Source organism: Inquilinus ginsengisoli (assembly GCF_031453975.1).
In the GTDB taxonomy this organism is placed as follows: domain Bacteria; phylum Pseudomonadota; class Alphaproteobacteria; order DSM-16000; family Inquilinaceae; genus Inquilinus; species Inquilinus ginsengisoli_A.
Genome location: NZ_JAVDPW010000010.1, coordinates 278,866 through 334,640, shown reverse-complemented (window position 1 = coordinate 334,640; position 55,775 = coordinate 278,866). Strand labels below are relative to the sequence as shown.

The 55,775-nt window shown below is 68.9% G+C and carries 55 protein-coding genes, 1 tRNA gene and 1 riboswitch (2 of these 57 only partly in view); of the genes, 35 read left to right on the top strand and 21 right to left on the bottom strand.

Annotated elements, in window-relative coordinates; genetic code table 11:
• Both E9232_RS27845 and E9232_RS27840 read left to right on the top strand, forming a co-directional pair.
• Positions 1–287, top strand: the final stretch of a protein-coding gene (locus tag E9232_RS27845; RefSeq protein WP_309799690.1) for a GrpB family protein. The gene continues 289 nt to the left of window position 1, outside the view; the window shows 287 of its 576 coding nt (coding positions 290–576); its start codon lies off the left edge, out of view; it ends in the stop codon at positions 285–287.
• Entirely contained in the window at positions 274–942 is a 669-nt protein-coding gene (locus E9232_RS27840) for a class I SAM-dependent methyltransferase (RefSeq protein WP_309799688.1), read from the top strand. The genes E9232_RS27845 and E9232_RS27840 overlap by 14 nt, the downstream gene beginning before the upstream one ends.
• Here E9232_RS27840 and thiQ read toward each other — a convergent pair.
• From thiQ to thiB, 3 genes are read right to left on the bottom strand one after another with little or no spacing between them, the layout of a single operon-like run.
• On the bottom strand, positions 939–1,667 hold the full coding sequence (thiQ, locus tag E9232_RS27835) for a thiamine ABC transporter ATP-binding protein (RefSeq protein ID WP_309799686.1): 729 nt from the start codon (positions 1,665–1,667) through the stop codon (positions 939–941). The genes E9232_RS27840 and thiQ overlap by 4 nt on opposite strands.
• Positions 1,654–3,300 (bottom strand): thiamine/thiamine pyrophosphate ABC transporter permease, encoded by a 1,647-nt coding sequence (gene thiP / locus E9232_RS27830; RefSeq protein ID WP_309799685.1) that lies wholly within the window; start codon positions 3,298–3,300, stop codon positions 1,654–1,656. Before thiP ends, thiQ begins: the two co-directional genes overlap by 14 nt.
• 22 nt (positions 3,301–3,322) lie before the next feature.
• Complete coding sequence (thiB, locus tag E9232_RS27825; protein WP_309799683.1) at positions 3,323–4,327, bottom strand: thiamine ABC transporter substrate binding subunit; 1,005 nt, start codon at positions 4,325–4,327, stop codon at positions 3,323–3,325.
• A gap of 56 nt (positions 4,328–4,383) precedes the next feature.
• Positions 4,384–4,488: riboswitch (TPP riboswitch) on the bottom strand.
• A gap of 123 nt (positions 4,489–4,611) precedes the next feature.
• Between thiB and E9232_RS35920 the strand changes: the two genes are divergently transcribed.
• Genes E9232_RS35920 through E9232_RS27805 form a run of 3 tightly spaced genes read left to right on the top strand, consistent with a single transcriptional unit; the run spans position 4,612 to position 6,265 of the window.
• Positions 4,612–5,106, top strand: coding sequence for a polyhydroxyalkanoate synthesis regulator DNA-binding domain-containing protein (locus E9232_RS35920; protein WP_445351993.1), 495 nt, complete (start codon positions 4,612–4,614; stop codon positions 5,104–5,106).
• A gap of 8 nt (positions 5,107–5,114) precedes the next feature.
• Positions 5,115–5,564 (top strand): type II toxin-antitoxin system VapC family toxin, encoded by a 450-nt coding sequence (locus E9232_RS27810; RefSeq protein ID WP_309799681.1) that lies wholly within the window; start codon positions 5,115–5,117, stop codon positions 5,562–5,564.
• 32 nt (positions 5,565–5,596) lie between these two features.
• Complete coding sequence (locus E9232_RS27805; RefSeq protein WP_309799679.1) at positions 5,597–6,265, top strand: peroxiredoxin; 669 nt, start codon at positions 5,597–5,599, stop codon at positions 6,263–6,265.
• A 21-nt stretch (positions 6,266–6,286) separates the two neighbouring features.
• Here E9232_RS27805 and lepB read toward each other — a convergent pair whose 3' ends face one another.
• The 7 genes from lepB to E9232_RS27770 all read right to left on the bottom strand — a co-directional run bounded on the left by lepB (position 6,287) and on the right by E9232_RS27770 (position 13,123).
• Positions 6,287–6,973, bottom strand: a complete 687-nt coding sequence (gene lepB, locus E9232_RS27800; protein ID WP_309799677.1) for a signal peptidase I — start codon at positions 6,971–6,973, stop codon at positions 6,287–6,289.
• A complete protein-coding gene (locus E9232_RS27795; RefSeq protein ID WP_309799675.1) occupies positions 6,973–7,911 on the bottom strand; it encodes an acetamidase/formamidase family protein in 939 nt (312 codons plus the stop codon). The genes lepB and E9232_RS27795 overlap by 1 nt, the downstream gene beginning before the upstream one ends.
• Positions 7,912–7,985: 74 nt before the next feature.
• Positions 7,986–8,837, bottom strand: a complete 852-nt coding sequence (locus E9232_RS27790; protein WP_309799673.1) for a carbohydrate ABC transporter permease — start codon at positions 8,835–8,837, stop codon at positions 7,986–7,988.
• Positions 8,838–8,841: 4 nt separating this feature from the next.
• The gene (locus E9232_RS27785; RefSeq protein ID WP_309799671.1) at positions 8,842–9,765 is read right to left on the bottom strand and encodes a carbohydrate ABC transporter permease; all 924 of its coding nucleotides are present in this window, start codon (positions 9,763–9,765) and stop codon (positions 8,842–8,844) included.
• Between the two features lie 146 nt (positions 9,766–9,911).
• Positions 9,912–11,180 (bottom strand): ABC transporter substrate-binding protein, encoded by a 1,269-nt coding sequence (locus E9232_RS27780; protein ID WP_309799668.1) that lies wholly within the window; start codon positions 11,178–11,180, stop codon positions 9,912–9,914.
• A gap of 34 nt (positions 11,181–11,214) precedes the next feature.
• A complete protein-coding gene (locus E9232_RS27775; protein ID WP_309799666.1) occupies positions 11,215–12,390 on the bottom strand; it encodes an aminotransferase class I/II-fold pyridoxal phosphate-dependent enzyme in 1,176 nt (391 codons plus the stop codon).
• A complete protein-coding gene (locus E9232_RS27770; protein WP_309799664.1) occupies positions 12,383–13,123 on the bottom strand; it encodes a FadR/GntR family transcriptional regulator in 741 nt (246 codons plus the stop codon). Before E9232_RS27770 ends, E9232_RS27775 begins: the two co-directional genes overlap by 8 nt.
• A gap of 299 nt (positions 13,124–13,422) precedes the next feature.
• Between E9232_RS27770 and E9232_RS27765 the strand changes: the two genes are divergently transcribed.
• The 9 genes from E9232_RS27765 (at position 13,423) to E9232_RS27725 (ending at position 21,476) form a co-directional block, all read left to right on the top strand.
• Positions 13,423–13,737: a co-chaperone GroES gene (locus E9232_RS27765; protein ID WP_309799662.1), complete on the top strand. Its 315-nt coding sequence runs from the start codon at positions 13,423–13,425 to the stop codon at positions 13,735–13,737.
• 36 nt (positions 13,738–13,773) lie between these two features.
• Positions 13,774–15,402: a chaperonin GroEL gene (gene groL, locus E9232_RS27760; protein WP_309799660.1), complete on the top strand. Its 1,629-nt coding sequence runs from the start codon at positions 13,774–13,776 to the stop codon at positions 15,400–15,402.
• Positions 15,403–15,559: 157 nt separating this feature from the next.
• Positions 15,560–15,916, top strand: a complete 357-nt coding sequence (locus E9232_RS27755) for a hypothetical protein (RefSeq protein ID WP_309799658.1) — start codon at positions 15,560–15,562, stop codon at positions 15,914–15,916.
• A gap of 108 nt (positions 15,917–16,024) precedes the next feature.
• Positions 16,025–16,861, top strand: a complete 837-nt coding sequence (locus E9232_RS27750) for a lytic transglycosylase domain-containing protein (protein WP_309799656.1) — start codon at positions 16,025–16,027, stop codon at positions 16,859–16,861.
• 96 nt (positions 16,862–16,957) lie between these two features.
• Positions 16,958–17,422: a hypothetical protein gene (locus E9232_RS27745; RefSeq protein ID WP_309799654.1), complete on the top strand. Its 465-nt coding sequence runs from the start codon at positions 16,958–16,960 to the stop codon at positions 17,420–17,422.
• A gap of 144 nt (positions 17,423–17,566) precedes the next feature.
• Entirely contained in the window at positions 17,567–18,205 is a 639-nt protein-coding gene (locus tag E9232_RS27740; protein ID WP_309799653.1) for a YiaD family glycine zipper/OmpA-like lipoprotein, read from the top strand.
• A gap of 143 nt (positions 18,206–18,348) precedes the next feature.
• Positions 18,349–19,317 carry a thiamine pyrophosphate-dependent dehydrogenase E1 component subunit alpha gene (locus E9232_RS27735; RefSeq protein WP_309799652.1) on the top strand — a complete coding sequence of 323 codons (969 nt, stop codon included), beginning with the start codon at positions 18,349–18,351 and terminating at the stop codon, positions 19,315–19,317.
• A gap of 12 nt (positions 19,318–19,329) precedes the next feature.
• A complete protein-coding gene (locus tag E9232_RS27730) occupies positions 19,330–20,361 on the top strand; it encodes an alpha-ketoacid dehydrogenase subunit beta (protein ID WP_309799650.1) in 1,032 nt (343 codons plus the stop codon).
• Positions 20,358–21,476, top strand: coding sequence for an acetoin dehydrogenase dihydrolipoyllysine-residue acetyltransferase subunit (locus tag E9232_RS27725; RefSeq protein WP_309799648.1), 1,119 nt, complete (start codon positions 20,358–20,360; stop codon positions 21,474–21,476). Before E9232_RS27730 ends, E9232_RS27725 begins: the two co-directional genes overlap by 4 nt.
• A gap of 10 nt (positions 21,477–21,486) precedes the next feature.
• Here E9232_RS27725 and E9232_RS27720 read toward each other — a convergent pair whose 3' ends face one another.
• A complete protein-coding gene (locus E9232_RS27720) occupies positions 21,487–22,011 on the bottom strand; it encodes a GNAT family N-acetyltransferase (RefSeq protein WP_309799646.1) in 525 nt (174 codons plus the stop codon).
• A 227-nt stretch (positions 22,012–22,238) separates the two neighbouring features.
• Between E9232_RS27720 and E9232_RS27715 the strand changes: the two genes are divergently transcribed.
• The 4 genes from E9232_RS27715 (at position 22,239) to E9232_RS27700 (ending at position 26,895) form a co-directional block, all read left to right on the top strand.
• Positions 22,239–23,735 (top strand): ankyrin repeat domain-containing protein, encoded by a 1,497-nt coding sequence (locus E9232_RS27715; RefSeq protein ID WP_309799644.1) that lies wholly within the window; start codon positions 22,239–22,241, stop codon positions 23,733–23,735.
• Positions 23,736–23,933: 198 nt separating this feature from the next.
• Positions 23,934–24,965: an ABC transporter substrate-binding protein gene (locus E9232_RS27710; RefSeq protein ID WP_309799642.1), complete on the top strand. Its 1,032-nt coding sequence runs from the start codon at positions 23,934–23,936 to the stop codon at positions 24,963–24,965.
• 184 nt (positions 24,966–25,149) lie between these two features.
• A complete protein-coding gene (locus E9232_RS27705; protein ID WP_309799640.1) occupies positions 25,150–26,004 on the top strand; it encodes an ABC transporter ATP-binding protein in 855 nt (284 codons plus the stop codon).
• Positions 26,005–26,028: 24 nt separating this feature from the next.
• The gene (locus E9232_RS27700) at positions 26,029–26,895 is read left to right on the top strand and encodes an ABC transporter permease (protein ID WP_309799638.1); all 867 of its coding nucleotides are present in this window, start codon (positions 26,029–26,031) and stop codon (positions 26,893–26,895) included.
• 31 nt (positions 26,896–26,926) lie between these two features.
• Here E9232_RS27700 and E9232_RS27695 read toward each other — a convergent pair whose 3' ends face one another.
• From E9232_RS27695 to E9232_RS27680, 4 genes are all read right to left on the bottom strand, one after another.
• On the bottom strand, positions 26,927–27,556 hold the full coding sequence (locus E9232_RS27695; RefSeq protein ID WP_309799636.1) for a cysteine peptidase family C39 domain-containing protein: 630 nt from the start codon (positions 27,554–27,556) through the stop codon (positions 26,927–26,929).
• 7 nt (positions 27,557–27,563) lie between these two features.
• Positions 27,564–28,952: a sensor histidine kinase gene (locus E9232_RS27690; RefSeq protein WP_309799634.1), complete on the bottom strand. Its 1,389-nt coding sequence runs from the start codon at positions 28,950–28,952 to the stop codon at positions 27,564–27,566.
• Entirely contained in the window at positions 28,949–29,620 is a 672-nt protein-coding gene (locus E9232_RS27685; RefSeq protein WP_309799632.1) for a response regulator, read from the bottom strand. The genes E9232_RS27690 and E9232_RS27685 overlap by 4 nt, the downstream gene beginning before the upstream one ends.
• 108 nt (positions 29,621–29,728) lie before the next feature.
• A tRNA-Gln gene (locus tag E9232_RS27680) sits at positions 29,729–29,802 on the bottom strand.
• 193 nt (positions 29,803–29,995) lie between these two features.
• Between E9232_RS27680 and E9232_RS27675 the strand changes: the two genes are divergently transcribed.
• The 6 genes from E9232_RS27675 to E9232_RS27650 all read left to right on the top strand — a co-directional run bounded on the left by E9232_RS27675 (position 29,996) and on the right by E9232_RS27650 (position 37,332).
• Entirely contained in the window at positions 29,996–31,042 is a 1,047-nt protein-coding gene (locus E9232_RS27675) for a Ppx/GppA phosphatase family protein (RefSeq protein WP_309799630.1), read from the top strand.
• Position 31,043: 1 nt separating this feature from the next.
• Entirely contained in the window at positions 31,044–31,790 is a 747-nt protein-coding gene (locus E9232_RS27670; protein ID WP_309799628.1) for an RlmE family RNA methyltransferase, read from the top strand.
• Positions 31,791–31,855: 65 nt separating this feature from the next.
• Positions 31,856–33,316, top strand: a complete 1,461-nt coding sequence (gene guaB, locus E9232_RS27665) for an IMP dehydrogenase (protein ID WP_309799625.1) — start codon at positions 31,856–31,858, stop codon at positions 33,314–33,316.
• Between the two features lie 214 nt (positions 33,317–33,530).
• Positions 33,531–35,558, top strand: a complete 2,028-nt coding sequence (locus E9232_RS27660) for a prolyl oligopeptidase family serine peptidase (protein ID WP_309799624.1) — start codon at positions 33,531–33,533, stop codon at positions 35,556–35,558.
• 284 nt (positions 35,559–35,842) lie between these two features.
• Positions 35,843–36,421 carry an NUDIX domain-containing protein gene (locus E9232_RS27655; RefSeq protein ID WP_309799622.1) on the top strand — a complete coding sequence of 193 codons (579 nt, stop codon included), beginning with the start codon at positions 35,843–35,845 and terminating at the stop codon, positions 36,419–36,421.
• 2 nt (positions 36,422–36,423) lie between these two features.
• Positions 36,424–37,332 (top strand): LysR family transcriptional regulator, encoded by a 909-nt coding sequence (locus E9232_RS27650; RefSeq protein ID WP_309799621.1) that lies wholly within the window; start codon positions 36,424–36,426, stop codon positions 37,330–37,332.
• Positions 37,333–37,334: 2 nt separating this feature from the next.
• On the opposite strand, the gene E9232_RS27645 is transcribed toward E9232_RS27650, so the two are convergent.
• Positions 37,335–39,665 (bottom strand): xanthine dehydrogenase family protein molybdopterin-binding subunit, encoded by a 2,331-nt coding sequence (locus tag E9232_RS27645; protein ID WP_309799620.1) that lies wholly within the window; start codon positions 39,663–39,665, stop codon positions 37,335–37,337.
• Positions 39,666–39,876: 211 nt separating this feature from the next.
• Here E9232_RS27645 and secG point away from each other — a divergent pair, with 211 nt between their 5' ends.
• From secG to kdsA, 3 genes are all read left to right on the top strand, one after another.
• Entirely contained in the window at positions 39,877–40,197 is a 321-nt protein-coding gene (secG, locus tag E9232_RS27640; RefSeq protein ID WP_309799619.1) for a preprotein translocase subunit SecG, read from the top strand.
• A gap of 102 nt (positions 40,198–40,299) precedes the next feature.
• Positions 40,300–41,928, top strand: coding sequence for a CTP synthase (gene pyrG, locus E9232_RS27635; protein ID WP_309799618.1), 1,629 nt, complete (start codon positions 40,300–40,302; stop codon positions 41,926–41,928).
• A gap of 20 nt (positions 41,929–41,948) precedes the next feature.
• A complete protein-coding gene (kdsA, locus tag E9232_RS27630; RefSeq protein ID WP_309799617.1) occupies positions 41,949–42,791 on the top strand; it encodes a 3-deoxy-8-phosphooctulonate synthase in 843 nt (280 codons plus the stop codon).
• A gap of 108 nt (positions 42,792–42,899) precedes the next feature.
• Here kdsA and E9232_RS27625 read toward each other — a convergent pair whose 3' ends face one another.
• On the bottom strand, positions 42,900–44,135 hold the full coding sequence (locus E9232_RS27625) for a class I SAM-dependent methyltransferase (protein ID WP_309799616.1): 1,236 nt from the start codon (positions 44,133–44,135) through the stop codon (positions 42,900–42,902).
• Between the two features lie 206 nt (positions 44,136–44,341).
• Here E9232_RS27625 and eno point away from each other — a divergent pair, with 206 nt between their 5' ends.
• From eno to E9232_RS27585, 8 genes are all read left to right on the top strand, one after another.
• Positions 44,342–45,622 carry a phosphopyruvate hydratase gene (gene eno, locus E9232_RS27620; protein ID WP_309799615.1) on the top strand — a complete coding sequence of 427 codons (1,281 nt, stop codon included), beginning with the start codon at positions 44,342–44,344 and terminating at the stop codon, positions 45,620–45,622.
• A gap of 44 nt (positions 45,623–45,666) precedes the next feature.
• Entirely contained in the window at positions 45,667–46,002 is a 336-nt protein-coding gene (locus E9232_RS27615) for an FtsB family cell division protein (RefSeq protein ID WP_309799614.1), read from the top strand.
• A 146-nt stretch (positions 46,003–46,148) separates the two neighbouring features.
• Positions 46,149–47,174 (top strand): pyruvate dehydrogenase (acetyl-transferring) E1 component subunit alpha, encoded by a 1,026-nt coding sequence (pdhA, locus tag E9232_RS27610; RefSeq protein ID WP_374710656.1) that lies wholly within the window; start codon positions 46,149–46,151, stop codon positions 47,172–47,174.
• Between the two features lie 62 nt (positions 47,175–47,236).
• Positions 47,237–48,622, top strand: coding sequence for a pyruvate dehydrogenase complex E1 component subunit beta (locus tag E9232_RS27605; protein ID WP_309799612.1), 1,386 nt, complete (start codon positions 47,237–47,239; stop codon positions 48,620–48,622).
• A gap of 28 nt (positions 48,623–48,650) precedes the next feature.
• Positions 48,651–49,991, top strand: a complete 1,341-nt coding sequence (locus tag E9232_RS27600; RefSeq protein WP_309799611.1) for a pyruvate dehydrogenase complex dihydrolipoamide acetyltransferase — start codon at positions 48,651–48,653, stop codon at positions 49,989–49,991.
• A 98-nt stretch (positions 49,992–50,089) separates the two neighbouring features.
• On the top strand, positions 50,090–51,487 hold the full coding sequence (gene lpdA, locus E9232_RS27595) for a dihydrolipoyl dehydrogenase (RefSeq protein WP_309799610.1): 1,398 nt from the start codon (positions 50,090–50,092) through the stop codon (positions 51,485–51,487).
• 97 nt (positions 51,488–51,584) lie between these two features.
• The gene (gene lipA, locus E9232_RS27590; RefSeq protein ID WP_309799609.1) at positions 51,585–52,568 is read left to right on the top strand and encodes a lipoyl synthase; all 984 of its coding nucleotides are present in this window, start codon (positions 51,585–51,587) and stop codon (positions 52,566–52,568) included.
• 112 nt (positions 52,569–52,680) lie between these two features.
• Positions 52,681–53,148 (top strand): type II toxin-antitoxin system RatA family toxin, encoded by a 468-nt coding sequence (locus E9232_RS27585; RefSeq protein ID WP_309799608.1) that lies wholly within the window; start codon positions 52,681–52,683, stop codon positions 53,146–53,148.
• Here the strand turns inward: E9232_RS27585 and E9232_RS27580 are convergent.
• From E9232_RS27580 to E9232_RS27565, 4 genes are all read right to left on the bottom strand, one after another.
• Positions 53,100–54,629 (bottom strand): alpha/beta fold hydrolase, encoded by a 1,530-nt coding sequence (locus tag E9232_RS27580; protein WP_309799607.1) that lies wholly within the window; start codon positions 54,627–54,629, stop codon positions 53,100–53,102. The two genes, E9232_RS27585 and E9232_RS27580, sit on opposite strands and share 49 nt — an antisense overlap.
• Positions 54,630–54,697: 68 nt before the next feature.
• The gene (locus E9232_RS27575) at positions 54,698–55,216 is read right to left on the bottom strand and encodes a CinA family protein (RefSeq protein ID WP_309799605.1); all 519 of its coding nucleotides are present in this window, start codon (positions 55,214–55,216) and stop codon (positions 54,698–54,700) included.
• Entirely contained in the window at positions 55,213–55,701 is a 489-nt protein-coding gene (locus E9232_RS27570; protein ID WP_309799603.1) for a phosphatidylglycerophosphatase A family protein, read from the bottom strand. The genes E9232_RS27575 and E9232_RS27570 overlap by 4 nt, the downstream gene beginning before the upstream one ends.
• Positions 55,701–55,775, bottom strand: the 3' end of a protein-coding gene (locus E9232_RS27565) for a bifunctional 2-C-methyl-D-erythritol 4-phosphate cytidylyltransferase/2-C-methyl-D-erythritol 2,4-cyclodiphosphate synthase (protein ID WP_309799602.1). It continues 1,071 nt past the right edge of the window; 75 of the gene's 1,146 nt are visible here — the last part of the coding sequence; the start codon falls outside the window, past its right edge; the stop codon is at positions 55,701–55,703. The genes E9232_RS27570 and E9232_RS27565 overlap by 1 nt, the downstream gene beginning before the upstream one ends.

Sequence of the window (55,775 nt, the reverse complement as noted above, 5' to 3'; positions counted from 1 at the left end):
GGGCCTTCACCACCGGCCGAGGCTCGCGCGGGCAGCGGCTCTATCTGTGCGCCCCGGACACGCAGACGCATCTGCACCGGCTGCTGTTCCGCGACCATCTCCGCCGCCATCCCGAGGCGGCCGCGGCCTATGCCGCGCTGAAGCGGAAGCTGGCGACCGAGACCTGGGATGACTGGGATCACTACACCGGCGGCAAAGGCCCCTTCGTCGCCGAGATCGTGCGGCGGGCGACGCTGGAAAGGGGCGATCTGGGCCCGATGACCAGGGGTTCCGATGTACGACTATGACGCACAGTACCGCCGCCTGCGCGACGCGGGATCCCCGGGATGGGCGGGCGATCAGTATCAGCGGGGGCAGGCCCGGCTGACGGAAGCGCTCGACCGGCTGGAGCGCGAGGGCGCATTCCCGCTGCTGCCGGCCCGCATGCTCGAGCTCGGCTGCGGCAACGGCAGCTCGTCCTTCCTGATGGCGCGGAAGGGATACGAGGCCCATGGCGTCGACATTTCGGAAACCGCGATCGCGTGGGCCCGGGAGCGGTTTGCCGCCGCCGGCCTTTCCGCTGTGCTGCGCCAGGGCAGCGTCTGCGCGATGCCGTTCTTCGGCGACGGCCGTTTCGACATCGTGATCGACGGAAGCTGCCTGCACTGCCTGATCGGCGACGACCGGGCCTGGTGCCTGGCGGAGGTCCGGCGTATCCTGCGGCGCGATGGCGTGTTCGTCGTCAGCAGCATGTGCGGGCTGCCCAAATCCGACGACGCCCAGGCCCGGTTCGACCCGCGGACCGGCTGCCTGATCGACAATGGTGAGCCCTATCGGACCCTGAAGCCGCTGGCGGAGATCGAACTCGAGCTGTCGGCTGCGGGCTTCGCGGTGAAAGACCGCTCGGTTGCCGTCAACCCGTGGTGGGACCACGCCACGCTGGTCTGCGGCCGACGCGGTTAGGCCGCAGGCCCGGCATAGCCGAGGTAGTCCGCGATCTCCGGCAGCGGCGGATGGATCAGCAGCTCCGTCGCCGTGCCGGTGGCGGCGATGCGGCCATCCGCGACGAAGGCGGCCTGGGCCGCGATGCCGGGCAGGGCGTCGAGCTGGTGGCTGACCATCAGCACCGTCAGCCCGCGCTCCTGCCTCAGGCGGTCGACCAGCCCGACCATCTCGCGCCGCTGCGCCGGGCCGAGTGCCGCGAAGGGTTCGTCCAGCAGCAGGATCGGGCGGTCGCGCACCAGGCTGCGGGCCAGGGCGACGCGCTGGCGCTCGCCGCCGGACAGCTGCGCCGGCCGGCGCGCCTCCAGCCCGGCCAGGCCGACATGGGCCAGCGCCTCCGCCACCTGTGCTCTCTCGGCCGGGTTCAGGCGACCCGGATGCAGGCCGAGGGCGACGTTCTGCGCCGCGGTCAGATGCGGGAACAGGTTGTGGTCCTGGAACAGCGTCGTCACCGGCCGGGCGGCTGGGGCGGTGCCGAGCACGTCACGGCCGAGCAGGCTCAAACGTCCGGACACCGGCGCCTCGAAGCCGGCGATCAGGTTCAAGAGCGTGCTTTTGCCGGCGCCGCTGGGCCCGAACAGGATGATGAAGGCGCCCGCCGCCACCGCCAGGCTGAACCGCATCTCCATCGTCTCGTAGCGATAGACCAGGTCGTCGATGTCGATCGCCCGCTCAACCCCGTTCACGGCCACCGAGACTCCTTTCGATCAGGGCGAACAGCAGCAGCCCGAACAGCACCAGCAGCAGCACCACGGTCGACGCCTCCTGCAGCCGGTAGGCGCCGAGCAGCTGTGCCACCAGCACCGGCAGGGTCTCGTTGCCGTCGCTGCCGAACAGCGCGGCGACACCGAGGTCGCCGAAGGCCAGGCCGGTGGCCAGCGCCAGGGCGAAGCCCGCCGGCCGGCGCAGCAGCGGCCATTCCACCAGCCGCAGCCGGGCCCAGCCGGACAGGCCCAGGCTGTCGGCCAGCCGGCCATGGCGGTGCTGCGCCAGCTCGGCGGCGCCGACCAGCAGCCGCAGCACGAAGGGCAGGGCCATCAGCGCGTTGACCAGGGCGACGATGACCAGCGCCCAGCGCCGCAGGTCGGTGGTGCCGAGCAGGGTGACGAACAGCCCGGCGCCGATCGCCAGCGGCGGCACCACCAGCACCACGGTGCCGCTGAGTTCGAACAGTCGCGCCAGCCTTCGGCGCCGCCCTTGTCCAACCCCCGGGCCGATGCGCAGCGCCGCGATGCTGTGGGCCAGGGCCCAGCCGAGCGCCAGGGCGATGAGGCCGGCGCCGAGCGCCACGGCCAGGCTGCGGCCGGCGGCGCGCCACAGCATGGCGCTGGCCAGGATCGGCTTGCCGAGGCCGCCCAGCCCCTCGACCAGGATGGCCAGCAGCGGCATCACCACGAAGCCGGCGGCCAGCGCCAGCGCGGTGGTGTCGATCGCCCTGGCCGTCCGGGTGCCGCCATCGGTGCGCAGCACCGGCCGGCCGATGCCGCCCTCGTCGGCGACCCGCCCGGTCAACCGCATCGCCGCCAGCACCATCAGGGCGCACAGCGCGACCTGCAGCAGCGACAGGGCGACGGCGCGGCCGGGGTCGAAGTCGAAGCGCAGCGCCTGGTAGATGGCGATCTCGATGGTCGCCGAGGCCGGGCCGCTGCCCAGCGTCAGCACCACGGCGAAGCTGGTGAAGCACAGCAGGAAGATCAGGGCGGCGAGGCCGGGCAGCTGGCGCCGCAGCACCGGCCATTCGACCAGCCGGAACAGGTCGCTGCCGCGCAGGCCCAGCATGGCGGCCAGGCGCCAGCTTTCGGCCGGGATGGTGGCCCAGGCGGCCAGCAGCACGCGCACGGCGAAGGGCATGTTGAAGAACACATGGGCCATCAGGATGCCGGTCAGCCCGTAGATGTTCGGCCGCAGCGGCCAGCCCAGTGCCGCCGTCAGCTCGGCCAGCAGGCCGGAGCGGCCGAACAGGGTCAGGATGCCGAAGGCGCCGGCCACCGCCGGCACCACCATCGGCAGGCCGAACAGGCGCAGCAGCAGCGTCCGGCCCGGGAAGCGGCGGCGCGACAGGGCGCGGGCGACCGGGATCGCCACCGCGATGCTGATCAGGGTGGACAGCCCGGCCTGCAGCACGGTGAAGCGCAGCACCGACCATAGATAGGGGTCGGTCCAGGCCGCCAGCAGGTCGAGATCGGTCGCGGCCCGGACCAGCCCGGTGGTCGCCGCGCCGATCACCGCCAGGATGGCAAGGAGGGCGATCAGGCCGGGGAGGGAGGGGATGGGGCGGCGAGGGCGGCCGGATGTTGGGTTCGCGATCCGCGAACCCAACCCATGCGCACTCGAATTCAACTTACTTGCTCATCGCCTGCAGCCATTCGGTGATCCAGCCGGCGCGCTTGGCCGCGACCTCCTCGGACGGGTACAGCAGGGCCTTGGGCGGGGTCGGCAGCGCCTTGTAGGCGTCGGGCAGGCCGGCCGCGGTCTTCACCGCCGGGTACATCCACTGCGTCGTCGGCAGCGTGTCCTGGAAGGCGGCGGTCAGCATGAAGGCCAGGAACCGGTCGGCCAGCTCGGGGTGCTTGGCCGAGGCCAGCTTGCCCGCGACCTCGACCTGCAGGTAGTTGCCCTCCTCGAACACCGCGGCGCCGACATTGTCGTCGTGCTCCTCCATCACATGGTAGGGCGGCGAGGTCAGATAGCTCAGCGTCATCGGCACCTCGCCCTTGCGGAACAGGCCGTAGCTCTCGCTCCAGCCCGGGGTGACGGTGAGGATGCGCGGCTTCAGCTTGGCCCAGGCTTCCGGCGCCTTGTCACCGTAGACCTGCTTCACCCACAGCAGCAGGCCGAGGCCCGGCGTGCTGGTGCGCGGGTCCTGGATGGTCAGCTCCAGGTCGCTGTTCTCCACCAGGTCGCGCAGGCTCTTCGGCGGGTTCGGCACCTTGGTCTTGTCGTAGACGAAGGCGAAGTAGCTCCAGTCATAGGGCACGAAGATCGGGTCGGCCCAGGCGATCGGCAGCGAGAGGTTGTCCAGCTTGCCGGCATGCGGCGCGAACAGCCCGGTCGCCGCGGCCTCGGCGGTCAGGTTGGTGTCGAGGCCCAGCACCACATCCGCCTGGCTGGCCTTGCCCTCCAGCTTCAGCCGCGATAGCAGGGCGACGCCGTCCTCGACCGAGGTGAACTCGACGGTGCAGCCGCATTCGGCCTCGAACGCCTTCTTGATCTGCGGGCCCGGCCCCCATTCGGCGGTGAAGGATTCATAGGTGTAGACCTTCAGCACCGGGGTCTCGGCCGAGGCGGGCAGGGCCGGGGCGAGGGCGATCGCCGTCAGCAGGGTGGCGGCAAGCAGGCGCAACATGGTTCCTCCACGCGGGGGCCGCTGCCGGGGTGGAGAAATGAACCGTGTCGATGCCTGAGGCAGCGTCTCGTTCTCCCTCCGCCGGCATGACCCGGATCAGGTTCGTCGGGTTGGCGCTGGCGCGCCTCTCAGCCCCCGATCGGGCGCCCCGGCAAGACGCGCGCATCATCGGGGTGCGCCTCGCGTGTGTCAACGAGGTGACAGGCGCGGAAAGTGCGATCGACGAGCTTGTCGCGAATGAGATTGAAGCATATGTCTTTGACATATGCTTGGTAAGGAACACCATGCCGACCACTCAGGCCGCCTCCGGGACTCCACCGTCGGCTGAAAAGCCGAAGATCGCTCCTATTACCATCAAGAGGTACGCCCAACGCCGCCTCTACAACACGGCGACGTCGAGCTATGTGACGCTTGAGAACTTGGCCCAGATGGTCAAGGACGGCGGCGAATTCGCGGTCTACGACGCGGCGACGGGCGAGGATCTCACCCGCTCGGTGCTGACCAAAATCATCGTCGAGGAGGAGAGCAGGGGCCGCGACCGAATGCGGGAACAGAGGCACGTCAGACTGTTTCGCAATGGCCGCAACCAGGCGGTTCGCATTCCGGTGGAGTTCGAACTCCCGGGCGATGAAGCGATCATGCATCGCGACGGCGATCGTCTCGTGATCGAGCCCGTCCGCAAACGCGGACTCTTGGCCCTCCTCAAGACGATGAAGCCTCTCGGTGAGGACTTCCCGGAGATCAGCGATCCGGTGCCGACGCCCGAGGACGTGCTTTGACCCACTACATGTTGGACACGAACATCATCTCGGATCTGGTCCGGAACCCGCAGGGCAAGGCCGCGAAGCGGATAGCCATCGTCGGTGAAGACAACGTTTGCACCAGCATCATCGTGGCTGCGGAGTTGCGCTACGGCTGCGCCAAGAGCGGTTCGCAACGGCTGCTCAAGGCTGTTGAGGATGTGCTTGGCGAGATCAAGGTGCTGCCGTTCGACGTTCCCGCCGATACGGACTACGGTGGAATTCGCTCCGAGTTGGAAGCCGCCGGAAAACCTATCGGTGGCAACGACCTGCTGATCGCCGCCCATGCCTGTGCGACCGGTGCGACCATCGTGACCGCCAACATCGGCGAGTTCAGGCGGATCCGCGGTCTGAAGGTGGAGAATTGGCTCGTCGGAGAGGGATCGGCTGTGGCCGAGGGTGACGCCCCTGATGACACCGGCCTTACGACGCGGTAAAATTACAAAATTAACGTTAATTGGAGGTAAAAATGGCCGGACCGCTCGCGATTGGTGAGGACGCGCCCGATTTCGAAGTCGAGACCACGGAGGGGCGGATCCGCTTCCACGAGTGGCTCGGTTCGTCCTGGGGCGTGCTGTTCTCGCACCCGAAGGACTTCACCCCGGTGTGCACCACCGAGCTCGGCGCCGTCGCCCGGATCAAGCCGGAATTCGACAAGCGCGGGGTCAAGGTCATCGGCCTCAGCGCCGACCCGGTCGACCGCCATGCCGGCTGGGCGGCCGACATCGAGGAGACCCAGGGCCACGCCCCGAACTTCCCGGTGATCGCGGATTCCGAGCTGGTGGTGTCGAAGCTGTACGGCATGCTGCCGGCCGATGCCGGGACCACCTCGGAAGGCCGCACCGCGGTCAACAACCAGACCGTGCGCAACGTCTACGTCGTCGGGCCGGACAAGAAGATCAAGCTGCTGATCTCCTACCCGATGACCACCGGCCGCAACTTCGACGAGGTGCTGCGGGTGATTGATTCGCTGCAGCTGACCGCGAAGCACAAGGTCGCGACGCCGGCGGACTGGAAGAATGGGGAGGACGTCATCATCGTCACCTCCGTCACCGACGAGGAAGCCCGGCAGAAGTACCCGGCCGGCTTCAAGACGCTGAAGCCTTATCTCCGCACTGTTGCCCAGCCGCAAGACTGACAGCTCGACTAGGTCCCGGGCTCAGTCGAGCCCGGGAACCGTCTCCGGCGGCACCAGCCAGCCGGAGTTCGGCCGCAGCCGGTAGACGACGCGGCCGACGATGTTGCCGATCGAGATCGGGCCCATCTCGGCAACACGGCTGTCCATCGAGTTGTCCCGGTTGTCGCCCAGCACGAACACGGCGCCTGGTGGCACCACGCTTTCGGAAACGTCGTCCAGCATCCCGGCATCCGACATCTCGGCGATCTCGTAGGGCCGGACGCCGCTCAACGCCTCTTCGTAGACGGACACCGGCGTCGGACCGAGGGACAGGTCCAACTCCACGCGGCCCTTCGGGCGCCGCTCCACGACCTTGCCGTTCAGGACCAGCCGTCCCGCCTTCACGGCCACCCGGTCCCCCGGCGAGCCGATGACCCGTTTGACAAAGACCGTATCCGGGCTTGGCGGCCGAAAGACGATGATCTCGCCACGGCCGGGCATGGTTCCCGCAGCACGCAGATCGGCCAGCAGGACGTCCTTTTCTCCCAGCGTCGGCATCATCGACGAACTGCCCATCGCGTAGCTCTTGACCGGGATGCCGGCGGCGGCGAAGCGGGCGGCGATGTCGGCGCCGTCCAGCCAGTCGCCGAACGTCGCCCCGGCGGCCCGGCCCGCCGACAGAGCCAGCAGGGCGGTGCCCGCCAGCCCGATCGCCTCGCGCCGGCGCATCATCGGCGCAGCAGGTCTTTCGCCATCATCATGTGCACGCCCTTGCAGCCATTGACGGTCTGGGTGATGCGCAGGTCGCCGGCCAGGCTGCACAGGGTGTAGGCGTCGTGGCGCGACAGCCCGACGGTCTCGCCCAGCAGCACGATCATGTCGCGCAGCGCCATGACCGCGCATTGGTCCAGGTCCGGATCCATGCCCATGGTGATATGGTGGGTCGGGGTCTCCGCCCGCGGATAGGCGAAGGACAGGTCGTCGCGGACGATCAGCTGGAAGGTGCCTCGCAGCGCCGTCTCGATCGCGGTGATGCAGACCTCGCCGTCGCCCTGCGCGCCATGACCGTCGCCGCAGGAGAACAGGGCGCCGTCGTTGAACACGGGCAAATAGAGGGTGGTGCCGGCCACCAGCTCCTTGTTGTCGATGTTGCCGGCATGGGCGCGCGGCTGGATCGAGCTGATCCTGCCCCAGCCCTTCGGCGGCGCCACGCCCATGACCCCGAAGAAGGGGCGCAAGGGCAGGTCCAGGCCCCAGGGCAGCCGGGCCGTGCCCGCCTTGGCATCCAGCGGGATGTTGAGCAGCCGCGCTTCCTCGAAGTCGTAGGGCAGGGTGCCGGCCAGCGGCCGGATGACGTTGTAGCCCCAGTCCTGGCGCAGCGCGACGTCGAGGATCCTCACCTCCAGCACCTGGCCCGGCCGGGCGCCGCGGACGGCGACCGGCCCGGTCAGGATATGGCCGGGGGTCGACCGGTCGCAGCGTTCATGGATCTGGTACAGCTCGGGGGGGACGTGGAAGTCGCCGCCCGGCAGCACCTCAGGCGGGCCCGACACCGAATCGATCACCACGGTGTCGCCGCTGTCGACGGTCAGCACCGGCTCCCGCGCGGCGTCGAAATAGCCCCAGGCGCAGGTCTCGGGCGAGGCAGGCAGGTGGTGCTGCGGCATGGTCGATTCCCCCTGGGATGATGATCCCACGCTCGGTCTTTTTCGCGCCGGATTCAATCCCTGAGGAGACAGACTTAGCCCTTCACCGCGCCGGCGGTCAGTCCTTGCACGAGATAGCGCTGGATCACCGCGAAGAAGATGCAGACCGGGATCAGCGCCAGCACCGAGGCCGCGGTCATCTGGCCCCAGTCGACGCCGAACTTGGCGACGAAGGTCAGCAGGCCGACGGCGAAGGTCTTCTGGCTGTCGGAGTTGATCAGCATCAGCGCGAACAAGAGCTCGCTCCAGGCCGCGGTGAAGACGAAGCCCAGCGTCGCGCCCATGCCCGGCAGGGTCAGCGGCAGGATCACCCGGCGCAGCGCCTGGAAGCGGTTGCAACCGTCGATCATCGCCGCCTCTTCCAGCTCCTTCGGGATCGAATCGAAGAAGGACTGCATCAGGAAGGTGGCGAAGGCGACGTTGAAGGCGCTGTAGATGACGATCAGCCCCATCAGGTTGTTGGTCAGGCCCAGCGGCGCCATCAGGCGGTAGACCGGCGGGATGATCATCACCAGCGGGAAGGTCTGGGTCAGCAGCAGCACGAACATCACCGCCGGCTTGGCCTTGAAGCGGAAGCGCGAGAAGGCGTAGCCGGAGGCCGAGGCGCAGACCGTCACCACCGCCGCCGTGGCGATCGAGACGATGACGCTGTTGATGAAGTAGCGCGGGAAGTTGCTGCTGGTCAGCACCGACCCGAAATTGCCCAGGGTCCATTCCGACGGCCAATAGGTGATACCTTCGGAGAACAAGAGCTGGGTCGGCGTGACCGAGATCTTGATCAGCCAGTACAGCGGGAACAGCGCGAACAGCAGGTAGGCACCGATGCCGAGATAGAAGCCGGTGCCGGTGGCGAGGCGGCCGAAGGGCGAGCGTCCGACGACGTTCATGGTCTCATTGCCCCGCGAGCAGGCTCTTGCGCATCCGGATCAGGATGCCGGCATAGAGCAGGAGGAGAAGCAGCAGCACGGTCGCGATGGCCGAGGCGTAGCCGAAGTCGAGCCGGGTGAAGGCCTGGGCGAAGATGTAGGTCGACAGGATGCTGGTGGAGTTGGCGGGGCCGCCATTGGTCATCACCCAGATCAGGTCGGCGAAGGTGGCGATCCAGATGGTGCGCAGCAGCACGGTGATGGCGATGGTCGGCGCCAGGAACGGGATGGTGATCTTGGTGAAGCGCTGCCACGCCGTGGCGCCGTCGATCGCCGCCGCCTCGTAGAAGTCGGACGGAATCGCCTGCAGCGCCGCCAGCAGGGTGATGGCGAAGAACGGGATGCCGAACCAGACATTGGCCAGGATCGGCCCCCACATCGCCAGGTCCGGGTCGGACAGGATGTTGAACGGCTCGGGCAGGATGCCCAGGCCGGCCAGCCAATAGGGCAGGGGCCCGACCACCGGGTTGAACAGCCAGGCGAAGACCAGGCCGGACAGGAAGGTCGGCACCGCCCAGGGCAGGAACACCAGCGCCTGCACCAGGCGCTTGCCGCGGAACGGCCGGTTCAGCAGCATCGCCAGCCCCAGCCCGCCGAAGAACTGGAAGAACAGGCTGCCGACCGTCCACCACGCCGTGTTCTTCAGCGCCCGCCAGAAATTGGCGTCGTGCAGCAGCGTCTGGAAGTTCTTCAGCCCGACCCAGGAGCTCTTGAACGGCCCGAAATCCTGGAAGGCATAGGACAGCCCGACGATCAGCGGCACCAGCAGGCTGACCGTCAGCAGGATCAGCGCCGGGCTGAGATACAGCCAGGGCTCCAGCGCGTTTCCGAGCGTGCGGCGGAAGGATCCCGGGCGGGCGCCCGGGATCGCGTGGGTGGCTGTATTCATCGGTCGATGGCCCTTTCACCGTCATTGCCCGGCTTGACCGGGCAATCCAGGGGCCGCCAAGAACGGCTCTCACGGCCCCTGGATGCCACGGTCGAGCCGTGGCATGACAATGGAGAGAGGTCAGGCACTGAATTTCACCGTTATCGTCACTTCTTGCCGGCCAGGAACTTCTGCTGCGCGGCGGTGAGGTAGTCGGACCACTCCTTGGCCACGTCGGCGGTCTGCTTCTGGCCCAGCAGGGCCTCCTGGAAGCTCTGCACCGACATCACGTCGAAGAAGTAGCCGAACTCCTCGAGATGGGCCGGCCAGGGGATCGGCTGCCACTGCGGGTCGTTCAGCTCCTTGAACCAGCCGGCGTAGAGGTCGCCGGAGAAATGCGCGTCCTTCTCGGCGCCCTTGTGGATCGGCAGGACGCCGACGAACTTGGCCCATTCGATGTTCTGCTGGCTGTCGAGCAGGTAGGACATCAGCTTCCAGCTCTCCTCCTTGTGCTCGCTGTTGGCGAACATCGACCAGCCGGCATAGCCGATCGAGGGGTAGGCGTGGCCGCCGGGGCCGACCGGCATCGGCGCCACCGCGAAGTCCTCGGGCTTCATGTGGTCGAGGATGCCGATCATGGCGTCCGGATCGTTGTCCAGCATGGCGCAGGCGCCGGAATAGAAGCCGGTGACGGTCTCGTTGAAGCCCCAGTTCAGGCTGTCCTTGGGCGCTCCGCCGGCCTTGTACAGGTCGACCAGGAACTGCATGCCCTTGGCCGCGTCGGCGTCGCCGAGGGTCGAGGTGCCGTCGTCGTTGAAGAACTTGCCCTTGCCGTCCATGGTCAGCATGAAGAAGGCGGTGCCGCCGGTGCCGCCCTTGCCGCCGCGCAGGCAGTAGCCGGCCTTGCCGCCGCCCAGCGCGCCGATCTTCTTCGACACGTCCATGAACTCGTCGAGCGTCTTCGGCGGCGCGGCGATGCCGGCCTCCTTGAACAGCTTCTTGTTCCAGTACAGGCCGCGCAGATAGAAGCCGTAGGGCACCATGTAGGCGGTGTCCTTCACGGTCTTGGAGAACTGCACCGCACGCTCGCCCAGGGTCGGGGCCTCGTCCCATTTGGCGATGTAGGGGTCGAGGTTCTCGAGCTGGCCGTTGTTGGCGTAGAGCGACATCCAGCGTTCCGGCATCTCGGCGATGTCGGGGGTCTCGCCGGCCTGGACCATGGTCAGGAACTTCTCGAACGCCTCGCCCCAGGGCAGCGACACGATCTCGACCTTGATGCCCGGATTGGCGGCCTCGAACTTGTCGATCTGGCCCTTCAGGAACTCGGTCCGCTGCGGGCTGGTGATGACCTCGACCAGCTTGAGGTTGGTGTCGGCCAGCGCCGGGCCGGTGAAGGCGATCGCGGCCAGACCGGCCAAAAGCAACATCCGTTTCATTTTTGCCTCCCTGTTGAACGATGGAAAACGTGGATCAGCCGGCCGAGGCTCCGAGGGCGCGATCGAGGTCGCCCCACAGATCCTCGGTGTCTTCGAGCCCGACCGCGATGCGGACGATGCGCGGCGTCACCCCGAAGGCCGACATCGCGTTCGGCCCCTGGGCCTGGCGCAGCGACGCCTGGGCCGGGATCACCAGGCTTTCATGCCCGCCCCAGCTGACGCCGAGCTTGAACAGCCGCAGCCCGTCGACGAAGCGCGGCACGTCGACCCGCGCGTCGACCTCGAAGGAGAACAGGCCGCTGTGGCCGGTCAGCGTGGCGCCGCCCGGGTGGTTGGAGAACACCGGATGCAGCACCCGGGTGACCAGCGAATGATCGGCCAGGCGCCGGGCGATCGCCAGCCCGCTCTCCTGGTGCTGCCGCATCCGCAGCGGCAGGGTGCGCATGCCGCGGATCAGCAGCCAGGCCTCGAACGGCGACAGCTTGCCGCCGAGATACGGGTAGGTCAGGTCGTTGACCCGGGCGATGCGCTCGGCCGAGCCGGCGATCACCCCCGCCACCGTGTCGCTGTGGCCGCTGAGGTATTTCGAGGCCGAGTGGACGACCAGGTCGACCCCGTGCTTCAGCGGCTGCTGGAACAGCGGCGTCGCCCAGGAATTGTCGATGATGGTGGCCGCGCCATGCGCCTTGGCCAGCGCCGCCAGCCGGCCGATCTCCTGCAGGTCGAACACCATCGAGGTCGGGTTCTCGAGATACAGCAGCTTCGCCCCCGGCAGCGCCGCCTCGACCGCCGCGAGGTCGCCGGCGTCGACATAGTCGACGGTGACGCCGACCCGCGGCAGCAGCTTCTCGAAGAAGCGGTAGGCGTCGCCATAGACGTGGCGGGTGCACAGGATGCGGTCGCCGGCGCCGGCGATGCTGAGCACGGCGGAGCTGATCGCCGCCATGCCGCTGGCGGTGCCGCGCGCCGCCTCGGCGCCTTCCAGCGCCGCGATCTTGCGCTCGAACTCCTGCACCGTCGGGTTGTTGCCGCGGGAATAGATCGGCCGCTGGATCTGGCCCGAGAACGCCGCCTCCATCTCCGCATAATTGGCGAAGGTGAACAGCGAGGTCTGGTAGATCGGCGGCACCACCGCGCCGGACGGGAAGGCATCGTCATGCGCCAGCTGGGTGGCGGCGGCGTAGTCGTCGGCGGCGTAGTCGTCAGTCATGGTCTGGCCCGCGGTTCCGGTCGGCGTTGCGGATGTCTTCGTCGACCATGTCGATGATGGTCAGCGCGGCGTCGCGCGCCCCGTCCGGGTCGCGCCGGACGATCGCGTCGTACATCACGCGGTGATAGGGGAAGGTGCGGCCGGCGAAATCCGGCATGTCGAGCGGGTTTTCCCAGAAGCGGTGGAAGGCGTCCCGCATGCTGGCCAGGATCTGCTCGAAGATCGGGTTCTCGGTGGCACGGAAGATCGACTGGTGGAACTCCCAGTCCTGCTCCGGCGCGTCGCCGTATTTCAGGTGGTGCGCTTCCATGATGTCGAGCCGGCGGCCGATCTCGGCGACCTGCACGGGGGTCGCGCGGCGGGCGCAGATCGCCGCGGCCTCGCCCTCCAGCGCCCGGCGCACCTCCAGCGTGTGCAGCAGGGTGTCGACGTCGGAGGCGCGGTCGATGGTCAGCGGCATGTGGATGCTGGCGGTCGAGACCGCGACGCGCAGATAGGTGCCGCTGCCCTTGCGCATCTCGACGATGCCGAGGCCTTCCCAGCGCTTCAGCGCCTCGCGGATGGTCGAGCGGCTGACCTGCAGCTGCTCCGCCAGCTCGCGCTCCGGCGGCAGCCGGTCGCCCGGCTTGATGCCCGTCCGCTCGACATGCTCCGTCACCGCCACCAGCACGGCCTCGTCACGCGTCGGCGTGCGGACCGGCAGCAGCGATGAGGATCGGGGACGCAGGGACATCGGTAGGGTCGACCTTCAGAATTGGTCTGACATCCCGACCACATCTACGGGAGGAGCCGCCTCGCGTCAACCGGAACTCCGTAGCGCCGCACGCCCGCGCTAAAGGAGTCTCGATCGGGAATTCAGGAGCCTTATCAGCGGATTGGCACTCTCACGGCAAGAGTGCTGAAAATTTGTCGGCGGGCTCTTGACGGCTATTTTCGCGCTCCCCATGTCGCCCGAGCGAACCGGCGAGCCCGCATTCTCGAGGCTGCCGCTCGCGATCACATGACGAGAGATTGGCAAGATAGGAGTCCGCAATGACGTTCTGTCCGCTGCACGATCGCGTGGCCGTCCGCCGCCTCGACGGCGAGGAGAAGACCCGGGGCGGCATCATCATTCCCGACACCGCCAAGGAGAAGCCGCAGGAGGGCGAGGTCGTCGCCGTCGGCCCGGGGCTGCGGGACGAGACCGGCAAGCTGGTGCCGCTCGACGTGCAGGCCGGCGACCGGGTGCTGTTCGGCAAATGGTCGGGGACCGAGGTGAAGATCGACGGCCAGGATCTGCTGATCATGAAGGAATCCGACATCCTGGGCATCCTCGAAGGGGCCGCCGCGCAGAAGGCGGCGGCCTGATCGGAGCCGTCGGATCGTTTTTGAGGGAGTGATGAAATGGCTGCGAAGGATGTGAAGTTCTCCGTCGAGGCGCGCGAGAAGATGCTGCGCGGCGTCGACATCCTCGCCGATGCGGTCAAGGTCACGCTGGGCCCGAAGGGCCGCAACGTCGTGATCGACAAGTCGTTCGGCGCGCCGCGGATCACCAAGGACGGCGTCACCGTCGCCAAGGAGATCGAGCTCGCCGACAAGTTCGAGAACATGGGCGCGCAGATGGTGCGCGAGGTCGCGTCGAAGACCAACGACCTGGCCGGCGACGGCACCACCACCGCGACCATTCTGGCATCGTCCATCGTCAAGGAAGGGACCAAGGCGGTGGCCGCCGGCCTGAACCCGATGGACCTGAAGCGCGGCATCGACACCGCCGTCGAGGCGGTGGTCGCCGACCTCAAGGCCAATGCGCGCAAGATCACCCGCAACGACGAGATCGCGCAGGTCGGCACGATCTCGGCCAATGGCGATGCCGAGATCGGCAGGTTCCTGGCCGAGGCGATGGAGAAGGTCGGCAACGAGGGCGTGATCACGGTGGAGGAGGCCAAGAGCCTCGACACCGAGCTCGAGGTGGTCGAGGGCATGCAGTTCGACCGCGGCTACATCTCGCCCTATTTCGTCACCAATGCCGAGAAGATGCGGGTCGAGCTCGAGGATCCGTACGTCCTGATCCATGAGAAGAAGCTGTCCTCGCTGCAGGCGCTGGTGCCGCTGCTCGAGGCGGTGGTGCAGTCGGGCCGGCCGCTCCTGGTCATCGCCGAGGACGTCGAGGGCGAGGCCCTGGCCACCCTCGTGGTCAACCGGCTGCGCGGCGGCCTGAAGGTCGCGGCGGTCAAGGCGCCGGGCTTCGGCGACCGGCGCAAGGCGATGCTCGAGGACATCGCGGTGCTGACCGGCGGCACCGCCATCTCCGAGGATCTCGGCATCAAGCTCGAGACCGTCACGCTCGACATGCTCGGCCGCGCCAAGAAGGTGGTGATCGAGAAGGAGGCCACCACCGTCGTCGACGGCGCCGGTTCGAAGGCCGAGATCGAGGCCCGCATCCGGCAGATCCGGGCGCAGATCGAGGAGACCACCTCGGACTACGACCGCGAGAAGCTGCTGGAGCGTCTGGCCAAGCTGGCGGGCGGCGTCGCGGTGATCCGCGTCGGCGGCGCCACCGAGGTCGAGGTGAAGGAGCGCAAGGATCGCGTCGACGACGCGATGCACGCGACCAAGGCGGCGGTGGAGGAGGGTATCCTGCCCGGCGGGGGCGTGGCGCTGCTGCGCGCGCTGAAGGCCCTCAACGAGCTCAAGCCGGAGAATGACGACCAGCGGACCGGCATCGACATCGTCCGCCGTGCGCTGCAGGCGCCGGCGCGGCAGATCGCGGTGAATGCCGGCGAGGACGGCTCGCTGATCGTCGGCAAGGTGCTGGAGACGCCGGACTACGCTTTCGGCTTCGACGCCCAGACCGGCGAGTATGGCGACATGTACGCCAAGGGCATCATCGACCCTGCCAAGGTCGTCCGCGCGGCGCTGCAGGACGCGGCCTCCGTCGCCGGCCTCCTGGTCACCACCGAGGCGATGGTGGCCGAACTGCCGAAGAAGCCGGCCGCCGAGGCGCCGGCCCACGGCGCGGGCATGGACTACTGAGGCAACGTCCGGCCGCGGGGAGACGAGAGGCCGCCCGCCTCTCGTCGTCCGCGGCGGCAACTGAATCTCACCATCGAGCGCAACGGCGGGACGCAGACTGTTGCCGTCCAGGTCGCACCCGCCGGAAGCTCGTGAACGAACGAGGAGGAGAACGGGAATGATCGGTTCGACATCGTTCATGACATCATCCCTCGGAATGCGCGTGCTGGCGGCGTACCGCTCCAGCCGCAAGGCAGGACATGATGAGTGGAGCGCCTGCGAGGCGGCGCTGGAGGTCGTCCGGCGTGCCCATCCGGAGGCCTCGGCAGATTTCGCCAACACCTTTGTTTCGGACGTGCTGCGCGAGGCCTACCCGCCGGAGCGCATCAGAGCCGCGGCGGCGCGGCCGCGGACGGCCGCCGTACCGCCTGCCCGGCGAAGCGGCCGGGACCTGCGACCGTCGGACAAGATCCATTTCCGGCGTCTGCCGGCTGCAAGGGCGACATCCGGTGCGACGCCCGATCTGCCGCGGTGATCGCGCCGGCGTCGCGCCTGCCGCCCATCACCCGTTGTGGTCGGTTCGCAACGGAGGGAAATCGCACTACCATGGCCGCCGGCGCGGTCGGCGAGGATCTGGATGCGGATGCGTGGATGGGCCCCGATCGCGATCGCCTGGACGCTGCTGTGCTGCGGCATGGCGGCCGCGGCGCCGGGCAAGGACGAGACGGTCGAGCAGGCGGTGTGCCGGCTGATCGAGGACTCCGCGACGGCGCAGAACCTGCCGCTGGAGTTCTTCACCCGGCTGATCTGGAAGGAAAGCCGGTTCCGGCCGCATGCGGTCAGCCCGAAGGGCGCGCGGGGCGTGGCCCAGTTCATGCCCGGCACCGCGAAGATGCGCGACCTGGCCGACCCCTTCGACCCCGAGACGGCATTGCCGGCCTCGGCCGCCTTCCTGGCCGAGTTGCGCGACCAGTTCGGCAATCTCGGCCTCGCCGCCGCCGGCTACAACGCCGGGCCGAATCGGGTCGCGAGCTGGATCGGCGGCCACGGCTACCTGCCGCTGGAGACCGAGGACTACGTCCAGTTCGTCACCAAGCGGTCGGCCGACGAATGGGTGCCGAAGCCGGACGGCAGCGTCCCCAGCTTCGACGGCAGCCCCAAGCCCTGCCTCGAGCTGCTGGCGTCGCTGAAGACCGAGGGTGACGACAGCGAGCTGCTGTCGCCGACCGCGCCCTGGCATGTCCAGATCGCCGGCAACTTCTCCAAGGGCCGGGCGCTGGCCGCCTATGGCCGGGTCCGCAAGCGCTACCCGCAGCTGATGGCCGACATCCAGCCGATGATCGTCGGCACCCGCATGCTCAGCATGGGCACGCGCCGCTTCTACCGGGTCAGCGTCCCGGCGCAGAGCCGGGCGGAGGGCAACCAGTTCTGCAGCCGCCTGCGCCGGGTCGGCGGCGCCTGCATCGTGCTGCGGAACTGACCGCGGCCGCCTCGGTTCCACCATCATCGCTTCTTAAACGAGACATCGACTTCCACTCGGGGCGCCGTCATTCGAATGAAAACGAAACTCGCTTTCTTGCCGATCATCGGAAGCCTGCTGGCGCTGAGCGGATGCATCGCCGCCGGAGGCGGCAGCGACATCGACGCCCGGGCGAGTGCGCTGGTCGGGCAGAAGATCGATGTGGCCACTGCCGAATTCGGCCCGGAGGATCATGAGGGCGGCTCGGCCACCCATCCCAACATCGGTACCGAGGCCGAGCCGCTGTATGTCCACAATTGGAGCCGCTACGGCAGCACCCAGCACCAGCGGTTCGTTCAGACCGGAACCGCATCGACGGGCCAGGCCCTGGTCGGCGTGATCCCGGCCGGCGGCGGGATGGCCGAGACCCCGCTGTACCAGGATCAATCCGCCCCGACCGGATATTACGAGCAGGACGGCGAGTCCTGCCTTCTCTACTTCACGACCGATCGGACCAACACGATCGTCCGATACGGCCTTCAGGGCGGATATTGCGACAGCCTGTTTGCCGACGGGGAATAGATCGGGCATGGCGACCTGCTGCGACGCCGCGCGCGGCCCCTTGAAGACGGCGGCAGCGGACCAATCCTCATTCCGACCATCTTTGGGGCCGAGTATCCCCCGAGGCCGGCGACCGTCGCACCGGACTTCCTGAGAGAGGGCATCATGCGCATCCGTCGTTCGCTGCTCGTTTTCGGCCTGGCGGGGGCCGTGGCTTCCTGCCAGAACCCCAACTACCAGAACACCGTCGGCGGGGCGGCCGTCGGCGGCTTGGCCGGGGCCGGCATCGGTGCCCTGGTTAGCGGCGGCAACCGCGGCGAGGGGGCCCTGATCGGCGCCGGCATCGGCGCGCTCGCCGGCGGCGCGATCGGCAACTACATGGACCGGCAGCAGGCCGATCTGCGGCGCAACCTGGCCGGCAGCGGCATCGGCGTGAACCGGCGCGGCGACAACCTGGTGCTGGAGATCCCGGGCGATGTCACCTTCGCCACCGATTCCGCCACCATCCGGCCGGGCTTCTATGGCCCGCTGGACAATGTCGCGGCGTCGCTGAACCAATACACCCAGACCTATGTCAACGTGGTCGGCTACACCGACAACACCGGCTCGGCCGAGTACAATCAGCGGCTGTCCGAGGCCCGGGCGCGGTCGGTGGCCGACTACCTGTCCTCTCGCGGCGTCTACGCGCCCCGGATCAACATCGGCGGCGGCGGCGAAAGCATGCCGAAGGCCAGCAACGCCACGGCGTCCGGCCGCCAGGCCAACCGCCGGGTCGAGCTGACGATCCGGCCCAACGGGCAGTGACCGGAGGGGCATTCATTCGACCAAAGGCGTAGGCCGCAACGCGACGGGTTCCCAACCCGGACGGGCACAGGCTAGGCTTCTTGCCGGACAACAAGATCCGCAACGGGTTGACGGATACAGAATCCGCAACGGGAGGAACGGCCATGCAGTTGAGTCGCGACGACCTTTTGCGTGCCTATCGACAGATGCGCCTGATCCGCGAATTCGAGGACCGGGTCCATCTCGAATTCGCCACCGGCGACATTCCGGGTTTCGTCCACCTCTATGCCGGTGAGGAGGCCAGCGCCGTCGGCGTCTGCCTGCACCTGACCGACCGGGATTCGATCGCCAGCACCCATCGCGGCCACGGCCATTGCATCGCCAAGGACTGCGATCCGGCGGCGATGATGAAGGAGATCTACGGCCGCAAGGACGGGCTGTGCGGCGGCAAGGGCGGGTCGATGCACATCGCCGACCTGTCGAAGGGCATGATGGGCGCCAATGGCATCGTCGGCGGCGGCCCGCCGCTGATCTGCGGTGCCGCGCTGGCGGCCAAGACGCTGGGCACCGGCGGCATCGCCGTGTCCTTCACCGGCGACGGCGGCTCGAACCAGGGCACCACCTGCGAGGCGCTGAACCTGGCCACGGTGTGGAAGCTGCCGGCGATCTTCGTGTTCGAGAACAACGGCTATGCCGAGGCGACGTCGAGCAAGTTCTCGGTCAGCTGCCAGGACATCGTCGACCGCGCCCACGCCTTCGGCATGCCCGGCATCCAGGTCGACGGCCACGACTTCTTCGCGGTGTGGGAGGCCGCGCGAGAGGCGGTCGACCGCGCCCGCTCCGGCGGCGGCCCGACCCTGATCGAGGTCAAGCTGAACCGCTACTACGGCCACTTCGAAGGCGATGCCCAGACCTATCGCGCGCCCGGCGAGGTCGATGCCATCCGGGCCCAGCGCGACAGCCTGGACATGTTCCGCAACCGGGTGACGGAGGCCGGTCTGCTGGAGGGCGCGCAGCTCGACGCCATCGATGCGGAAATCAAGCAGCAGATCGAGCGCGCCGTGGTCGACGCCAAGGCCGCTTCGGTGCCCGGCCCGGCCGATCTGCTGACCGACGTCTACGTCTCGTATTGAGGGAGGCAGGCCATGTCCAAGAAAAGCTTCCGCCAGGCGATCAACGAGGCGCTGGCCCAGGAGATGCGGCGCGACCCGCGCGTGATCCTGATGGGCGAGGACGTCTCCGGCGGCTCCGGCGCGCCGGGCGAGCAGGACGCCTGGGGCGGGCCGCTCGGCGTCACCAAGGGGCTGCACAAGGAGTTCGGCCCGACCCGGGTGCTCGACACCCCGATCACCGAAAGCGCCTTCATCGGCGCCGCGGCCGGCGCGGCGGCCAGTGGCCTCAGGCCCGTGGCCGAGCTGATGTTCGTCGACTTCATGGGCGTCTGCTTCGACCAGATCTTCAACCAGGCCGCCAAGTTCCGCTACATGTTCGGCGGCAAGGCGGTGACGCCGCTGACCATCCGCACCATGTACGGCGCCGGCTTCCGCGCCGCGGCCCAGCACAGCCAGTGCCTGTACCCGCTGTTCACCCACATCCCCGGGCTGAAATGCGTCATCCCGTCCTCGCCCTATGAGGCCAAGGGCCTGCTGATCCAGGCGATCCGCGACGACGACCCGGTGATCTTCTTCGAGCACAAGGTGCTGTACGACATGGAGGAGGAGGTGCCGGACGAGCCCTACACCATCCCCTTCGGCGAGGCCAACCTGGTGCGCGAGGGCGAGGACGTCACCATTGTCGCCATCGGCCGCATGGTCCAGATGGCCAAGGCCGCGGCTGACGCACTGGCCAAGGAAGGCATCGACTGCACCATCATCGACCCGCGCACCACCTCGCCGCTCGACCTCGACACCATCCTGGAGAGCGTCGAGGAGACCGGGCGGCTGGTGGTGGTGGACGAGGCCAGCCCGCGCTGCAACATGGCGACCGACATCTCCGCCCAGGTGGCCGACCACGCTTTCGCCAGCCTGAAGGCGCCGATCAAGATGGTGTCGCCGCCGCACACGCCGGTGCCGTTCGCCGCCGCGCTGGAAGACCTCTACGTGCCGAATGCCGACAAGGTGGCGGCGGCGGTGCGCACGGTGATGGGCGCGCCGGGCCGGCGGGAGGCCGCGGAATGAGCGGGACGATTCATCCCATCACCATGCCGAAATGGGGCTTGGCGATGACCGAGGGCCTGCTCGCCGCCTGGACCGCGGCGGAAGGCGCGCGGATCGAGCCGGGCACCGAGATCGTCGACATCGAGACCAGCAAGATCACCAACGCCCTGGAATCCCAGGTCGCCGGCACGCTGCGCCGGCGGGTGGCGGAGGAGGGGCAGACCCTGCCGGTCGGCGCCCTGCTCGGCGTCGTGGTCGAGGGCGAGGTGGCGGAGGCGGAGCTCGACCGCTTCATCGCAGCGTTCCAGGCCGAGGCCGCGGCAGCGGCCGAAAGCGCGGCCCCGCCGCCGGAACCTAAGATCGTCCAGGCCGGCGGCCGGGCGATCCGGGCGCTGGTGACGGGCGAGGGCGACGGCACGCCGGTGGTGCTGATCCACGGCTTCGGCGGCGACCTCAACAACTGGCTGTTCACCCAGCCAGCATTGACCGGTCGATCGGTCAATTCCATCGACCTGCCCGGCCATGGCGGATCGAGCAAGGATGTTGGTGCTGGGGATCTGGCGGCGCTGTCCGGCGCGGTGCTGGCCTATATGGACGCCGCCGGCATCGCCAGGGCCCATCTGGTCGGCCATTCCCTGGGCGGCGCGGTAGCGCTGTCCCTGGCGCTCGACGCGCCCGAGCGGGTGGCATCGGCGACGCTGATCGCCCCGGCCGGGCTGGGGGCGGAGATCAATGGCGGCTACATCGACGGCTTCATCACGGCGCAGAAGCGCAAGGACCTGAAGCCGCATCTCGAGGCGCTGTTCGCCGACCCGGAGCTGGTGACCCGCGACCTGGTCGAGGACGTGCTCAAATACAAGCGGCTGGACGGGGTCGACGCGGCGCTGAAGGCGATCGCCGGCAGCGTTTTCCCCGGCGGCCGCCAGGCGGTGTCGCTGCGCGACCGGCTCGGGACCCTCAAGGTGCCGGTCCAGGTGGTGTGGGGCACCGCGGACGCCATCCTGCCGGCCGCCCATGCCGACGGGTTGCCGGCGGCGATCGCGGTGCACCGCTTCGATGGCAAGGGCCACATGGTGCATATGGAAGCCGCGGCCGAGGTCAACCGGCTGATCGGGGACTTCGTCGCCGCGCATTGAGCGCGGCGGCTCAGCTCTCCGGCAGGGTCTTGTCGCCCTCGCCGAGGGGCCGCTGCATCAGCACGCTGTCGACCCAGCGGCCGAACTTGAAGCCGATCGAGGGCAGCAGGCCGGTGCAGGCGAAGCCCATCGCCTCGTGCAGCCCGATCGAGGCGGTGTTCGCGCTGTCGCCGATCACCGCCACCATCTGCCGCGCGCCGGCCTCGGCGCACAGGTCGATCAGCCGCTGCAGCAGGGCCCGGCCGATGCCGCGCCCGGTCATGTCGGCGGCGACATAGATCGAGTTCTCGACGCTGTAGCCATAGGCCGGCCGGCTGCGGTAGGGCCCGGCATAGGCGAAGCCCGCCACCGTTCCGTCGACCTCCGCCACCAGATGCGGCAGGCCGCGGCCGGTGACGTCGAGCCGCCGGCGCGCCAGCTCCGCCACGTCCGGCGGGATCTCCTCGAAGGAGGCGAGGCCGGTCAGCACGTGATGGGCGTAGATCGCCTGGATCGCCGGCAGGTCGGCGGGGACGGACGGGCGGATGAGGGGCACGGCGGAACCGGATTGTCATGGTGACCGCGCACCATGGCGAGGACGCGGCCGCAGGGCAACATCCAGTTGCGACGGGCTATCAGGCGGGATAGCCTTCGGCCCGCGTGCAAGACGCATCCGGTCCGCGGGAAGGGCAGCGCCCCCTTGTGAGAGACGAACGCAGAGCTGCGTCGATCCTTCTTTCTGCCCGATGATGCGGATGCCGGGCGTGTGAAAGGAGGAGCGTCATGCCCCATCCCTATGCCCAGGACCTGCCCGCCTCGCCCGATCCGGAGCAACAGAAGAAGCGCGCCAAGGACCTGCTGAAGGCCCTGCGCGCCGGCAGCGCCGAGGCGCTGGCCCGCATCCGCTACAGCCATCCCCGGCTGGCCCATCGCGGCGATGCCGAGATCACCGCCGCCGCGAAGCTCAGCGATGCACAATGGGTGATCGCTCGCGAATACGGCTTCGCCAGCTGGCCGAAGCTGCAGGCCCATCTGGCCGGAAGCCCGCCGGAGATCGCCCGGCCGTTCGAGACCGAGCTGCAATACTACCGCGACCGCGCCGCCGGCATCCGCAGCAACCACCGCACCGGCGAGGCCGGATCGCTGCGGCTGGTGCAGCGCTTCCATCCCCGCTTCGCCGCAGTGTCGGAGGCGGAGATCCGGGCCGCGGAGTTGAGCGAGGCCGATGCCGAGCTGATCGTCGCCCGCGCCCATGGCTTTGCCGACTGGGCCGGCTTCGCCAACCGGATCGAGGCGATAAAGGCGGGGCGGGCGGAGGAACCGTTCCGCACGGCCTTCGAGGCGATCCGCAGCGACGACCGTGCGGCGCTGGCCGCAGTGCTGGCGGCGCATCCCGATCTGGTCAACACCCGCGGCACCAACGGCAACCGGCTGCTGATGCTCGCCATCTCGATGAACCGGCTGGATCAGGCCAACGACCTGCTCGATGCCGGCGCCGATCCCAATCTCGCCAACGACAAGGGCTGGGGGCCGCTGCACGACATCGCCTATGGCGGCGGCCGCGGTGACCGCGAGGCGCGGCTGGCGCTGCTCGACCGGCTGATCGCGGCCGGCGGATCGGTCGAGGCCGAGGCCTATGGCGGCGGCGGCACGTCGCTGGCCGTGGCGCTGTTCTGGGGGCACACGGTGATGGCCGAACGACTGGCGACGGAGGTGGTCGCGCCGCTGAACCTGCGCATCGCCGCCGGGCTCGGCCGGATCGATCTGATCGACCTGTTCTTCGACGGGACCGGGGCGCTGCGGCCGGAGGCGGGGCACCATCGCGGCTTCTACCGGCCGCACAGTGGCTTTCCGGAATGGCACATGACCGACGCGCCGCAGGAGATCCTGGACGAGGCGCTGACCTGGGCCGCGCGCAGCGGCCGGATCGAGGCGATGGCGGCGCTGCTGGCCCGCGGCGCCGACATCGACGCGGCGCCCCACAATGGGGCCGCGCTGCACTGGGCGCTGCTGAGCCATCGGGCGGAGACGGTGGAGTGGCTGGTCGGGCAGGGGGCCGATATCGACCGCCGCGTCGCCTGGGGCGACACCGCCGACGTCACCCCGCTGCACATGGCGGCCGGCTGGGCCAACGACCTGCGCGGCGCCCGGCTACTGCTGGCGCGCGGCGCCGACCCGGCGGTGCGCGACCGCACCTATGACAGCACGCCGCTCGGCTGGGCCGAACATTTCGGCCATCCCGAGATCGCGGCGCTGCTGAAGGGCGAGACGCCCGTCTGACCGGGCTTCGGCAACGATCCGCCTGCCGGATCGGGTGGATCGTTGCCGATCCGATATCCCGATCGTATGAAAGCTGACTGAAAGCTTCGCGCCGTCATCGTGTCGCCATCGCGCCTCGGGGCCGGCTTCGGCTGCCACCCCGGGGCAGCGCCGGCCCCGGGTGGTCCAGGGCCGCAAGAGAGATCGGGAGGAGACACGATGGTGCGCCATCATTCGAGAAGCCTCGCCTGCGCGATCGCCTTCGGCGCCGTGCTGGCATCGTCCGGTGCGGCCCTGGCCGAGGACAAGATCACCATCATCGTCGGCGGCATGGAGAAACAGATCTACCTGCCGGCCGTGCTGACCCAGCAGCTGGGCTATTTCAAGGACGAGGGGCTGGACGTCGAGCTGCTGAACAGCCGCGCCGGCGTCGAGGCCGAGAACGAGCTGATCGCCGGCGCCGTGCAGGGCGTGGTCGGGTTCTACGACCACACCGTCGACCTGCAGGCCAAGGGCAAGTATATCCAGACCATCGTCCAGTTCAGCCAGGCCCCGGGCGAGGTCGAGATGGTCTCGTCCAAGCTGGCGGACCAGATCAAGTCCCCGGCCGACTTCAAGGGCCAGACCCTCGGCGTCACCGGCCTCGGCTCCTCCACCGACTTCCTGACCCAGTACCTCGCCGTGCGCGGCGGGCTGAAGGCGGGCGACTACACGCTGCTGCCGGTCGGCGCCGGCAACACCTTCATCGCCGCGGTGAAGCAGGAGCAGATCGCCGCCGGCATGACCACCGAGCCGACCATCGGGCAGCTGCTGAAGACCGGTGACGCCAAGATCCTGGTCGACATGCGGACGCCGGAAAAGACCGCGGCGGCCCTGGGCGGCCCGTACCCGGCCGCGTCCTTCTACGTCCAGTCCAGCTGGGCCGAGAGCCACAAGGAAGAGGCCCAGAAGCTGGCCAACGCCTTCGTCAAGACGCTGCGCTACATCTCCAGCCACAGCGCCGAGGAGATCGCGGCCCTGATCCCCAAGGACTACTACGTCGGCGACAAGGACTCCTATGTCCGCGGCCTGGCCGAGGGCAAGGCGATGTTCACGCCGGACGGCCGCATGCCGGATGGCGGCCCGCAGACGGTGCTGAAGGTGCTGCAGGCCTTCAGCAAGAACGTCCAGGGCAAGGAGATCGACCTGTCCAAGACCTACACGACGGAATTCGTCGACGCGGCGGCCAAGACCCTCGGCTCCGCCCAGTGATCCGTTCCGGCCGGGCGTGATCGCCTGAGCGATCCGCCCGGCCGCTCTCCCACCGACGTCTCAGTCGCCGCCCATTCTCTTCCCCGTCATTCCCGCGAAAGCGGGAATCTCTTCGACGGCTTGACCGTTTGAAGATCCCCGCTTTCGCGGGGATGACAGGATGAGGCTGCGCATGGAGTCCGCCATGTCCCTGTCCGTTTCTCCCGCCGCCACCGGCCCGGCCCCTGTCCCGGGCCTGGCGCCGGCGATCGAGCTGGTCAATGTCAGCCGCCGCTTCGTCACCCCCGACGGCCGCATGCTGACCGCGCTGCGCGACTTCAACATGACTGTCGGGCGGGGGGAATTCGCCTGCGTCGTCGGCCCGACCGGCTGCGGCAAGTCAACCACGCTGAACCTGGTCACCGGCCTGGCCCGGCCCAGCGCCGGCGAGGTCCGGCTGATGGGCGCGCCGATCACCGGCATCGACCCCAGCATCGGCTTCGTGTTCCAGGCCGATGCGCTGTTCCCGTGGCGCAGCGTGCTGGACAACGTCGCCGCCGGGCCGCTGTTCCGCGGCGAGAAGAAGAAGGCCGCCTATGAACGGGCCCGCGACTGGATCGCCCGGGTCGGTCTGTCCAAGTTCGAGGGCCACTATCCGCACCAGCTGTCGGGCGGCATGCGTAAGCGCGTGGCCCTGGCCCAGACCTTCATCAACGAACCCAAGATCCTGCTGATGGACGAGCCGTTCAGCGCGCTCGACATCCAGACCCGCACGCTGATGCAGGACGAGCTGCTGGCGCTGTGGTCCGGCTCCGGCGCCTCGGTGATCTTCGTCACCCACGACCTGGAGGAGGCGGTGGCCCTGGCCGACAAGGTCTATGTGCTGACCGCGGGCCCGGCCACGGTGAAGGCGGTCTACGACATCGCCCTGCCGCGGCCGCGGGTGATGAGCGAGATCCGCTACGAGCCGGAGTTCATCGAGATCGCCCGCGTCATCTGGGACGACCTGCGCGAGGAAGTGCAGATCGGCCAGCAGCGCGCCATGGGCCAGGCCCACTAGGGCGGAGGGGGAGGAGACATGACCATGACCATCACCGCGACCCATGGCGGTGCGGCCGTGCCGACCGCCGCCGAGATCGAAGCCGGCATCCAGGCCCGGATGCGCCGCCGCCGCCTGCTGGTGATCACGCTGCGCATCGCCATCCTGGTCGTCGCCCTGGGCGGGTGGGAGATTTCCACCCGGGCCGGCTGGGTCGACCCGTTCTTCTTCGCCATGCCGTCCGGCATCGCCGACCAGATCTGGACCTGGATCACCGAAGGCACCTCCCAGGGACCCTTGTGGTACGAGATCCTGGTGACGCTGGAGGAGACGACCATGGGCTTCGCCATCGGCGTGGCCGGCGGCGTCGCCTGCGGCATCCTGCTCGGCCGCAACAAGCTGCTGGCCGACGTGTTCAGCATCTACATCAAGATCGCCAATTCGGTGCCGCGCGTGGTGCTGGGGTCGATCTTCATCATCGCGCTCGGCCTCGGCATGCCGTCCAAGGTGGCGCTGGCGGTGGTGATGGTGTTCTTCGTCGTCTTCGCCAACGCCTTCCAGGGCGTGCGCGAGGCCGACCGGGCGATGATCGCCAACGCCCAGATCCTCGGCGCCTCCTCGTTCCAGATCACCCGCTCGGTGGTGATCCCCTCGGCGATGAGCTGGATCCTGGCCAGCCTGCATGTCAGCTTCGGCTTCGCCCTGGTCGGCGCCGTGGTCGGCGAATTCCTGGGCGCGCGGCACGGCGTCGGCCTGCTGATCGCGACCGCACAGGGCGCCTTCAACGCCAACGGCGTGTTCGCGGCGATGATCATCCTCGCGGTGCTGGCGCTGGGGGTGGAGTACCTCATCACCATCGTCGAGAACCGGCTGGTGAAGTGGCGCCCGGCGCCCTTCAACGAGCACGCCTAAGTCGCAGCGCGCCGGGGCAGTGCCATCTCCCTCAGGGCAGGATGGCGATGCCCCGGCCGGCGAAGAAGCGGTCGAAGGTCTCGACCGGCAGGGCCACGGCCTCGCGGGCGGCGCGGTCGTGGCCCGACGGGTTGTGGAACACCAGCCGGCCGTCTTCGAAGCCATGGACCAGGACCAGGTGCCCGCCCTTGGCGGGCGCTTCGGTTTCGGGCCGCCGGATCGACGGGTGCACCGAGGCGATGAAGAACTGCGCCCCGCGCAGGATGCCGGGAATGCCGCGGGCGGTGATGCCGGTGACGATCTGGGCGGACAGGCCGAACTCCGCCCGCACGAAGGCGACGAAGGGGGCGTAGATCAGGCCCTTGATCGCCTCGCCCTCGACGACGTAGCCGCCATGGGCGGTGGCGCCGCGGGCCAGCTCCAGCAGTGGCGGCGCCCGGCCGGTGCGTGCGGCCAGCACCATCTTCAGGCAGGCCATGCCGCAGATGTGGTCGGCCCAGCGCGCGTAGTCCGCCGCGTCCGTGGCGCCGGACTTCGCCCAGTTCGGATCCTCGGCCAGCGGCAGCCGGCCGGCCAGGATGTCCTCGGCGCGGTCGGGCGATTCCCATTGCGAGAAGTAGGGCACGGGGCTGGCCGGGGCCCGCTGCGAGATATCGTCCATCCGCTGATCAATCCCTTCCGTCTTCCGCCGCCGGCAGGCGGATCTCCGCGACCAGGCCGTGGCCGCTGGCAGGGTCGCGCAGGCGCACCGTGCCCCCTGCGGTCTCCACGATTTCCTTGACGATCGCAAGCCCCAGGCCGCTGCCGGCGCCCTCGGTGCCCAGGATCCGATAGAAGCGCTCGAACACCTGGTCGCGCTCGGCGGCCGGGATGCCCGGGCCATCGTCCTCGACCCGCAGCAGCGCCATGGCCCCTTCGGCCGCGACGGCGACCGTCACCACCCCGCCGGCGGGGACGTAGCGCAGGGCGTTCTCGACCAGGTTGACCACCGCCTCGCGCAGCATGGTCTCGTCGCCGCGCACGGCGATGCCGGGATCGCCGTCGAGGCCCAGATCGATGCCGCGCTCCACCGCCAGCCCGGCCAGGGGTTCCAGGGCCTGGCGTGCCAGGTCGTGCAGGTCGATCCGGTCATGGCGCGGACGCCGGCTGCCGGGGGCCGCGCGCGACAGCGTCAGCAGCTGGCTGGCCAGATGCGCCAGCTGGCCGGCGCTGCGCTGCAGGGCGGTCAGGGCCTCGGTCCGGGCCGGCTCCGCCGGCTCGCGCAGGGCATAGCTGGCCTGGGTGTTCAGCAGGGCCAGCGGCGTGCGCAGCTGGTGCGCGGCATTGGCGACGAAGCGGCGCTGCGCCGCCATCTGCCGTTCGACCCGCTCCATCAGGTGGTTCAGCGCCCCGACCAGGGGCCGCAGCTCGGTCTGCACCGAATCGACGGCGAAGGGCGTCAGCTCGTCCGGGCGGCGGCGCTGCACGGCGTTGCGCAGCCGCAGCAGCGGCGTCAGCCCGCGCGCCAGGCCGATCAGGGCCAGGATGCCGGCCACCAGCAGCAGCAGGCTCTGCTGCCCCAGCGCCCGCAGCCACAATTGCCGGGCCAGCGCCGCATGGCTGTGCAGGGTGACGCCGACCGCGACCTCGACCGGGCTGGCGGCCCCGGCGCCGACCACCGGATGGCTGATGGCGATCAGCCGCAGCGCCTCGTCGCGATAGGGCTGCTCCAGGGCGGCGGGGTCCTCGCCCTCGGCCGTCATCGTCGCCAGCGGCAGGTCGGGGTAGCCGGTCAGCAGGCGGCCCTCGGCGGTCTGGACGCGGTAATAGACGCGGTCCTGGTTGCCGGTGGCGAACATCTCCAGCGCCACCGGCGGGATCAGCGCCTCGATCACGCCGCGGTCGACCCGGGTCTGCTCGGCGATGGCGCGGGCCGAGGCCAGCAGCATGCGGTCGGTCACCAGGTCGGCCGTCGCCGCCGCGCCGCGATAGGTGGTCCAGACATTGACCGCGACCACCCCGGCCAGGGGCACGATCAGCCACAGCAGCAGTTCGAGACGAAGGCTTTTGATCCTCATGGATCCTCGTGCCGCAGCAGATAGCCCAGGCCGCGCAGGGTCACGATGCGGACGCGGCCGCCCTCCAGCTTCTTGCGCACGCGGTGGACATAGATCTCGATCGCGGTCGGGTCGGCGTCGTCGTCGAAGCCGAACACGCTCTCCGACAGCTTGGTCTTGCTGACGGTCTGGCCGGATTTCAGCAGCAGCTGCTCCAGCACCGCATGCTCGCGCGGGGTCAGCAGCAGCGCGCGCTCGCCCAGGCGGAACTGCCGCAGATTGGTGTCGAGCGAGAGGTCGCCGCAGCTGATCACCGGGCTGGTCCGGTCATGCGCCCGGCGCAGCTGGACCCGGATCCGCGCCTCCAGCTCGGCGATCTCGAACGGCTTGGCCAGATAGTCGTCGGCGCCCTCGTCCAGCCCGGTGACGCGGCCATCCAGGCTGGCATTGGCGGTCAGGATGATCACCGGGGTCCGGCTGCCGCGGCGGCGCATCCGCCGCAGCACCTGCAGCCCGTCCAGCTTGGGCAGGGTCAGGTCGAGGATGACTAGGTCGTAGTCCTGCACGCTGAGGACATGGTCGGCGTCCTCGCCGTCGGCGACGCAGTCGATGGTGTAGTTGTCGCGCCGCAGCAGCTTGGCGAGCCATTCCGCCAGCTCGGCATTGTCTTCGACCAGGAGCAATCGCATTGCGCCACAGCGCCACCGGGCGGGGCGCGCGTCAAGCTCTGGAATGGGATGGGCCGGAAAAGCGAAAGCCCCGCTGGGGGCGGGGCTCTGGTCCAATGACCGGGTGTTTGGCTGGGGGACTAGGATTCGAACCTAGGCTGGCGGAGTCAGAGTCCGCTGTCCTACCACTAGACGATCCCCCAGCAGCCGGCGGGAGGGTGTCTACCCCAGCGATCCGCCCGTGTAAAGGGTTCCGTGCGCGGCTGGCTGTCATATCCGAAACGGATGCGACGGCGCGGGCATTTCCTCTTTCGTCACGGCTGCGCTACAGTTCCATGAATGGGATGGAGGCGCCGTTCGAAGCCAGACGGACGGGCCATGGAAGGATTGTCAGTGGTGGAGTCGATCGCAATCACGGAGGCCACCGCGGCCGGCGATCGACGTCGGACGCCAGCGAGGTCGGAACCGCTCTACGCCGCGGTCGATCTCGGCACCAACAACTGCCGCCTGCTGATCGCCCGCCGCACCGCGGACGGGTTCGAGGTGGTGGACGCCTTCAGCCGCATCGTCCGGCTGGGCGAGGGCGTGGGCGCGACCGGCCGGCTGCAGCCCGCGGCGATCCACCGGACCATGGCCGCGCTGCGCATCTGCGCCGGCAAGATCCGGCGGCAGAACGTCATCCTGTCGCGCGCGGTGGCGACCGAGGCCTGCCGCCAGGCCAGCAACTTCCCGACCTTCCGCGACCGGGTGCGGCGCGAGACCGGCATCGAGCTGGAGATGATCCCCGCGGGGGAGGAAGCCCGGCTGGCCGCCGCCGGCTGCGCCCCGTTGCTGGACCCCGCGGTGCCGCATGCGATCATCTTCGACATCGGCGGCGGGTCGACCGAGCTGACCTGGCTGGAATTCGATTCGGACGGGCATGCGGTGACGCTCGACGCCGTCAGCATCCCGTTCGGCGTGGTCTCGCTGGCGGAGCAGCATGGCGGCCACGAGGTCTCGGCCGAGACATATGAGGCGATGAGCGCCGCCACCATGGCCGCGCTGGCCGAATTCGAGGCCCGCAACAACTTGCGCGGCCTGATCGCCCAGGGCCGGGTGCAGATGATCGGGTCCTCCGGCACCGTGACCACGCTGGCCGGGGTGCATCTCGGCCTGCCGCGCTACATCCGGTCCCAGGTCGACGGCTGCACCCTGACCTTCGAGGAGGCGCGGGGCGCCAGCCGGATGCTGCTGGGCCTCGACTATGCCGCCCGGGCCGCCTATCCCTGCATCGGGCGCGACCGCGCCGACCTGGTCCTGGCCGGCTGCGCCATCCTGGAAGCCATCTGCGAGACCTGGCCGGTCGGCCGGTTGCGGGTCGGCGACCGCGGCGTCCGCGAGGGCATCCTGTTCGACCTGCTGGCGGAGGCGCAGCGACGCCACGCCGCGAAACCATCCGGGTGAGATGAAACCTCCGAAGAAGCCGGGCATCGGCGCCAAGAGCGGCGGGCCGAGCGGCCGCGGCAGCCGTGGCCTCAGCGTGCGCGTGAAGACGGCGAAGACCCGCACCCTGTCCTCGACCCTCTGGCTCGAGCGCCAGCTCAACGACCCCTATGTCGCCGAGGCCAAGCGCCTGGGCTATCGCTCGCGCGCGGCGTTCAAGCTGCTGCAGCTCGACGACAAGCTGAAGCTGCTGCGCCGCGGCCAGCGCGTGGTCGACCTCGGCTGCGCCCCCGGCGGCTGGGTCCAGGTGGCGCTGGAGCGGGTGGGGCCGCAGGGCAAGGTGGTCGGCATCGACTATCTCGCCATGGGCCCGGTGCCGGGCGCGATCATTCTGCAGATGGACTTCCTCGACCCGCAGGCGCCGGCCCGTCTCAAGGAGGCGCTGGCCGGCCCGGCCGACATCGTGCTCAGCGACATGGCCGCGCCGACCGTCGGGCACCAGATGACCGATCATCTGCGAATCATGGCGCTGGCCGAAACCGCGGTCGAATTCGCGGTCGATGTGCTGGCGCCGGGCGGCGCCTTCATCGCCAAGCTGTTCCAGGGCGGCGCGGAGAAGGAGCTGCTCGACATCCTCAAGCGCAACTTCGCCAAGGTGCGCCACGTCAAGCCGGCGGCCAGCCGCCAGGACAGCGCCGAGGTCTACATCGTCGCGACGGAATTCCGCGGCCGGCCCCACGATCCGCGCGACGCAACGCAGGCCCACTAGATCTGCGCTTCACAAGCGGGAGACCAGGGTTATATTGCGGTGCTTCCAGCCTTTGGGAGCCCTAGATGCAGTTCCGCGACGCCCTGACCTTCGATGATGTCCTGCTGGTCCCGCAGGCCTCGTCGATCCTGCCCGCCGACGCGGACACCCGGACCCGGCTGACCAAGCGGATCGAGCTGGGCATCCCGCTGCTCTCCGCCGCCATGGACACCGTCACCGAAGCGCCGCTCGCCATCGCCATGGCCCAGGCCGGCGGCATCGGCGTCATCCACCGCAATCTCGACATCGAGCGCCAGGCCGAGGAAGTGCGAAAGGTCAAGCGCTTCGAGAGCGGCATGGTGGTCAACCCGATCACCATCGGCCCCGACGCCACCCTGGCCGAGGCGCTGTCGCTGATGGACCGCCACGGCATCTCCGGCATCCCGGTGGTCGAGCAGAACGGCAAGCTGGTCGGCATCCTGACCAACCGCGACGTCCGTTTCGCCACCAACCCGAACCAGCCGGTGCGCGAGCTGATGACCAAGGAGAACCTGGTCACGGTGCGCGAGGGCGTGGACAAGGCAGAAGCCAAGCGCCTGCTGCACCAGAACCGGATCGAGAAGCTGCTGGTCGTCGACCAGGACTACCGCTGCATCGGCCTGGTCACAGTCAAGGACATCGTCCGCGCCCAGCTGCACCCCAACGCCTGCAAGGACGAGCAGGGCCGGCTGCGCGCCGCCGCCGCCACCGGCACCGGCGACAAGGGCATCTCCCGCGCCGAGGCGCTGTTCGACGCCGGGGTCGACGTGCTGGTGCTGGACACCGCGCACGGCCATTCCGAAGGCGTGCTGAAGAGCGTGGAGCGGGCGCGGCGCCTGTCGAATTCGACCCAGATCATCGCCGGCAACGTGGCTACGGCCGACGCTGCCCGCGCGCTGGTCGATGCCGGGGCGGATGCGGTCAAGGTCGGCATCGGGCCGGGCTCGATCTGCACCACCCGCATGGTCGCCGGCGTCGGCGTGCCGCAGCTGACCGCGGTGCTCGATGTGGTCGAGGTCTGCCGCAAGCTCGACATCCCGGTGATCTCCGACGGCGGCATCAAGTATTCCGGCGACCTGGCCAAGGCGATCGCCGCCGGCGCCAATGTGGTGATGCTGGGCTCGCTGTTCGCCGGCACCGACGAGGCGCCGGGCGAGGTGATCCTGTACCAGGGCCGGTCCTACAAGAGCTACCGCGGCATGGGCTCGCTCGGTGCCATGGCCCGCGGCTCGGCCGACCGCTACTTCCAGCAGGAGGTGTCGGACACGCTGAAGCTGGTGCCGGAGGGCGTCGAGGGCCGGGTGCCGTACAAGGGGCCGGCCGCCAACGTCATCCACCAGCTGGTGGGCGGGCTGAAGGCGGCAATGGGCTACACCGGCAGCCGCACCATCGCCGACCTGCACCAGCGCGCCGAATTCGTGCGCATCACCAATGCCGGCCTGCGCGAAAGCCATGTGCACGACATCACCGTGACCCAAGAGGCCCCGAACTACCGTCCGGGCCTCTGAAGGCTCTCCTCGTTCTGTCATTGCCCGGCTCGACCGGGCAATCCAGGGGCCACCAAGAGCCGCTCCGGCTGCCCCAGGATGCCACGGTCGAGCCGTGGCATGACACTGGAGGATAATCGGAAACTGGAGCATCGAGCCGGCGACGATGCTGGTCCCGGCTTGCAGCCCACCCTATGTTGCTCGACCTGTGCTCCCGCAATCCGGCAAGGTCGACATGGATACCCAGACCGATCCCTATCTCTGGCTCGAAGACGTCGACGGCGCCAAGGCGCTCGACTGGGTGCGGGCGCGCAACGCCGAGACCGCGGCACGCCTCGCCGAGACGACGGATTTCGAGCGCATGCGCAGGCAGATGCTGGAGATCCTCGATTCCGAGGCGAAGATCCCGCATGTCGTCCGCCGCGGCGACCGCTACTTCAACTTCTGGCGCGACGCGGCGCATCCGCGCGGCCTGTGGCGGCGCACGACGCTGGCCTCCTTCCGCACCCCCGCGCCGGTCTGGGAGGTTCTGCTGGACCTCGACGCCCTGGCCGAGACGGAGGGCGAGAACTGGGTCTGGCACGGTGCCGACTGCCTGGAACCCGATTTCCGGCGCTGCCTGATCGCCCTGTCGCGCGGCGGTGCCGACGCTCATGTCGTGCGCGAATTCAATCTCGAGACCCGCAGTTTCGTGCCCGACGGCTTCACGCTGCCGGAGGCGAAGAGCCGGTTCGGCTGGAAGGATGCCGACACCATCTATGTCGGCACCGATTTCGGCCCGGGGTCGCTGACCCGCTCCGGCTATCCCCGCATCGTCAAGAGCTGGCGGCGGGGGCAGGCCCTGGAGGAGGCCCGCACGGTCTATGAGGGGCAGGAGGACGATCTCGCGGTCGACGCCTTCCACGACGCTTTCCCCGGCTTCGAGCGCGACTTCGTCGCCCGGCGGATCGACTTCTACACCAGCCAGCTGTTCCTGCTCGGCGACGACGGCGCCCTGACCCTGATCGACGTGCCGGAGCATGCCGAGGCCGGCGCCCATGGCGAGTGGCTGTTGGTGACCCCGCGCACGGAGTGGCAGGTCGGCGGCAGGACCTATCCCGGCGGCGCGCTGCTGGCCGCCCGCTTCGACGACTGGCTGGCCGGCGACCGCGCCCTATCGGTGCTGTTCGAGCCGAGCGAGACCACGGCGCTGTCGAGCTATTCCGGCACCCGCAACCATCTGGTGCTGCAGATCCTCGACGATGTGAAGAGCCGGGTGGAGATCCTGACCCCGGAGGAGGGCGGCTGGCGGCGCCGGGTGTTGGAGGGGCTGCCCGAGGCGGCGACCATCGCCCATGTCGCCACCACGCCGCACCAGGACGACGAGATCATGGTGCTGGCCTCTGGCTTCCTTGACCCCGACACGCTCTATCGCGGCGTCGCCGGCGCCGCCGGCTTCGAGGCGCTGAAGCAGGCGCCGTCTTTCTTCGATGCCTCGGGCTTCGCGGTCGAGCAGCATTTCGCCGCCTCGGCCGACGGCACGCGGGTGCCGTATTTCGTGGTCGCGCCCAGGGACCTCAAGCGCGACGGCAGCGCCCTGACGCTGCTGACCGGCTATGGCGGCTTCGAAGTCCCGCTGCTGCCGCATTACGTGCCGGGCGAGGGCCGGCTGTGGCTAGAGCGCGGCGGCGTCTACGTCGTCGCCAACATCCGCGGCGGTGGCGAATACGGACCGCGCTGGCACCAGGCGGCGCTGCGCGAGAATCGGCCGCGCGCCTATGAGGATTTCGCCGCGGTGGCGAAGGACCTCGTCGCCCGCGGCATCACCTCGGTGCCGCATCTCGGGATCGAGGGCGGCAGCAACGGCGGCCTGCTGGTCGGCAACATGCTGACGATGTATCCCGAGCTGTTCGGCGCTGTGGTCTGCGCCGTGCCGCTGCTCGACATGAAGCGCTACACCAAGCTGCTGGCCGGCGCCTCCTGGGTGGCGGAATACGGCGACCCCGACGTCCCGGAGGACTGGGCCTTCCTGCAGACCTTCTCGCCCTACCAGGCCCTGCGCGAGGGCACGGCCACGCCGCCGGTGCTGTTCCTGACCTCGACCCGCGACGACCGGGTCCATCCCGGCCACGCCCGCAAGATGGCGGCGAAGATGATCGCGATGGGTGCCGACGTGCTCTATCACGAGAACATCGAGGGCGGTCACGGCGCCGCCGCCAACAACGCGCAGACCGCCTTCAACCAGGCCCTGATCCACGCCTTCCTCCGGGAGAAGCTGAGGTAGGGAGTCCACCGAGGCCCGTCATCCCGTGCGCGCTGCAGCACGCAGTGATGCTGCGCAGACACGGGGTCTCTTCACGATTTCGATGAGATTCCCGCTTTCGCGGGAATGACGGCGGGGTAACCAGGCGCGGTAGCCCATCAGTTTTGAATGGAGCCTATTCATCTCTAGGGTGCTCCCGGGACCACCTCCGCCGAGGATGATGCCGCCCTCTCCCACAGCCCTCGCGGAGGTATCTTGGCATCTCTCTCCCTCGTGCTCCCTGCAGCTGTGCCGGGATGCGCCTGATGCAGGACCGCATCCGGATCAAGTCGGTCGAGACCCTGTCCGACGACTGGTACCTGCTGAAGAAGACCACCTTCGACTACCGGCGCAAGGACGGCAGCTGGCAGACGCTGAACCGCGAGACCTACGACCGCGGCAACGGCGCCACCATCCTGCTCTACGACCCGCGGCGGGGGCGGGTGCTGCTGACCCGGCAGTTCCGCTTCCCGGCCTATGTCAATGGCCACCCCGAGCCGCTGATCGAGGCCTGCGCCGGGCTGCTCGACGACCGCGACCCCGAGACCTGCATCCGCCAGGAGGCGGAGGAGGAGACCGGAGTCCGGGTGGCGGCGCCGCGCCGGATCTTCGAGGCCTTCATGAGTCCGGGCTCGGTGACCGAGCGGCTGGTGTTCTTCGTCGCCGAATACAGCCCGGCGGACCGCACCTCGGAGGGCGGCGGGCTGGCAGCGGAGGGCGAGGACATCGAGATCCTGGAGCCGACGCTGGCCGAGGCGCTGGCCATGGTCGCGCGCGGCGAGATCATGGACGGCAAGACCATTCTCCTGCTGCAATACGCCCAGCTGCACCGATTGCTGGACTGAACGTGACCACCGGCGAGCCGAACTGGGACGACATCCGCATCTTCCTCGCCGTCGCCCGGACCGGCAGCCTGACCGAGGCCGCGCGGCACCTGCAGCTGAGCCAGCCCACCGTGGGCCGGCGCCTGCGGGTGCTGGAGGGGCAGGCCGGCGCCCGGCTGTTCGACCGGCTGCCGAATCGCCTGCAACTGACGGCGCTGGGGCAGGCGCTGGTCGAGTCGGCCGGCAGCATGGAGGCGGGGGCGGGGGCCCTGGCCCGCCGGCTGCGCCAGTCCGCGGCGACGGGGCAGGAGCCGGTGCAGGTCACCGCCACCAGCTCGGTCTCGCTGTTCGTCACCACCCATCTGCAGGGGCTGCTCGCCGAAAGCGGCCGCGTCATCGCCCTGGGCAATTCGCGCGCCCAAGCCAACCTTGCCCGGCGCGAGGCCGACATCGCCCTGCGCATGCGCCGGACGCCGGAGGAGGGGGATCTGGCGGCGCGCCGGATCGGGCGGATCGGTTTCGCGCTCTACGCCGCCCGCAGCTACGCCCAGCACCACGGGCTGACGCCGGATGGCAGCCTGGCCGGGCTGCCCTTCATCGGCCTGCCCAAGCCCGAGCGGTCGCCCTCGCAATCCGCCTGGCTCGACGGCGTCGCCCGGCAGGGCACCATCCTGTGCCGGCTCGGCGAGGTGTTCCTGCGGCACCGGGCGGTGGCTGACGGTCTCGGCGTGTCGCTGCTGCCCTGCTTCCTCGGCGATGCCGACGACCGGCTGCTGCGCCTCGGCGAGCCGGTGCCGGAGCTCGCCGAGGAGGTCTACCTGATGCTGCACGCCGAGCTGCGCCGCGACCCCGGTGTCCGCGCCGTCGCCGAAGCGCTGGCCGGCCTGTTCCGACGCGAGCGCGGCGCCCTCGACGGCACCCGGCGCGGCTGAGCCTACTCCGCCGCCTGGCGCTGGCCGCGGCTGTGGATCAGCTGCCACAGCACCTGCGGCGTCGCCGGCATGTCGACATGCTCGACCCCCAGCGGCGACAGCGCGTCGACGATGGCATTGATCACCGCCGGCGGCGCCCCGATCGCCCCGGCCTCGCCCGCGCCCTTCAGCCCCAGCGCGTTGGTGGTGCAGGGGATCTCGTTGTACTTGAAAGCGATCAAGGGCAGGTCCACCGCCCGCGGCATGGCGTAGTCCATGAACGAGCCGGAGAGCAGCTGGCCGCTGTCGCTGTCGAACACCGTGCTCTCGAACAGCGCCTGGCCGAGGCCCTGGGCGATGCCGCCATGGACCTGGCCCGCAACCATCAGCGGGTTCAGCACCCGGCCGAAATCGTCGACCACGGTGTAGCGCAGGATCTCCAGCGCGCCGGTGTCGCCGTCGATCTCGATCTCGATGATGTGGGCGCCGTTGGGGAAGGTCGCGGCCGGCGGGGTGAAGCTGCCGCGATCCTCGAAGGCGATCTCCGACCCGCCGTCGGTTTCGGTCTGTGCGGCGATGTCGGCCAGGGTCATCGACCGGTCGGTGCCGACCACGGTGAAGCGCCCGTCGGCGAAGGCGATGTCGACCGCCGCCGTCTCCATCAGGTCGGCCGCGCGCAGCTTGGCCTTCTCGCGGATCTTGATCGACCCGTCCTGCACCGCGGCGCCGCCGACCGGGACCGAGCGCGAGCCGCCGGTGCCGTTGCCGGTGCGCACCAGGTCGCTGTCGCCCTGGATCACGGTGATGCGGTCGGGCTCGACCCCGAGATGCTCGCCGATCACCTGCTTGTAGGCGGTCTCGTGGCCCTGGCCGTTGGTCTGGGTGCCGATGTAGATCGTCACGCTGCCATCGCGTCCGACCTTGATGTCGGCGCTCTCGTCCGGACCGCCGGCGCAGGCCTCGACGTAAGTCGCGATGCCGAGGCCGCGGAACTTGCCGCGGGCGGCGGAGTCGCGCCGGCGCTGCTCGAAGCCGGCATGGTCGGCGATCCCGGCCGCCTCCTCGAGGTTGCGGGTGAACTCGCCGCTGTCATAGGTGACGCCGGTGACGGTGGCGTAGGGCATCGCCGAGGGCGGGATGTAGTTGCGCCGGCGCAGCTCGATCGGGTCGATGCCGAGCACCCGCGCCGCATGGTCGACGATGCGCTCGACATTGTAGGCCGCCTCCGGCCGCCCGGCGCCGCGATACGCATCGACCGGCTGGGTGTTGGTGAACACGCCGCGCACCCGCTCGTAGACGCCCTGCAGGGTGTACAGGCCGTTCAGCATCTGGGCGCCGCCGGCATTGGTCGGGATGTACGGCGCGAAGTTCGAGAGATAGGCGCCCATGTTGGCGATCATGTCGACGCGCAGCGCCAGGAAGCGCGCGTCCTTGTCGACCGCCAGCTCGACCGTGGTGACGTTGTCGCGGCCATGGTCGTCACTGACGAAGGCCTCGGTCCGCTCCGAGGTCCACTTCACCGGGCGGCCGAATTTGCGGGCGGCGTAGAGGGTGGCCGGGTATTCCGGATACATGAACATCTTCATGCCGAAGCCGCCGCCGACATCGGGGCTGCGGATCAGGAAGTCCTCCTTCGGCCGCTTGAAGATGTCGTCGGCCAGCATGTCGCGCAGCAGATGCACGCCCTGGCAGGCGACGTAGAGCACGAAGCGGCCGTCGGTGGCGTCCCAGTCGGCGTGGCAGCAGCGCGGCTCCATCGGCGAGGCGACGACGCGGTTGTTGACCAGGTCGAGTTTGATCACCCGGTCGGCCTGGGCGAACAGCGATTCGACCTGGTCCTTCTGGCCGAACTCCCAGTCGAAGCACAGGTTGTTCGGCGCCTCGTCCCAGATCGCGGGACCGGTCAGGGTGCGGGCCGGGTCGACCGCGGCCGGCAGCGAATCGTACTCGACCTCGATCGCCTCGGCGGCGTCCTTGGCCTGCTCGACCGTCTCGGCGACGATCAGGGCCACCGGCTCGCCGACATGGCGGACCCGGCCGCGGGCCAGGATCGGGCGTGGCGGCAAGGCCTGGTCGCTGCCGTCACTGTTCTTGACCGAGGCATAGCATTTCAGCTCGCCGATGCCGTCGGCGTCGAGGTCGCGGATGGTGACGATGCCGATCACCCCCGGCATGGCCGCGGCGGCCGCGGTGTCGAGGCTGCGGATCTCAGCATGGGCGAAGGGGGAGCGCAGGAACACGCCCTGGGCCTGGCCCGGCGCCGAGACGTCATCGGTGTAGCGGCCGCCCCCCTTCAGAAGGCGGGGATCCTCGCTGCGGAGCATGGGCTGCCCGATGCCGAACTTCGTCGCCACGATCTACTCCTCCCGAGCGCGTGAATCGGGTTAGGATCGGCCCGGACGCCCTGAGCGTCAATGCCATGTCGGACAATAGCCGCGCCAAAACGCAACACTGCGGTGCGCGGACCAGCGACGGGGCTAGCAATGGGGGAACGTCTTCGCTACATAGACGCCATCGCCGGCTGCAGGGCGCAGCCGGCCTTTTTCGTTTGTCGACAGGTGCCCCGTGCAGCAGGTCTTGCTCGTCATCCACGTTCTGATCGCCATATCCCTGATCGGGGTCATCCTGATCCAGCGGAGCGAGGGCGGCGGCCTGGGCATCGGCGGCGGTGGCGGTGGGCTGGTGTCGATTCGCGGCCAGGCCAACCTGCTGACCCGCGCCACGGCCGGCCTTGCGGGCGCCTTCATGGTGACCAGCATCGTCCTGGCGATCATGGCGGGCACCCATCGTGCCGGCTCCGCGATTGTCACCGAGCAGCCGGCCTCGACCCAGTCGGCGCCGGCCAGCACCGCACCGACGGCGCCGACCGTTCCCACGACGGAATAACCCGTCACCACATCTTTCGCGTCGAGGCGGCCCACCACGTTGATAGGTAGTGGGCCGCCTCGCTGTTTTTGGCTGGACGAATCTGGGATAGGGTGAGCTTCCATGACGCGGTACATCTTCATTACCGGCGGCGTGGTCTCCTCGCTTGGCAAGGGACTGGGTGCCGCAGCACTCGGGGCACTGCTTCAGGCGCGGGGATTCAAAGTCCGGCTCCGGAAGCTCGACCCGTATCTCAACGTCGATCCGGGCACGATGAGCCCGACCCAGCACGGCGAGGTCTTCGTCACCGATGACGGGGCCGAGACCGACCTGGATCTCGGCCATTACGAGCGCTTCACCGGCGTCTCCGCCCGCAAGAGCGACAACGTCACCACCGGCAAGATCTACTCCAACGTGATCGCGCGCGAACGCCGCGGCGACTATCTGGGCGCGACCGTCCAGGTGATCCCGCACGTCACCGATGCGATCAAGGACTTCATCCGGTCTGACATCACCGACGAAGACTTCATCATCTGCGAGATCGGCGGCACGGTCGGCGACATCGAGAGCCTGCCCTTCCTCGAGGCGATCCGGCAGTTCGGCAACGAGGTCGAGCCGGAGAACGCGCTGTTCCTGCACGTCACGCTGCTGCCCTACATTCCGGCGGCGGGCGAGCTGAAGACCAAGCCGACCCAGCATTCGGTCAAGGAGCTGCTGTCGGTCGGGATCCAGCCGGCGATGCTGCTGTGCCGCGCCGACCGGCCGATCCCGGCCAATGAGCGGCGCAAGATCGCCCTGTTCTGCAACATCCGGCCGGAGCGGGTGATCGCCGCCCTCGACGTCGACACCATCTACAGCGTGCCGATCTCGTATCACGAGGAAGGCTTCGACGATCAGGTCCTGGCCTATTTCGGCATGGAGCAGCCGACGGCGCCCGACCTGTCGCGCTGGTCGAACATCGTCCACCGCGTCCGCGCGCCGGAGGGCGAGGTCACGATCGGCGTGGTCGGCAAGTACACCTCGCTGATCGACAGCTACAAGAGCCTGGCCGAGGCCCTGGCCCATGGCGGCATCGCCAACAACGTCAAGGTCAAGCTCGACTGGATGGATTCGCAGATCTTCGAATCCGAGGATGCGGTCTCCCATCTCGAGCATGTCCACGGCATCCTGGTGCCGGGCGGCTTCGGCGAACGCGGGGCCGAGGGCAAGATCCGCGCGGCCCAGTTCGCGCGTGAGCGCAAGGTGCCGTATTTCGGCATCTGCTTCGGCATGCAGATGGCGGTGATCGAGGCTGCGCGCCACATGGCCGGGATGCCGGCGGCGAACTCCACGGAATTCGGCCCGACCAACGAGCCGGTGGTCGGGCTGATGACCGAATGGACCCGCGGCAACGCGCTGGAGGTCCGCCGCACCGACGGCGACCTCGGCGGCACCATGCGCCTGGGCGCCTATCCGGCGGCGCTGGTGCCCGGCAGCCGGGTGCAGGAGATCTACGGCGTGACCGAGATCAGCGAGCGCCACCGCCACCGCTACGAGGTCAACATCAACTACCGAGAGCGGTTGGAGCAGGCGGGGTTGTTCTTCTCCGGCCTGTCGCCGGACGGCGTGCTGCCGGAGATCGTCGAACTGCCGGACCATCCCTGGTTCATCGGCGTGCAGTTCCACCCGGAGCTGAAGTCGAAGCCGTTCGATCCGCACCCGCTGTTCACCGATTTCATCCGCGCGGCGATCGAGCAGAGCCGGCTCGTCTGAGCATTCGAGGAACAGAGATCATGACCGCCGCCCACGCCGTTTCCGTCGGCAACGTCACCTTCGCCAACGACCGCCCGCTGACCGTGATCGCCGGCCCGTGCCAGCTGGAGAGCCGTGCGCACGCGCTGGAGATGAGCCAGGCGCTGGTCGAGATCACCTCGAAGCTCGGCCTCGGCCTCGTCTACAAGACGTCCTTCGACAAGGCGAACCGGACCTCCGCCGTGGCCGAACGCGGCCTGGGCATGAACAAGAGCCTGCCGATCATGGCCGAGATCCGGGAAAGGTTCGGCTGTCCGGTGCTGACCGACATCCACGACGCGGCGCAATGCGCCCCGGTGGCCGAGGCGGTCGACATCCTACAGATCCCGGCCTTCCTATGCCGCCAGACCGACTTGCTGCTGGCCGCCGGCGCCACCGGCCGGGCGATCAACGTCAAGAAGGGGCAGTTCCTGGCTCCCTGGGACATGAAGAACGTTGCGTCCAAGATCGCCAGCACCGGCAACGACAAGATCCTGCTGACCGAACGCGGCGTCAGCTTCGGCTACAACACCCTGGTCAGCGACATGCGGGCGCTGCCGATCCTGGCCCAGACCGGCTATCCCGTGGTGTTCGACGCCACCCATTCGGTGCAGCAGCCGGGCGGGCAGGGGACCAGCTCAGGTGGCCAGCGCGAATTCGTGCCGGTGCTGGCCCGCGCCGCGGTCTCGATCGGCGTCGCCGCCGTGTTCATCGAGACCCATCAGGACCCCGACCACGCCCCCAGCGACGGCCCCAACATGGTACCGATCAGCAAGCTCGAGGCGCTGCTGACCACGCTGCTGGCCCTCGACCGCATCGCCAAGGCCGACCCGGTCCGGATCTGACATCCTCAGCGCCCGTCATTCCCGCGAAAGCGGGGATCTCTTTACGGGAAACGGAAAGAGATCCCCGCTTTCGCGGGAATGACGCGGTAAGGAGCCGGAAACCTCCGGTTACTCCGCCGCCGTGGCCATGTTGCCGTAGCGGCGTTCGGTGTCGGTGATGTAGTCCCGGGTGAAGGGCACCGCGTCACGCTTCCGGCCGAGCTGCATCTGGAACACCATGCAACTGCCCAGCCGGAACTCGTTCTCGCAGGCCAGCAGGTAGAACTCCCACATCCGGCAGAAGCGCTCGTCATACAGCTTGGCGATGCGCTCGCGCTGGGCCTGGAACCGCTCGTGCCACGCCGCCAGCGTCTCGGCGTAGTGGACACGCAGGATCTCGATGTCGGAGACCCAGAGGCCCTGGCGCTCGACCGCGGCCATCACCTCCGACAGGGCCGGCGAGTAGCCGCCTGGGAAGATGTATTTGCGCAGCCAGGCGGCGGTGGTGCCCGGCGGCTCCATCCGGCCGATCGAATGCAGCACCATGACGCCGTCATCGGTCAGGAGCTCGCGCACCTTGCCGAAGAACTCGTCATAGTAGGCGGCGCCGACATGCTCGAACATGCCGACCGAGACGATTCGGTCGAAGCGCTGCTCGATCTGGCGATAGTCGCGCAGCTCGAACGTCACGCGATCCGACAGGCCGCGCCGCCTCGCCCGTTCCTCCGCCAGCTTCTGCTGCTCGGTCGACAGCGTCACGCCCAGCACCTCGACCGGCGCCAGCTCGGCCAGGGTCATGGCCATGCCGCCCCAGCCGCTGCCGATGTCGAGCACGCGCTTGGCGCCGTCGAGCCTCAGCTTGGCCGCGATATGCCGCTTCTTGGCGGCCTGCGCCTCCTCGAGGCTCCGCACCCCGTCGCCGAAGTAGGCGCAGGAGTACTGCATGTCCTCGTCGAGGAAGAGCTCGAACAGCTCGCGCGACAGGTCGTAGTGATGCGCGACGTGCTGCTGCGACTTGCCGATCGGGTTGTACTGCTGCAGCCAGCGCAGGCGGCGTCCGATCGCCCGGAACAGCGCCTGCAGCGGATAGCGGTCGAGCGCCTGGTAATTGTGGCCGTAGAGGGTGAACAGGTCCCGCAGGGACGTGCCGTCCTCGAAGGTCAGGGTCCCGTCCATATAGGCCTCGCCGACCGCCAGGCCGGGGGACAGGAACATCTTGCGCTGCAAGCCAGGGTCGTGGAACCGCACCGACACGAACGGGCCCGGCGCCTTGCCGGCGAAGTCGCGGACCACACCGCCCGCATCGGTGATGCGCAGACGCCCGGCTTGAACGAAGCGCGACAGCATGTGGGATAATAGCCGCATCTCGGCACCTTCAGCTTTAGCACTTTCGCCGGAGGCTACTCCCCAAAATGACGCAGTTTCAACATGCCAGCGCCACAATTGGGAAATGTGAGCCTTGTCCGCAACGCAGAGGTAAAATTCCTTGCATTTTCCGGGCCGGAGCACAGTCTGGCCGCGCCCGATTCCCGACCCCACCCGTGCGCAGCGAAGCGAGAGGTTCTCACACAATGACTGCGATCGTCGACATTCACGCCCGCCAGATCCTCGACAGCCGCGGCAACCCGACCGTCGAGGTCGACGTCACCCTCGATTCGGGCGCCTTCGGCCGGGCCGCGGTGCCGTCCGGCGCATCCACCGGCGCCCATGAGGCGGTCGAGCTGCGCGACGGCGACAAATCCGTCTATGGCGGAAAGGGTGTGACCAAGGCGGTCGACGCGGTCAATGGCGAGCTCTACGACGCGCTGACCGGCCTCGACGCCGAGGACCAGATCGAGCTCGACCGCACCATGATCGAGCTCGACGGCACCCCGAACAAGAGCCGGCTCGGCGCCAACGCCATCCTCGGCATCAGCCTCGCGGTCGCCAAGGCGGCGGCCGAGGATGCCGGCCTGCCGCTGTACCGCTATGTCGGCGGTGCCAACGCCGCCACGCTGCCGGTGCCGCTGATGAACATCATCAACGGCGGCGCCCATGCCGACAACCCGATCGACATCCAGGAGTTCATGATCCTGCCGGTCGGTGCGCCGACCCTGGCCGAGGCGGTGCGCACCGGGGCGGAGGTGTTCCATGCCCTGCGCAAGAAGCTGAAGGACGCCGGCCACAACACCAATGTCGGCGACGAGGGCGGATTCGCCCCCAATCTGGGGTCGGCCGACGAGGCGCTGGGCTTCATCGTCAAGGCGATCGAGGCCGCCGGCTACAAGCCCGGCGAGGACGTGGTGCTGGCGCTCGATGCCGCGTCGTCGGAGTTCTACAAGGACGGCCGCTACGTGCTGGCGGGGGAGAACAAGACCCTCGATAGCGCCGGCCTGGTCGCCTATTACGAGGACCTGACCAAGCGCTACCCGATCGTCTCGATCGAGGACGGCATGGCCGAGGACGACTGGGAGGGCTGGGCCGCGATCACCGCCGCACTCGGCAAGACCACCCAGCTGGTCGGCGACGACCTGTTCGTGACCAATCCCGAGCGCCTGTCCCAGGGCATCGCCCGCGGCATCGGCAATTCGATCCTGGTCAAGGTCAACCAGATCGGCACCCTGACCGAGACGCTGCAGGCGGTCGAGATGGCGCACAAGGCCGGCTACACCGCGGTCATGTCGCACCGCTCGGGCGAGACCGAGGACGCGACCATCGCCGACCTCGCGGTCGCCACCAATTGCGGGCAGATCAAGACCGGTTCGCTCAGCCGTTCCGACCGACTCGCGAAGTACAACCAGCTGATCCGCATCGAAGAACAGCTGGGCCGGGCCGCGAGCTATGCTGGAAGGGCCGTGTTCCGGCGCCGTTAGGCGGAAGAATTGACGCCGACCCCGACCTATGGTGATTTAGTCGCATGAGCATGTTTCGCTATATCAGGCGGAAATTGCGGCCGGTCATCGGGCCGGTGGTCGGCGCCAGCCTGATCGCCTATTTCGCGTATCACGCGATCCAGGGCGATCACGGCATCTTCGCGCGCGACAACCTCAAGGACGAGGTGGCGCAGGCGCAGGCCACCCTGGATACGCTGCAGACCCAGCGCAGCGAGATGGAGAAGCGCGCCGCGCTGATCGACCCCAAGCAGGTCGACCTTGACATGCTCGACGAACGGGCGCGGGCGATGCTGAATGTCGCCAAGCCCGACGAAGTCGTCATCTTCTACCCCAAGGCGGCCGCGCCGACGACGCCGTAAGGCGCTTTCGCGACGAATCGCGCCGGCGCGCCCCGCGTCCCCTTGACCCATGCCTTGCAAATTCCGTCCGTGCGCGGTAGCACTGGGCAAGGCGAAGATCCTATGCGCGCCTAATAACCCGATGCCGCTCTCTATGGGAGGATCCATTGGCCGCCACGAAACGTCGTCCTGCCCAGGATAAGGCGTCGGGAGCCGTGGCTCCCGCCCCCGCCGGCAAGGACGAGCTCCTCGGCTATTACCGTGACATGCTGCTGATCCGCCGCTTCGAAGAGAAGGCCGGTCAGCTCTACGGCATGGGCCTGATCGGCGGCTTCTGCCACCTCTACATCGGCCAGGAGGCCGTGGTGGTCGGCATGCAGGCGGCGCAGACCCCGGCTGACGACGTCATCACCGGCTATCGCGACCACGGCCACATGCTGGCATGCGGCATGGACCCGCGCGGCGTGATGGCGGAGCTGACCGGACGCCGTGGAGGCTACTCCAAGGGCAAGGGCGGCTCGATGCACATGTTCAGCCGCGAGAAGAAGTTCTTCGGCGGCCACGGCATCGTCGGCGCCCAGGTCTCGCTCGGCACCGGGCTCGGCTTCGCCCATCGCTACAAGGAGGATGGGGGAGCCTCCATCACCTATTTCGGTGACGGCGCGTCCAACCAGGGCCAGGTCTACGAGAGCTTCAATATGGCCGCCCTGTGGAAGCTCCCGGTGGTCTATGTCATCGAGAACAACAAATACGGCATGGGCACCTCGGTGCAGCGGGCGTCGGCCAATGCCGACCTGCATCTGCGCGGCCAGGCCTACGGCATCCCCGGGTTCCAGGTCGACGGCATGGACGTGCTGGCGGTCCGCGCCGCGGCATCCGAGGCGCTGGAGCGCGCCCGCTCGGGCGGCGGCCCGACCATCCTGGAGATGATGACCTACCGCTATCGCGGCCACTCCATGTCCGATCCGGCGAAGTACCGGAGCAAGGAGGAGGTGGCGAAGATGCGCGAGACCCACGATCCGATCGATCTGGTGCGCAAGAAGATCGATGCGATCGGCGGCCTCACCGAGGACGACTTCAAGGCGATCGACAAGGAGATCCGGGGCACCGTCAACGACGCGGCGGAATTCGCCCAGCAGAGCCCGGAGCCCGATCCGTCGGAGCTCTACACCGACGTCCTGATCGAAGCCTGAGCCATCATCACCCGGGGCGCCGCCGCTGAACGAGCGGCGCCGCCGGATGCCGGAGAATCCGAATGCCCACCGAAATCCTGATGCCGGCCCTGTCGCCGACCATGACCGAGGGCACGCTCGCGAAATGGCTGAAGCGCGAGGGTGATGCGGTGAAGTCGGGCGACGTCATCGCCGAGATCGAGACCGACAAGGCGACCATGGAGGTCGAGGCGGTTGACGAAGGCGTCATCGGCAAGATCCTGGTGCCGGAAGGCACCGAGGCCGTGGCCGTGAACACCCCGATCGCCATCCTGCTCGGCGACGGCGAGAGCGCGTCGGACGCCGCCCCGAACGGTGCCGCGGCGCCGAAGGCGGAAGCGGCCGAGGAGGCCTCGAAGCCTGAAGCCAAGGCGCCGGCCGCCGCGGCCGCGCCGCTGCCGGCCAACAAGGCCGCACCGGCCTCGGACGAGGACAAGTTCTTCGCCAGCACCAAGCGCCTGACCGTGCGCGAAGCGCTGCGCGACGCCATGGCCGAGGAGATGCGCCGCGACCCCACCGTCTTCCTGATGGGCGAGGAGGTCGCGGAGTACCAGGGCGCCTACAAGGTCAGCCAGGGCCTGCTCGAGGAGTTCGGCGCCAGGCGCGTGATCGACACCCCGATCACCGAGCACGGCTTCGCCGGCCTCGGCGTCGGCGCGGCCTATTCCGGGCTGCGGCCGATCGTCGAGTTCATGACCTTCAACTTCGCCATGCAGGCGATCGACCATATCCTCAATTCGGCGGCCAAGACGCTGTACATGTCCGGCGGCCAGATGGGCAGCCCTATCGTGTTCCGCGGCCCGAACGGCGCCGCCTCGCGCGTCGGCGCGCAGCACAGCCAGGACTACGCCAGCTGGTACGCCCATTGCCCGGGCATGAAGGTGGTGGCGCCGTGGTCGGCGGCGGATGCCAAGGGCTTGCTGAAATCAGCGATCCGCGACCCCAACCCGGTGATCTTCCTCGAGAACGAGATGCTCTACGGCCAGAGCTTCGACGTGCCGGAGGATCCCGATTTCACCGTCCCGATCGGCCGCGCCAAGATCGTGCGCTCGGGCAAGGACGTCACCATCGTCGCCTACTCGATCATGGTCGGGAAGGCGCTGGAGGCGGCGGAAACCCTGGCCGCCGAGGGCATCGACGCCGAGGTCATCGACCTGCGCACGATCCGGCCGCTCGACGTCGAGACCATCGTCAACTCGGTCAAGAAGACCAACCGCCTGATCTCGGCCGAGGAAAGCTGGCCCTTCGCCGGCATCGGGTCGGAGCTGGCGGCGCTGATGATGGAGCACGCCTTCGACTATCTCGACGCTCCGGTCGGCCGGGTCTGCTCGGTCGATGTGCCGCTGCCTTACGCGGCCAATCTCGAGCATCTCGCGCTGCCGCAGGCATCGCACATCGTGGCGGCGGCGAAGGCCGCCTGCTACCGCTGATCCGGGCGCCGGACGCAGGGAGAGATCGATGACGATCAACATTCTGATGCCCGCGCTGTCGCCGACCATGACCGAGGGCACGCTCGCCACCTGGCACAAGAAGGAAGGCGACAAGGTCAAGTCCGGCGACGTGATCGCCGAGATCGAGACCGACAAGGCGACCATGGAGGTCGAAGCCGTCGACGAAGGCGTCATCGGCAAGATCGTGGTGCCGGAAGGCACCGAGAACGTGCCGGTCAACGAGATCATCGCCATCCTGCTGGAAGACGGCGAGGATGCCGGCGCCCTGAAGGGTGGTGCCGCGGCCCCGAAGGCCGAGGCCAAGACTGAAGCGCCGGCCGAGCCGAAAGCCGAAGCCAAGGCCGAGGCGCCCGCTCCGGCGACCCAGCCGGCCGCAGCGGGCCCGGTCGCGAAGCCGGCGGCGGCGAACGGCCATGACGACCGGGTCTTCGCCAGCCCGCTGGCCCGCCGGATGGCGGAGCAGGCCGGCATCGACCTGGCGGCGCTGAAGGGCACCGGCCCGAACGGCCGGGTGGTCAAGGCGGACATCGACGCGGCGGTGTCGGGCGGCAGCGCGCCGGCGGCCAAGCCGGCCGCCCCCGAGGCGGCGAAGCCAGCGGCAGCTCCGGCCGCGGCCAAGCCGACGGCGGCCGGTCCGAACGCCAAGCAGCTCGCCGATGCCTATGGCATCCCGTACAGCGAGCAGAAGCACAGCAACATGCGGAAGGTCGTGGCCCGGCGCCTGCTGGAGTCCAAGCTGACCGTCCCGCATTTCTACCTCACGGTCGACATCCAGCTCGATGCGCTCTTGAAGCTGCGCAAGGAGCTGAACGACCGCGGCGACGTCAAGCTGTCGGTCAACGACCTGATCATCAAGGCGGCGGCGCTGTCGCTGCGCAAGGTGCCGGCGGCCAACACCTCCTGGACCGACGACGCGCTGATCCAGTACGAGCGGGTCGACATCTCGGTGGCGGTGGCGACCCCGGGCGGGCTGATCACCCCGATCATCAAGGATGCCGACCGCAAGGGCCTGAGCACCATCTCGGCCGAGATGAAGGACCTGGCGGCGCGGGCCCGCGACGGCAAGCTGAAGCCCGAGGAATACCAGGGCGGCACCTTCTCGATCTCCAATCTCGGCATGTTCGGGATCAAGGACTTCGCGGCGATCATCAACCCGCCGCAGGCCTGCATCCTGGCGGTCGGCGCCGGGGCCCAGCAGCCGGTGGTCAAGGACGGCGCGCTGGCCATCGCCACGGTGATGAGCTGCACCCTGTCGGTCGACCACCGCGTGGTCGACGGCGCGGTCGGGGCCGAGTACCTGGCCGCCTTCAAGGCGCTGGTCGAGGCGCCGCTCGGCATGATGCTCTGATCGGCCCGGGCCGGGACATGCCCCGGCCCGGACGGCCGGCCCTGTGACAGTCTCCTCCGCCGGCATTCGGGCGGGGGAGGGAGCAAGGAGACTCTACTGTGGCTGATACGAGCTTCGACGTCCTGGTGATCGGCGGCGGTCCCGGTGGTTATGTCGCCGCGATCCGCGCCGCCCAGCTGGGGCTCAAGGCCGCGGTCGTGGAGCGCGAGCATCTCGGCGGCATCTGCCTGAACTGGGGCTGCATCCCGACCAAGGCGCTGCTGCGGTCGTCCGAGATCTCACATCTGCTCAAGCATCTCGACCAATATGGCTTCTCTGCCAAGGACATCACCTTCGATCTTAAGAAAGTGGTTGATCGGTCGCGCAAGGTCGCGTCGCAGCTGTCGGGCGGGGTCAAGCACCTGCTGAAGAAGAACAAGGTGCCGGTGTTCGACGGCACCGCGAAGCTGCTGGGCGGCGGCAAGGTCGAGGTGGCGCTGAAGGCCGGCGGCAAGGAGACGCTGTCGGCCAAGCACATCATCGTCGCCACCGGCGCGCGGGCCCGGAACCTGCCGGGGCTGGAGGCCGATGGCAAGCTGGTCTGGAGCTACAAGGAGGCGATGGTCCCGCCGACCATGCCGAAGTCGCTGCTGGTCATCGGCTCGGGCGCCATCGGCATCGAATTCGCCAGCTTCTACCGCAACATGGGCGCCGAGGTGACCGTGGTCGAGATGCTCGACCGCGTGCTGCCGGTGGAGGATGAGGAGGTCTCGGCCTTCGCCAAGAAGCAGTTCGAGAAGCAGGGCATGCGCATCCTGGTCGGCGCCAAGACCCAGAAGCTGGAGAAGGGCGCCGACAGCGTCACCGCCACCATCGAGGTCGGCGGCAAGACCGAAAAGATCACCGCCGACCGGGTGATCCTGGCCATCGGCATCACCGGCAATGTCGAGGATATCGGGCTCGAGAACACCAAGGTGAAGGTCGACCGCGGCCACATCGTGGTCGGCCCCTATCTCGAGACGGATGAGCCGGGCGTCTACGCCATCGGCGACGTCGCCGGGGCGCCCTGGCTGGCGCACAAGGCCAGCCACGAGGGCGTGATCTGCGTCGAGAAGATCGCCGGCCAGCATCCGCACCCGATGGATGTCAGCAACATCCCGGGCTGCACCTACTGCATGCCGCAGGTGGCGTCGGTCGGCCTGACCGAGGCCAAGGCCAAGGCGGCCGGGCGCGAGGTCAAGGTCGGCCGCTTCCCCTATATCGGCAACGGCAAGGCGATCGCCATGGGCGAGCCCGAGGGGATGATCAAGACCGTGTTCGACGCCAAGACCGGCGAGTTGCTTGGGGCGCACATGGTCGGCGCGGAAGTCACCGAGCTGATCCAGGGCTATGTCATCGCCAAGACGGGCGAGCTGACGGAGGCGGAGCTGATGCACACCATCTTCGCGCATCCGACGCTCAGCGAGATGATGCATGAGAGCGTCCTAGACGCCTACGGCCGCGCAATCCACTATTGATCAAAGCGAGCTTGGCTTTGCAAGAGTTTCGCCCATCTTTGGAGGGACTGGCGCCGAGCCAGGCCGCGACCCCGCCCAGGACCCCGCAAGGACGACCATGTCCGCTGTAGAGCCGCATCTCCGCCATCCCGAAAAGGCCAACCGCCCGGACAATCCGATCCAGCGCAAGCCGGCCTGGATCCGGGTGAAGGCCCCGGTGTCGCCCGAGTATCACGAGACCCGCAAGCTGATGCGGGACCTCAAGCTGAACACGGTGTGCGAGGAGGCGGCCTGCCCCAACATCGGCGAGTGCTGGTCCAAGGGTCACGCCACGGTGATGATCCTGGGCTCGGTCTGCACCCGGGCCTGCGCCTTCTGCAACATCGCGACCGGCCGGCCCGACCAGCTCGACCCGCATGAGCCGCAGCATGTCGCCGAGGCCGCCGGCCGGCTGGGGCTGAACCACATCGTCATCACCTCGGTCGACCGCGACGACCTCGAGGATGGCGGCGCCCGGCATTTCGCCGAGACCATCCGTGCGGTGCGCGCCGCGTCGCCGGACACCACCATCGAGATCCTCACTCCTGACTTCAAGAACAAGCCAGGAGCCGTTGAAATCGTTGTCGAAGCGCGACCGGACGTTTTCAACCACAACCTCGAGACCGCGCCGCGGCTGTACCCGTCGATCCGGCCCGGCGCCCGTTATTTCACCTCGCTGCAGCTGCTGTCGCGGGTGAAGGAGCTGGACCCGACCATCTTCACCAAATCCGGCATCATGGTCGGCCTGGGCGAGACGGCGGAGGAGGTCGGACAGGTGATGGACGACCTGCGCGCCGCTGATGTCGACTTCATGACCATCGGCCAGTACCTGCAGCCGACCCCGAAGCACGCCAAGCTGGACCGCTTCGTCACGCCGGAGGAGTTCCAGAGCCACGAGAAGATCGGCCGTGGTAAGGGCTTCCTGATGATCTCGGCCTCGCCGCTGACCCGGTCCTCCTACCATGCCGGGGCCGATTTCGAGCGGCTGAAGGCGGCGCGGCTGGCCCGGCTCGGCGCCGCCGCCGGCTCGATCGACCTCGTCGCCCTGGCGCGGGGTGCCTGAACCTCGCCGCGGCGCGTAAACGTCGCCCCCGGCGCGGAGCGCCTCAACGTCGCACTGGCGGGATGGCGGAGCCGGTCTAATCTATAGGCCGACACCGCCCCGCAGACCGATCATGCCCTCATATACCGAAACGCGCGTCCTGCCCTACAGCCCCGAACAGCTCTACGAGCTGGTGGCGGATATCGAAAGCTATCCCAGCTTCCTGCCGTGGTGCCTGGGAGCCCGAATCCGCAACCGCGAGGGCAATGTGCTGATGGCCGACCTCGTCATCGGCTTCAAGATGATCCGCGAGCGCTACACCAGCCGCGTCACCCTGACGCCGGGCCGGCAGATCGATGTCGCCTATGTCGACGGGCCGATGAAAAGGCTGACCAACCGCTGGCATTTCCAGCCGCATCCCGGCGGCTGCAAGATCGACTTCTATGTCGATTTCGAGTTCCGGTCGCGCGTACTGCAGACCCTGATCGGCGCCCTGTTCCACGAGGCTTTCCGGCGCATGGTCGGGGCCTTCGAGACCCGGGCGCGGTCGCTTTATGGCGACCGCGCCTCGGTCGTCGCCGCGGCGGCCGAGGGCGGCTGATCCGCCAGCCCGGCGGTGGTGAAGCGCGGCCCCAGCGTGCGGTTCGGACAGAACTCGTCGAGCGGCGCCGTCGGCGCCTCGATGAAGCGGGCGACCAGCTGTGGCGCGCAGGCCTCCGTGGTCAGCAGCGAGTGGCTTCCCGCCCGGAACTCGATCACCCGGCCGTTGGTCAGCGTCTGCGCGGCGATGTAGGCGTATTCGGGCGGCGTGATCGGATCGAAGCTGCCGGTCAGCAGCAGGGTCGGCACCGTGCTCGACACCGCGACGGCGTCGACCGCCGAGATCGGCGGCACGTGCCAGGATTCGCAGCTCTGCCACTCCAGCGCATAGGCGGCGTCGCCGCCATAGGGTTCGGCGGCCGCCACCGAGGCGGCCAGCGCGTCGCGGGTGGCGAAGGGCCAGCTCTCGCTGCAGGCGACGCTCAGCGCCAGCCCTTCGGCGCGGTTCGGGCCGCCGCTGAACACCGGTCCGATCCAGGGCGTCAGGGCGGCCAGATCGCCGCGCGCGACCTTGTCGGTCAACCCGGGCAGGTCGGCCAGGGTGGTCGGGTCGTAGAAGGCGGCATAGAGCGCGTCGAGCACGATGCCGTCATCGACCCGGATCGACTTCCGCCCATGGCGGATCGTCTCCGGCGCGGCCCGAAGCTGCGCCAGCATGCCGTCGAAACGGGGCCCCAGCAGCGGGTACTCGGTCTCGCAGTCGGTGTCGGCCTTGCAATCCTCGAACAGCCGGCGGAACACCCGGGCGATCAGGGCCGGCTGGGTGTCGAGGTCGAAAATGCCAGGCGGATAGACGCTGTCCAGCACGGTGCTGCGGACCCGGTCGGGGAAGTCGCGCATCACCGCCAGCGCCACCCGGCTGCCGTAGGACACGCCGATCAGGTTGTAGCTCTCGTAGTTCAGGGCGGCGGCGATGTCGTCGACATCGGCGGCGGCCTCCGCCGTGGTGTAGGCGGACAGGTCGATGCCGCCCCGGGTCAGGCGGTCGTGGCAGGCGGCCGCGGCCGGCCGTTCCATCGCCAGGATCTCGGCCCGGCTCAGCCCCGGCTTCCAGTTCCGGTCGGCGATGCGGTCCAGCTCCGGGCAGTCCAGGCTGGGCCGGGACTGGCCGACGCCGCGCTGGTCGAAGACGATGAAGTCCCGCGCCGCGCGGATCGGCCGGCTGGCCTGCCACCAGGTGTCGGCATCCTCGCCGAAGGCGGCATCGCCGGGCCCGCCATTGAGGAAGATCACCGGATCCGGCAGCGGCGACGGGGCCTGGCTGTGCAGCACCGCGACATAGAGGCGGATGTCGCGGCCGCGCATGCCCTCGCGATGGGCCGGCACCGCGACGAAGCCGCAGGTCGCCCGCTCGCCGCGCGGCACCGGGAAGACGCATCGCGCGCTTTCGAAGGTGGGCGTCGCCGAGGCCGGAAAGGCCAATAGAAGCAAGGCGCCGAAGGCGAGGAATGGCCAGAGGCTTTGGGCCGGGGACGCACGCACAGGCGCGATACTTTCGTCAGATGGTCGCAAGGCATGATGCGGTGCCCTCCGCCCAGCGGCAAGCCGCGTCAATCGGCGGTTGGGGATGCGGTTTTCGCGGCCCCGGCGCCGGCCAGCAGCAGCTCCAGCGCCAGGCGCAGCGCCTGGGCCCGCACCGCGGTGCGATCGCCGGCGAAGACGCGTCGTTCGGTGCGGGTGGCGAGACCCTGGACGGCCAGGCCGAAATGGACCAGCCCGACCGGCTTGCCGGGGGTAGCGCCGCCCGGCCCGGCGATCCCAGTCACCGCCACGGCGAGGCCGACCCTGGCGCGGATCAGCGCGCCCCGGGCCATGGCGGCCGCGACCTCGGCGCTGACCGCGCCCTTGGTGGCGATCAGCTCGGTCGGCACGCCCAGCAGCTCGGCCTTGGCCGCGTTGGAATAGGTGACGAAGCCGCGCTCGACCACGTCGGAGGAGCCGGCGATCGCGGTCAGCGCCGCGGCGACCAGGCCGCCGGTGCAGCTTTCCGCCGTCGCCACGGTCAGGCCGCGGGCCCGGCAGGCGGCCAGCACCTGCTCCGCCAGCACCAGATCGGCGTCGTCGATCATATCCACCCTCCTGCCACGGCCGCGGCGCAGACCGCCGCGGCGATCACCCCGGCGGCGATGTCGTCCAGCATCACGCCCCAGCCGCCGGCCAGCTCGCGGTCCAGCCACGAGATCGGCCAGGGCTTGGCGATGTCGAGCAGTCGGAACAGGGCGAAGGCGAGGGGGTAGGCCCAGGGCAGGCCGGCGATCGGCGCGACGGCGAGCAGCTGGCCGGCCACCTCGTCGATCACGATCGCGCTCGAATCCGGCTCGCCGCCGCGGCAGACCTGGGCTGCGGCCCAGACCCCGACCAGGCCGAAGCCGATGCCGCCCGCCGCCACAGCCGCCTCGCCGCCCCACAGCCACAGCAGCCAGGCGAGGGGGAGGGCGGCCAGCGATCCCCAGGTGCCGGAGGCCACCCGGATCAGCCCGATTCCGCCCACGGTCGCCAGCAGCGTCGACGGCTGCCAGAAGCGGCAGCCGGGCGGGAGCGGGCGGAACGGCATCAGCGTTCGATCCGGACGCTCGCGGACGCCTGGGCCGCGATCCCCTCTTCCCGGCCGGTGAAGCCGAGCCGTTC

Excerpts from the sequence above, each read along its gene's own strand:
- E9232_RS27840 (WP_309799688.1), top strand. The coding sequence starts at position 274 with ATGTACGACTATGACGCACAGTACCGCCGCCTGCGCGACGCGGGATCC.
- thiB (WP_309799683.1), bottom strand. The coding sequence starts at position 4,327 with ATGTTGCGCCTGCTTGCCGCCACCCTGCTGACGGCGATCGCCCTCGCC.
- E9232_RS35920 (WP_445351993.1), top strand. The coding sequence starts at position 4,612 with ATGCCGACCACTCAGGCCGCCTCCGGGACTCCACCGTCGGCTGAAAAG.
- E9232_RS27810 (WP_309799681.1), top strand. The coding sequence starts at position 5,115 with ATGTTGGACACGAACATCATCTCGGATCTGGTCCGGAACCCGCAGGGC.
- E9232_RS27805 (WP_309799679.1), top strand. The coding sequence starts at position 5,597 with ATGGCCGGACCGCTCGCGATTGGTGAGGACGCGCCCGATTTCGAAGTC.
- lepB (WP_309799677.1), bottom strand. The coding sequence starts at position 6,973 with ATGCGCCGGCGCGAGGCGATCGGGCTGGCGGGCACCGCCCTGCTGGCT.
- E9232_RS27795 (WP_309799675.1), bottom strand. The coding sequence starts at position 7,911 with ATGCCGCAGCACCACCTGCCTGCCTCGCCCGAGACCTGCGCCTGGGGC.
- E9232_RS27790 (WP_309799673.1), bottom strand. The coding sequence starts at position 8,837 with ATGAACGTCGTCGGACGCTCGCCCTTCGGCCGCCTCGCCACCGGCACC.
- E9232_RS27785 (WP_309799671.1), bottom strand. The coding sequence starts at position 9,765 with ATGAATACAGCCACCCACGCGATCCCGGGCGCCCGCCCGGGATCCTTC.
- E9232_RS27780 (WP_309799668.1), bottom strand. The coding sequence starts at position 11,180 with ATGAAACGGATGTTGCTTTTGGCCGGTCTGGCCGCGATCGCCTTCACC.
- E9232_RS27775 (WP_309799666.1), bottom strand. The coding sequence starts at position 12,390 with ATGACTGACGACTACGCCGCCGACGACTACGCCGCCGCCACCCAGCTG.
- E9232_RS27770 (WP_309799664.1), bottom strand. The coding sequence starts at position 13,123 with ATGTCCCTGCGTCCCCGATCCTCATCGCTGCTGCCGGTCCGCACGCCG.
- E9232_RS27765 (WP_309799662.1), top strand. The coding sequence starts at position 13,423 with ATGACGTTCTGTCCGCTGCACGATCGCGTGGCCGTCCGCCGCCTCGAC.
- groL (WP_309799660.1), top strand. The coding sequence starts at position 13,774 with ATGGCTGCGAAGGATGTGAAGTTCTCCGTCGAGGCGCGCGAGAAGATG.
- E9232_RS27755 (WP_309799658.1), top strand. The coding sequence starts at position 15,560 with ATGATCGGTTCGACATCGTTCATGACATCATCCCTCGGAATGCGCGTG.
- E9232_RS27750 (WP_309799656.1), top strand. The coding sequence starts at position 16,025 with ATGCGTGGATGGGCCCCGATCGCGATCGCCTGGACGCTGCTGTGCTGC.
- E9232_RS27740 (WP_309799653.1), top strand. The coding sequence starts at position 17,567 with ATGCGCATCCGTCGTTCGCTGCTCGTTTTCGGCCTGGCGGGGGCCGTG.
- E9232_RS27735 (WP_309799652.1), top strand. The coding sequence starts at position 18,349 with ATGCAGTTGAGTCGCGACGACCTTTTGCGTGCCTATCGACAGATGCGC.
- E9232_RS27730 (WP_309799650.1), top strand. The coding sequence starts at position 19,330 with ATGTCCAAGAAAAGCTTCCGCCAGGCGATCAACGAGGCGCTGGCCCAG.
- E9232_RS27725 (WP_309799648.1), top strand. The coding sequence starts at position 20,358 with ATGAGCGGGACGATTCATCCCATCACCATGCCGAAATGGGGCTTGGCG.
- E9232_RS27715 (WP_309799644.1), top strand. The coding sequence starts at position 22,239 with ATGCCCCATCCCTATGCCCAGGACCTGCCCGCCTCGCCCGATCCGGAG.
- E9232_RS27710 (WP_309799642.1), top strand. The coding sequence starts at position 23,934 with ATGGTGCGCCATCATTCGAGAAGCCTCGCCTGCGCGATCGCCTTCGGC.
- E9232_RS27705 (WP_309799640.1), top strand. The coding sequence starts at position 25,150 with ATGTCCCTGTCCGTTTCTCCCGCCGCCACCGGCCCGGCCCCTGTCCCG.
- E9232_RS27700 (WP_309799638.1), top strand. The coding sequence starts at position 26,029 with ATGACCATCACCGCGACCCATGGCGGTGCGGCCGTGCCGACCGCCGCC.
- E9232_RS27695 (WP_309799636.1), bottom strand. The coding sequence starts at position 27,556 with ATGGACGATATCTCGCAGCGGGCCCCGGCCAGCCCCGTGCCCTACTTC.
- E9232_RS27690 (WP_309799634.1), bottom strand. The coding sequence starts at position 28,952 with ATGAGGATCAAAAGCCTTCGTCTCGAACTGCTGCTGTGGCTGATCGTG.
- E9232_RS27685 (WP_309799632.1), bottom strand. The coding sequence starts at position 29,620 with ATGCGATTGCTCCTGGTCGAAGACAATGCCGAGCTGGCGGAATGGCTC.
- E9232_RS27670 (WP_309799628.1), top strand. The coding sequence starts at position 31,044 with ATGAAACCTCCGAAGAAGCCGGGCATCGGCGCCAAGAGCGGCGGGCCG.
- guaB (WP_309799625.1), top strand. The coding sequence starts at position 31,856 with ATGCAGTTCCGCGACGCCCTGACCTTCGATGATGTCCTGCTGGTCCCG.
- E9232_RS27660 (WP_309799624.1), top strand. The coding sequence starts at position 33,531 with ATGGATACCCAGACCGATCCCTATCTCTGGCTCGAAGACGTCGACGGC.
- E9232_RS27655 (WP_309799622.1), top strand. The coding sequence starts at position 35,843 with ATGCAGGACCGCATCCGGATCAAGTCGGTCGAGACCCTGTCCGACGAC.
- pyrG (WP_309799618.1), top strand. The coding sequence starts at position 40,300 with ATGACGCGGTACATCTTCATTACCGGCGGCGTGGTCTCCTCGCTTGGC.
- kdsA (WP_309799617.1), top strand. The coding sequence starts at position 41,949 with ATGACCGCCGCCCACGCCGTTTCCGTCGGCAACGTCACCTTCGCCAAC.
- E9232_RS27625 (WP_309799616.1), bottom strand. The coding sequence starts at position 44,135 with ATGCGGCTATTATCCCACATGCTGTCGCGCTTCGTTCAAGCCGGGCGT.
- eno (WP_309799615.1), top strand. The coding sequence starts at position 44,342 with ATGACTGCGATCGTCGACATTCACGCCCGCCAGATCCTCGACAGCCGC.
- E9232_RS27615 (WP_309799614.1), top strand. The coding sequence starts at position 45,667 with ATGAGCATGTTTCGCTATATCAGGCGGAAATTGCGGCCGGTCATCGGG.
- E9232_RS27605 (WP_309799612.1), top strand. The coding sequence starts at position 47,237 with ATGCCCACCGAAATCCTGATGCCGGCCCTGTCGCCGACCATGACCGAG.
- E9232_RS27600 (WP_309799611.1), top strand. The coding sequence starts at position 48,651 with ATGACGATCAACATTCTGATGCCCGCGCTGTCGCCGACCATGACCGAG.
- lipA (WP_309799609.1), top strand. The coding sequence starts at position 51,585 with ATGTCCGCTGTAGAGCCGCATCTCCGCCATCCCGAAAAGGCCAACCGC.
- E9232_RS27585 (WP_309799608.1), top strand. The coding sequence starts at position 52,681 with ATGCCCTCATATACCGAAACGCGCGTCCTGCCCTACAGCCCCGAACAG.
- E9232_RS27575 (WP_309799605.1), bottom strand. The coding sequence starts at position 55,216 with ATGATCGACGACGCCGATCTGGTGCTGGCGGAGCAGGTGCTGGCCGCC.
- E9232_RS27570 (WP_309799603.1), bottom strand. The coding sequence starts at position 55,701 with ATGCCGTTCCGCCCGCTCCCGCCCGGCTGCCGCTTCTGGCAGCCGTCG.